51 protein-coding genes, 2 tRNA genes, 1 other RNA gene and 1 pseudogene are annotated in these 47,923 nt (G+C 44.1%); 25 read left to right on the plus strand and 30 right to left on the minus strand.

The annotated features are described in order from the left end of the window. Positions 1 to 263 precede the first annotated feature (263 nt). An RNA gene (ffs, locus tag NYG90_RS09530) (signal recognition particle sRNA small type) lies at positions 264 to 361 on the minus strand. Positions 362 to 480: 119 nt separating this feature from the next. Here ffs and NYG90_RS09535 point away from each other — a divergent pair. From NYG90_RS09535 to traF, 10 genes are all read left to right on the plus strand, one after another. Continuing rightward, positions 481 to 846, plus strand: a complete 366-nt coding sequence (locus NYG90_RS09535; protein WP_115011826.1) for a hypothetical protein — start codon at positions 481 to 483, stop codon at positions 844 to 846. Further along, positions 836 to 1,516 carry an RsmD family RNA methyltransferase gene (locus NYG90_RS09540; protein WP_285257662.1) on the plus strand — a complete coding sequence of 227 codons (681 nt, stop codon included), beginning with the start codon at positions 836 to 838 and terminating at the stop codon, positions 1,514 to 1,516. The genes NYG90_RS09535 and NYG90_RS09540 overlap by 11 nt, the downstream gene beginning before the upstream one ends. Next, a complete protein-coding gene (locus NYG90_RS09545) occupies positions 1,517 to 2,062 on the plus strand; it encodes a flagellar basal body-associated FliL family protein (protein ID WP_285257663.1) in 546 nt (181 codons plus the stop codon). 9 nt (positions 2,063 to 2,071) lie between these two features. Then, positions 2,072 to 2,434, plus strand: coding sequence for a holo-ACP synthase (gene acpS / locus NYG90_RS09550; RefSeq protein WP_115011829.1), 363 nt, complete (start codon positions 2,072 to 2,074; stop codon positions 2,432 to 2,434). Positions 2,435 to 2,447: 13 nt separating this feature from the next. Continuing rightward, entirely contained in the window at positions 2,448 to 2,942 is a 495-nt protein-coding gene (locus NYG90_RS09555) for a 3-isopropylmalate dehydratase small subunit (protein ID WP_115011830.1), read from the plus strand. 24 nt (positions 2,943 to 2,966) lie between these two features. Next, positions 2,967 to 4,052 (plus strand): 3-isopropylmalate dehydrogenase, encoded by a 1,086-nt coding sequence (gene leuB, locus NYG90_RS09560; RefSeq protein WP_285264986.1) that lies wholly within the window; start codon positions 2,967 to 2,969, stop codon positions 4,050 to 4,052. Beyond that, on the plus strand, positions 4,052 to 4,297 hold the full coding sequence (locus NYG90_RS09565) for an MDM20/NAA25 family protein (protein ID WP_258552251.1): 246 nt from the start codon (positions 4,052 to 4,054) through the stop codon (positions 4,295 to 4,297). Before leuB ends, NYG90_RS09565 begins: the two co-directional genes overlap by 1 nt. Positions 4,298 to 4,329: 32 nt before the next feature. Beyond that, positions 4,330 to 4,758: a CiaD-like domain-containing protein gene (locus NYG90_RS09570; protein ID WP_285257665.1), complete on the plus strand. Its 429-nt coding sequence runs from the start codon at positions 4,330 to 4,332 to the stop codon at positions 4,756 to 4,758. Positions 4,759 to 4,832: 74 nt separating this feature from the next. Further along, positions 4,833 to 5,249 (plus strand): universal stress protein, encoded by a 417-nt coding sequence (locus NYG90_RS09575; RefSeq protein WP_115011833.1) that lies wholly within the window; start codon positions 4,833 to 4,835, stop codon positions 5,247 to 5,249. 8 nt (positions 5,250 to 5,257) lie between these two features. After that, the gene (traF, locus tag NYG90_RS09580; protein WP_115011834.1) at positions 5,258 to 6,883 is read left to right on the plus strand and encodes a conjugal transfer protein TraF; all 1,626 of its coding nucleotides are present in this window, start codon (positions 5,258 to 5,260) and stop codon (positions 6,881 to 6,883) included. Positions 6,884 to 7,032: 149 nt separating this feature from the next. Here traF and lspA read toward each other — a convergent pair whose 3' ends face one another. Then, positions 7,033 to 7,509 (minus strand): signal peptidase II, encoded by a 477-nt coding sequence (gene lspA, locus NYG90_RS09585; RefSeq protein ID WP_285257666.1) that lies wholly within the window; start codon positions 7,507 to 7,509, stop codon positions 7,033 to 7,035. A 9-nt stretch (positions 7,510 to 7,518) separates the two neighbouring features. Next, a complete protein-coding gene (gene glmM / locus NYG90_RS09590; protein WP_285257667.1) occupies positions 7,519 to 8,916 on the minus strand; it encodes a phosphoglucosamine mutase in 1,398 nt (465 codons plus the stop codon). Positions 8,917 to 9,018: 102 nt separating this feature from the next. Here glmM and rpsT point away from each other — a divergent pair, with 102 nt between their 5' ends. Together rpsT and prfA are read left to right on the plus strand one after the other, a co-directional pair. Beyond that, positions 9,019 to 9,291, plus strand: a complete 273-nt coding sequence (gene rpsT / locus NYG90_RS09595; RefSeq protein ID WP_115011837.1) for a 30S ribosomal protein S20 — start codon at positions 9,019 to 9,021, stop codon at positions 9,289 to 9,291. A gap of 42 nt (positions 9,292 to 9,333) precedes the next feature. Beyond that, the gene (gene prfA, locus NYG90_RS09600) at positions 9,334 to 10,398 is read left to right on the plus strand and encodes a peptide chain release factor 1 (RefSeq protein WP_285257668.1); all 1,065 of its coding nucleotides are present in this window, start codon (positions 9,334 to 9,336) and stop codon (positions 10,396 to 10,398) included. Between the two features lie 110 nt (positions 10,399 to 10,508). Here the strand turns inward: prfA and gltX are convergent, their stop codons facing one another. Then, positions 10,509 to 11,915, minus strand: a complete 1,407-nt coding sequence (gltX, locus tag NYG90_RS09605; protein ID WP_285257669.1) for a glutamate--tRNA ligase — start codon at positions 11,913 to 11,915, stop codon at positions 10,509 to 10,511. Positions 11,916 to 11,993: 78 nt separating this feature from the next. Between gltX and NYG90_RS09610 the strand changes: the two genes are divergently transcribed. Together NYG90_RS09610 and NYG90_RS09615 are read left to right on the plus strand one after the other, a co-directional pair. Beyond that, the gene (locus NYG90_RS09610) at positions 11,994 to 12,608 is read left to right on the plus strand and encodes a trimeric intracellular cation channel family protein (RefSeq protein WP_115011840.1); all 615 of its coding nucleotides are present in this window, start codon (positions 11,994 to 11,996) and stop codon (positions 12,606 to 12,608) included. Positions 12,609 to 12,628: 20 nt separating this feature from the next. After that, positions 12,629 to 13,468, plus strand: a complete 840-nt coding sequence (locus tag NYG90_RS09615; protein WP_115011841.1) for a 3'-5' exonuclease — start codon at positions 12,629 to 12,631, stop codon at positions 13,466 to 13,468. Here the strand turns inward: NYG90_RS09615 and tilS are convergent. The 16 genes and pseudogenes from tilS to NYG90_RS09695 all read right to left on the minus strand — a co-directional run bounded on the left by tilS (position 13,449) and on the right by NYG90_RS09695 (position 26,983). Next, entirely contained in the window at positions 13,449 to 14,585 is a 1,137-nt protein-coding gene (gene tilS, locus NYG90_RS09620) for a tRNA lysidine(34) synthetase TilS (protein ID WP_285257670.1), read from the minus strand. The genes NYG90_RS09615 and tilS overlap by 20 nt on opposite strands. Before the next feature lie 49 nt (positions 14,586 to 14,634). Next, positions 14,635 to 14,721 (minus strand) — tRNA-Leu (locus NYG90_RS09625). A 10-nt stretch (positions 14,722 to 14,731) separates the two neighbouring features. Next, a tRNA-Leu gene (locus tag NYG90_RS09630) sits at positions 14,732 to 14,816 on the minus strand. 23 nt (positions 14,817 to 14,839) lie between these two features. Continuing rightward, positions 14,840 to 15,205: a F0F1 ATP synthase subunit C gene (locus tag NYG90_RS09635; protein ID WP_115011843.1), complete on the minus strand. Its 366-nt coding sequence runs from the start codon at positions 15,203 to 15,205 to the stop codon at positions 14,840 to 14,842. Between the two features lie 103 nt (positions 15,206 to 15,308). After that, positions 15,309 to 17,360 (minus strand): polyribonucleotide nucleotidyltransferase, encoded by a 2,052-nt coding sequence (locus tag NYG90_RS09640; protein ID WP_285264987.1) that lies wholly within the window; start codon positions 17,358 to 17,360, stop codon positions 15,309 to 15,311. Continuing rightward, positions 17,360 to 18,055, minus strand: a complete 696-nt coding sequence (locus NYG90_RS09645; protein ID WP_285257672.1) for a phosphoribosyltransferase — start codon at positions 18,053 to 18,055, stop codon at positions 17,360 to 17,362. Before NYG90_RS09645 ends, NYG90_RS09640 begins: the two co-directional genes overlap by 1 nt. A gap of 266 nt (positions 18,056 to 18,321) precedes the next feature. After that, positions 18,322 to 18,927: pseudogene (locus NYG90_RS09650) on the minus strand (1-acylglycerol-3-phosphate O-acyltransferase); the annotation flags it as partial. Then, positions 18,914 to 20,128, minus strand: coding sequence for a hypothetical protein (locus tag NYG90_RS09655; protein ID WP_115011847.1), 1,215 nt, complete (start codon positions 20,126 to 20,128; stop codon positions 18,914 to 18,916). The pseudogene NYG90_RS09650 and the gene NYG90_RS09655, both read right to left, overlap by 14 nt. A 1-nt stretch (position 20,129) precedes the next feature. Continuing rightward, positions 20,130 to 20,852 (minus strand): phosphoribosylformylglycinamidine synthase subunit PurQ, encoded by a 723-nt coding sequence (purQ, locus tag NYG90_RS09660; protein ID WP_115011848.1) that lies wholly within the window; start codon positions 20,850 to 20,852, stop codon positions 20,130 to 20,132. A 9-nt stretch (positions 20,853 to 20,861) separates the two neighbouring features. Continuing rightward, the gene (purS, locus tag NYG90_RS09665) at positions 20,862 to 21,119 is read right to left on the minus strand and encodes a phosphoribosylformylglycinamidine synthase subunit PurS (RefSeq protein ID WP_285257674.1); all 258 of its coding nucleotides are present in this window, start codon (positions 21,117 to 21,119) and stop codon (positions 20,862 to 20,864) included. 27 nt (positions 21,120 to 21,146) lie between these two features. Then, positions 21,147 to 21,869, minus strand: a complete 723-nt coding sequence (gene purC, locus NYG90_RS09670) for a phosphoribosylaminoimidazolesuccinocarboxamide synthase (protein WP_285257675.1) — start codon at positions 21,867 to 21,869, stop codon at positions 21,147 to 21,149. A gap of 25 nt (positions 21,870 to 21,894) precedes the next feature. Then, positions 21,895 to 23,241 carry a S41 family peptidase gene (locus NYG90_RS09675; RefSeq protein ID WP_434062742.1) on the minus strand — a complete coding sequence of 449 codons (1,347 nt, stop codon included), beginning with the start codon at positions 23,239 to 23,241 and terminating at the stop codon, positions 21,895 to 21,897. Positions 23,242 to 23,404: 163 nt separating this feature from the next. Beyond that, a complete protein-coding gene (locus NYG90_RS09680) occupies positions 23,405 to 23,719 on the minus strand; it encodes a thioredoxin family protein (protein ID WP_285264988.1) in 315 nt (104 codons plus the stop codon). Between the two features lie 81 nt (positions 23,720 to 23,800). Further along, complete coding sequence (locus tag NYG90_RS09685) at positions 23,801 to 24,865, minus strand: ATP-binding protein (RefSeq protein WP_285257676.1); 1,065 nt, start codon at positions 24,863 to 24,865, stop codon at positions 23,801 to 23,803. Between the two features lies 1 nt (position 24,866). Then, positions 24,867 to 25,421 (minus strand): hypothetical protein, encoded by a 555-nt coding sequence (locus NYG90_RS09690; RefSeq protein WP_285257677.1) that lies wholly within the window; start codon positions 25,419 to 25,421, stop codon positions 24,867 to 24,869. 104 nt (positions 25,422 to 25,525) lie between these two features. Further along, entirely contained in the window at positions 25,526 to 26,983 is a 1,458-nt protein-coding gene (locus NYG90_RS09695) for a COG3014 family protein (RefSeq protein ID WP_285257678.1), read from the minus strand. A gap of 161 nt (positions 26,984 to 27,144) precedes the next feature. On the opposite strand from NYG90_RS09695, the gene typA reads away from it, so the two are divergent. Genes typA through pgp3 form a run of 7 tightly spaced genes read left to right on the plus strand, consistent with a single transcriptional unit; the run spans position 27,145 to position 34,749 of the window. After that, complete coding sequence (gene typA, locus NYG90_RS09700) at positions 27,145 to 28,950, plus strand: translational GTPase TypA (protein WP_285257679.1); 1,806 nt, start codon at positions 27,145 to 27,147, stop codon at positions 28,948 to 28,950. 34 nt (positions 28,951 to 28,984) lie between these two features. Further along, the gene (locus NYG90_RS09705; RefSeq protein ID WP_285257680.1) at positions 28,985 to 29,620 is read left to right on the plus strand and encodes an NAD(P)H-dependent oxidoreductase; all 636 of its coding nucleotides are present in this window, start codon (positions 28,985 to 28,987) and stop codon (positions 29,618 to 29,620) included. 17 nt (positions 29,621 to 29,637) lie between these two features. Then, the gene (locus NYG90_RS09710; protein ID WP_285264993.1) at positions 29,638 to 32,013 is read left to right on the plus strand and encodes a ribonucleoside-diphosphate reductase subunit alpha; all 2,376 of its coding nucleotides are present in this window, start codon (positions 29,638 to 29,640) and stop codon (positions 32,011 to 32,013) included. Between the two features lie 9 nt (positions 32,014 to 32,022). Continuing rightward, positions 32,023 to 32,529 (plus strand): 5-(carboxyamino)imidazole ribonucleotide mutase, encoded by a 507-nt coding sequence (gene purE, locus NYG90_RS09715; protein WP_285257681.1) that lies wholly within the window; start codon positions 32,023 to 32,025, stop codon positions 32,527 to 32,529. A gap of 1 nt (position 32,530) precedes the next feature. Continuing rightward, positions 32,531 to 33,019: a DUF3972 domain-containing protein gene (locus NYG90_RS09720; protein ID WP_285264989.1), complete on the plus strand. Its 489-nt coding sequence runs from the start codon at positions 32,531 to 32,533 to the stop codon at positions 33,017 to 33,019. After that, positions 33,020 to 33,874: a damage-control phosphatase ARMT1 family protein gene (locus NYG90_RS09725; RefSeq protein WP_350338555.1), complete on the plus strand. Its 855-nt coding sequence runs from the start codon at positions 33,020 to 33,022 to the stop codon at positions 33,872 to 33,874. Positions 33,875 to 33,894: 20 nt separating this feature from the next. Beyond that, a complete protein-coding gene (gene pgp3, locus NYG90_RS09730) occupies positions 33,895 to 34,749 on the plus strand; it encodes a peptidoglycan metallopeptidase Pgp3 (protein ID WP_285257683.1) in 855 nt (284 codons plus the stop codon). A 44-nt stretch (positions 34,750 to 34,793) separates the two neighbouring features. Here the strand turns inward: pgp3 and NYG90_RS09735 are convergent, their stop codons facing one another. The 7 genes from NYG90_RS09735 to NYG90_RS09765 form a co-directional block, all read right to left on the minus strand. Next, entirely contained in the window at positions 34,794 to 34,961 is a 168-nt protein-coding gene (locus NYG90_RS09735) for a hypothetical protein (RefSeq protein ID WP_285264990.1), read from the minus strand. A 219-nt stretch (positions 34,962 to 35,180) separates the two neighbouring features. After that, the gene (locus tag NYG90_RS09740) at positions 35,181 to 36,104 is read right to left on the minus strand and encodes a lipid A biosynthesis lauroyl acyltransferase (RefSeq protein ID WP_285257685.1); all 924 of its coding nucleotides are present in this window, start codon (positions 36,102 to 36,104) and stop codon (positions 35,181 to 35,183) included. 7 nt (positions 36,105 to 36,111) lie between these two features. After that, complete coding sequence (locus NYG90_RS09745; protein WP_285257686.1) at positions 36,112 to 37,569, minus strand: Ppx/GppA phosphatase family protein; 1,458 nt, start codon at positions 37,567 to 37,569, stop codon at positions 36,112 to 36,114. Continuing rightward, positions 37,569 to 37,820, minus strand: a complete 252-nt coding sequence (locus tag NYG90_RS09750) for a YfhL family 4Fe-4S dicluster ferredoxin (protein WP_115011863.1) — start codon at positions 37,818 to 37,820, stop codon at positions 37,569 to 37,571. Before NYG90_RS09750 ends, NYG90_RS09745 begins: the two co-directional genes overlap by 1 nt. Before the next feature lie 77 nt (positions 37,821 to 37,897). Further along, positions 37,898 to 38,209 (minus strand): hypothetical protein, encoded by a 312-nt coding sequence (locus NYG90_RS09755; protein WP_115011864.1) that lies wholly within the window; start codon positions 38,207 to 38,209, stop codon positions 37,898 to 37,900. 17 nt (positions 38,210 to 38,226) lie between these two features. Beyond that, positions 38,227 to 39,186 carry a 16S rRNA (cytosine(1402)-N(4))-methyltransferase RsmH gene (gene rsmH, locus NYG90_RS09760; RefSeq protein WP_285257687.1) on the minus strand — a complete coding sequence of 320 codons (960 nt, stop codon included), beginning with the start codon at positions 39,184 to 39,186 and terminating at the stop codon, positions 38,227 to 38,229. Between the two features lie 135 nt (positions 39,187 to 39,321). Next, positions 39,322 to 40,167, minus strand: coding sequence for a substrate-binding domain-containing protein (locus NYG90_RS09765; RefSeq protein ID WP_285257688.1), 846 nt, complete (start codon positions 40,165 to 40,167; stop codon positions 39,322 to 39,324). Between the two features lie 190 nt (positions 40,168 to 40,357). Here NYG90_RS09765 and NYG90_RS09770 point away from each other — a divergent pair, with 190 nt between their 5' ends. Continuing rightward, positions 40,358 to 42,292 carry a sensor histidine kinase gene (locus NYG90_RS09770; RefSeq protein WP_285257689.1) on the plus strand — a complete coding sequence of 645 codons (1,935 nt, stop codon included), beginning with the start codon at positions 40,358 to 40,360 and terminating at the stop codon, positions 42,290 to 42,292. Further along, positions 42,289 to 43,176 carry a thiamine phosphate synthase gene (locus tag NYG90_RS09775; protein WP_285257690.1) on the plus strand — a complete coding sequence of 296 codons (888 nt, stop codon included), beginning with the start codon at positions 42,289 to 42,291 and terminating at the stop codon, positions 43,174 to 43,176. Before NYG90_RS09770 ends, NYG90_RS09775 begins: the two co-directional genes overlap by 4 nt. A gap of 118 nt (positions 43,177 to 43,294) precedes the next feature. Here the strand turns inward: NYG90_RS09775 and ggt are convergent, their stop codons facing one another. Further along, positions 43,295 to 44,968: a gamma-glutamyltransferase gene (gene ggt, locus NYG90_RS09780; RefSeq protein WP_285264991.1), complete on the minus strand. Its 1,674-nt coding sequence runs from the start codon at positions 44,966 to 44,968 to the stop codon at positions 43,295 to 43,297. Positions 44,969 to 45,040: 72 nt separating this feature from the next. On the opposite strand from ggt, the gene hemW reads away from it, so the two are divergent. After that, positions 45,041 to 46,204: a radical SAM family heme chaperone HemW gene (gene hemW / locus NYG90_RS09785; RefSeq protein WP_285257692.1), complete on the plus strand. Its 1,164-nt coding sequence runs from the start codon at positions 45,041 to 45,043 to the stop codon at positions 46,202 to 46,204. Positions 46,205 to 46,231: 27 nt separating this feature from the next. Here the strand turns inward: hemW and NYG90_RS09790 are convergent, their stop codons facing one another. Both NYG90_RS09790 and NYG90_RS09795 read right to left on the minus strand, forming a co-directional pair. Further along, positions 46,232 to 46,441, minus strand: a complete 210-nt coding sequence (locus NYG90_RS09790) for a hypothetical protein (RefSeq protein ID WP_285257693.1) — start codon at positions 46,439 to 46,441, stop codon at positions 46,232 to 46,234. Beyond that, entirely contained in the window at positions 46,393 to 46,623 is a 231-nt protein-coding gene (locus NYG90_RS09795) for a hypothetical protein (protein WP_285257694.1), read from the minus strand. Before NYG90_RS09795 ends, NYG90_RS09790 begins: the two co-directional genes overlap by 49 nt. Before the next feature lie 85 nt (positions 46,624 to 46,708). On the opposite strand from NYG90_RS09795, the gene NYG90_RS09800 reads away from it, so the two are divergent. After that, positions 46,709 to 47,923: PDC sensor domain-containing protein (locus tag NYG90_RS09800; RefSeq protein WP_285264992.1), on the plus strand; the 1,215-nt coding region annotated here is incomplete at its 3' end.

Here is a 47,923-nt window from a genome sequence, read left to right on the forward strand (position 1 = left end):
TATCCGCATCTTCTTTATCAAGTTTGCTAAAGGCATTTAGCATTTCTGTGATATTGGCATTTTTATCCGCTTTTATGGTGTTGGCTAGCAGGGCTAAGTTGGCATCGTTTTCATTGGGGTAGGGGCTTTAGCAAAGCTATCACATAAGCGAGGGCGATAAATTCTAGAGCAAGGGTGGATCTAAGGGAGACTAGATTGTGAAGCAAAAGATCAAAGAGCTACCGCGAGATAATTGTGTGAAGGTAAAAAGTGGATTCTAGCACCCCTTTCCAGATCCCTACGGCACAAGCCAAATCTAAGTGCTCTGCTGTGTTCCCACCCTGAAGCGTTGCCTAGAGATAGCCTTGCATAGGTCTAAAAAGGAGCGGGCGGATTATAGATAGTTTGCACTTAAAGATGGCTAAATATATTAAACAATCTTTTACCCAAAGTGCCTTATAATCGCAGAAATCTTGTAAAAGTGTGTGCCAAGGAGAGTGTGTGAAAATTGCTATTGTGTGTGCATCAGAATTGCTGCAAAAAAGCCTTGAAATTTATCTCAAAGACTATCTTGCGCCTATAGAGGCGTGCGATTTTGTCATTTCGGATTATCAAAGCTGTGATATGAAGCCTGTATGCTTAGTAGGCACAGCAAATGCCCATATCAAAACACCCTTTACGCAAGAGAGTTTGCTAGCAAATTGCAAGGTGTTTTATGCGACTTATTGCGCGGAGTCTCTACCTATTTTGCCGCCCAAAGATTCTCGTATTTTTATGCAAATTGATCAGCTATTTACCCAGACACTAGAAGACTTTCGCCAAAAGCTCTATGAGATTTTGCGAGATGGCGGCTACAATGCGCACTAGCAAGCCAAGCTCCGCTAAATCCCTAAAAATCTTGCGCGTGATAGGGGGGAAATGGCGAGGGCTCAAGCTCTTTGCCCCAGAATCTAGCCTTGATTCTAGCTCTATGCACCCCACTCGCCCGACAAAATCTATTGTCAAGGAATCGTGCTTTAATACCATTGGCGGGGATATTTATGGAGCTTGCTTTATCGAGGGATTTGCCGGGAGTGGTAGTATGGGGATAGAAGCGTTGAGCTTAGGGGCTAGTGTGGCGGTGTTTTGCGAGCGTGATGAAAAGGCACTGCAAGCCTTGCGGAGAAATCTCAATCTCCTGCCAATTGCAATCCTAGAATCCATCTCCCTAGAATCTACCACAAACGCTCACGCAAAGCCCCCTTGTGCTTGTATCGTGCAGGGCGATAGCTTTAGCAATCTTACAGATATATTGCACACTTGTGCTATGCCTAGTATTCTCTATCTTGATCCGCCCTTTTGTATCCGCCAAAATTATGCTGATATTTATGAAAAATGTGCTAATCTTATCGACTCTGTCGCTAGCCCATATCTCAAGCTTATTATCATCGAGCATAGTAGTGGATATACATTTGCGGATGTGATTGGGGATTTTACCCAGAGTAAAACTAGGCGATTTGGTAAAAGCGCATTGACTTATTTCACAAAAGGAGCATAAATGGCAGAAGAGCAAGAAGGACAAGAGCAGCAAAAAGGCGGTAGCAAAACGATGTTGTTCGTGATCATTGGGGCGGTGCTTGTCCTAATTATCGTGGGTGTTGTGGTGATTATGCTGATGAGTGGAGGTGGAGAAGAGGAAGAAGAAGCGCAGGCACCCAAACAAGAGCAAAAGCAAGGTGCCAAAAAGCCAGCTGGATCGGTGGGCACTGATGTGGCGTTGATGAATGTAGGACCGATTTTACCTGTTACAGCTAAAGAGCCTTTGATCATCAATCTCTCCACGCAAGGGCGCGATGCGTATTTGTCTATTCAGCTATCCATTGGACTTAGTAGCGATAAATTGCAAGTAGAAGCCGAGCGCAAGCTAGATATTATCAAAGATACATTTATTGATGTGTTTTCTACCAAAACACCTGAAGAGCTTAAAACCTCTAAGGGTATGAATCGCGCACTTGAAGAGGCTAGAAATAGAATCAATGAATTTTTAGTAGATGGGCAAGTAACGCATATATTCCGCACAAATGCCTTTATCCAGCAGGGCTAGCTAGAATCTATGATAGGCATCGATCTTGTCAAAATCTCTCGAGTCGAGCGTGCTATCGAGCGTTATGGCGAGAAATTTTTGGCGAGATTTTTATGCGAGAGTGAGCGAGAGATTTTAGCACATAAGGCGTATGCCCCTAGGAGTGTGGCGGGATTTTGGGCGGCTAAGGAGGCGTGTGCCAAAGCACTTGGCGTGGGGATTGGCGATAGGCTTAGGTTTGTCGATATGTGCTTATCTTACGCGCCTACAAATGCCCCACTTCTAAAACTGGATTCTAGGAAATGCGCAGAATTTGGCGTAGAATCTTTGGCGGTTAGTGTGAGCCACGATGGTGGGTTTGCGATCGCTGTGGTGGCGATTAAATATAGCTAGGAAAGGGATGGATATGGCACAAGAGAGATTTGAAGGTAAGGTGTGGAGATTTGGGGCAAATATCGATACAGATGTGATTATCGCCGCGCGCTATCTTAATACAAGCGATGAAAATATCTTGGCACGCCATATTATGGAAGATGCGCGTGCGGGATTTGCAGATATGGTAGCAAGTGGGGATATTATCGTGGCAGATGAGAATTTTGGCTGTGGGAGTAGCAGGGAGCACGCCCCACTTGCGTTAAAGGCAGCTGGGATTGCTTGTGTGATTGCCCCGAGCTTTGCTAGGATTTTCTATCGCAATGCCTTTAATATGGGATTGCTCATTTTAGAATGCGATGAAGTGGGGGGTATTAGCGAGGGGGATAGGTTGGCAGTTGATGTAGTCAAAGGAGAGATTATCAATCAAACAACTAGCCACATTTATCACTTCAAGCCTATTCCGGCGTTTATGCGAGAGCTATTGCAAAGTGGTGGGCTTATCGAGTATGCCAAGAAGCAGTTATAGGCTAATGTGGAGCAAGGAGCAAAGATGGCAGAATCCATAGCAGTCATCAAAGGTGATGGGATTGGCGTAGAGATTGTCGATGAAGCATTGAAGGTCTTGCGTGTAGTGTGTGAGCGATTTGACATAGCTTGTGAGTGTAGTGAGTATATGATGGGTGGGTGTGCGTATGATAACTACGGCGATCCACTGCCCAAAGAGAGCTTGCAAGGGGCGTTGCAGGCAAAAGCGGTGCTATTTGGTGCTATAGGTGGGGCAAAGTGGGAGAATCTCCCTAAAGACAAACGCCCAGAATCTGGGCTTTTACGCTTGCGTAAGGAGCTTGGTGTCTTTGCGAATCTGCGTCCTGCTATGGTTTTTGATGAGCTGGTAGAAGCAAGTGCATTGAAGCCAGAGGTGATTACAGGTGTGGATATTTTGATCGTGCGTGAGCTTATATCTGGGATTTACTTTGGAGAGCCAAGGGGCAAGGAAAAGAATCGCGCATATAATACTATGGCATATAGTGTGCAAGAGATTGAGCGGATCGCGCATAAGGCATTTGCTCTAGCGTTATCGCGCTCTAAGAAGCTTTGCTCGGTGGATAAGGCAAATGTGCTTGAAGTAAGTGAGCTTTGGCGAGAGGTGGTAGAGCGCGTGGCAAAAGAATATCCACAAGTTGCGCTAAGTCATCAATATGTCGATAATGCAAGTATGCAGCTTATCCGCGATCCTAGGCAGTTTGATGTGGTGCTTACAGGCAATCTTTTTGGCGATATTTTGAGTGATGAAGCAAGCCAGATCACTGGGTCTATCGGCTTGCTGCCAAGTGCTAGCGTGGGTGAGTCCCACGCTATTTATGAGCCCATTCACGGCTCTGCGCCTGATATAGCAGGGCAGGGTGTTGCTAATCCAATTGCAGCTATCCTTAGTATGGCTATGATGCTTGAGATCTCGCTTAATCACGCAAAGGCTGCAAATGCTGTGCGCAAGGCAGTTTCATCGGTGCTAAAGGCAGGTGCGCGCACGCAAGATATAGCACGCTTTGGGTGCAAGAAGCTTTGCAGCACACAGGAGATGGGTGATCTCATCGCACAAGCCGTTGCGCGATCTGTTTTGTCGGAGGAAGTGTGATGGCGATACACACAAGCACGCTTGCTAGTATTTATGAAATGCAGGGCTATAATGAAGAAGCGATAGTGATTTATGAAGAGCTGTTGAAAAAAGATCCGCATAATCAAGAAGCAAAGCTAGCCTTAATCCGCCTAAAGACAAAAAAGCACCATTTCAGCGGGGTCAATCAAGACAAGCTCGCATTATTTGTCAATGCAAAAACACAAAGTGATTACCAAAAGCTTGAGCAATGGCTTTTGGGCTAGCGGCAGTTTAAGCGATAGGAATAGGAGCAAATATGGGAGATAACACAGAGCTAAAAGATCTTATCTTGCAAACCCTTGATGAAGTGGCAAGAGATCCAAATGATATATCTAAAGATGAATCAATCCAGCCCATAGAATCTATGGCAAAGCAAAAACTGGATTCTAGTGATCCTAGCCCAGATCTTGCCAATACGCCAAAGCCCAAGATGACTCTACCAAAGACTAGCATAGAATCTAGCCCGATAAAAGAGGGTAAAATCATCGCGCCAAGTGCGCAGGACTGCGGGCTAAGTCAAGAGAGCTTGCTGCTTTTAGAAAATCTTAGGGAGAAGCTGCTCGTGCTTTTTGAGGGGCTAAAAATGCCAGAGCTACAAGATACACAAAATAAGCTTGATTTGGTGGTGCGATTTTTGCAATATCAACTATGTATGATTGATGAGATTTTGCAAAAAAGCAAGTAGAAGAGGTGTGGTAATTTTGTAAAGGATTTACCTAAGAATTGCTACAATAGGACAATTTATCATAAGGAGAATGTATGGCGAAGTTGTTGTTTGGTGTGAGTGATACAGAGGAGTGTCGCGCAGCGATAAAGACAATCATCAGGCTTTTTGGACATAGGCAGGAAGTGGAGCTTACGCTCTTACATGTAACTCCAGAGGTGCTTGTATATGCGGAGAGTGGGATTGTGGATTATGGAATGATTGAGAATATCGAAAACGAAAAAAGCAATGAAATTTTAGATGAATTTGAGCAGACATTTAAGGCAGAAGGCATAGCGTGTAAAAAGATTTTGCGCACGGGCAATCCTATCGATGTGATGCTAGAAATCGCCGATGATTATGACTTGCTTGTCATCGGTGCTAGCGAGTCTTCCTTGCTTCATAGGATTTTTAGCTCACATCAAAATAGCTTTGTAAGCTCCTCTCCTATTCCGGTGCTTGTGGCTAAGTAGGAGTGATAATGCGCACTTATGTGCATATATTGGGGATTGTAGCAGTAGCTACTTCGGCTAGCTTTGGGCTGGAGTTTGGCGTTATGGGCAATGTCTCTGCCGGTATGGGTGGGGCAGGGGTCGCGCTCAAAAACTCTCCCTTTGCTCTCTACTATAATCCCGCGCTTTTAAGTGCAGAAAATAGCGTGCGGTTTGGGTATTCTCTTGGGATTGGCGTGCGAGAGAAAAATCTCGATAAAATCGCTAATATCAACCTTGAAAACTTCGCTGCTAGCGCAGAGAAGTTTGCCTCTCTTATAGGTGGTGCTGTGAGTGGTGGCACAGGAAATACAAGTGCTTTTGAGAGTGTTTTAGACTCTGCGCTTGATAAGACGCTGGGTGGTGGCAGCACAGGACAGACCCTAGAGCAAAAGCTTGAAGCCTTCCAAACGCAAAATCCAGACCCAAGCCAATGGGGGCAGCTTGTTGAAAATATCAAGCAAGAAGCTGGCTCTTCACAAGCACTCTCGCAAGAGCAAAAAGATCTTTTAGACTCTCTGGCTGGGAGTGTGGATTTTGGAAATTTGCAAGTGGATTCTAGCGGCAATATCACAAATATTGAGATAAATTTCGGTGGGAATCTAGGGCTGGATCAGGCTATCAAAGATTTTGCTAATCTTAAGAGTGCGCTAGAAGAAAACGCGCTTAATTTCACAAGCCAAAATGGCGTGGCACTGCAGTTTGCCCCTGCATTTTTGCGCGGGACTTTGGGGACATTTGGCGTGGGGCTTTTTTCATCATTTTATGGTGCGACTTCGGCAAAAATTGATCCAAACCGCACAGCACTCATCATTGCTTCAGGCAAGGATTATTATAAAATTGATGCAAAAGGTGGCAATTTTTCTTATACACAAACAACAAAAGATGATTACGAGCAGCATTCTCTTGAATACGCCTTGCAGCAGGGCAATGCACACTCTATCCTTACGCGCGGATTTTGGATCACAGAGATCCCCATAGGCTATGCGCATACCTTTTACTTTAGTAATGTCAATTGGAATCTAGGCGTGTCTGCGCGTTTAATGAGTGCTAGTAACACAGTGAGCAATATCGCTCTCTCAACTAAAACAGATTTTGCCACAGAGGGGAAAAACTTCTTAGCAGGGAAAAACTTTGAGACAAAGACCGCAGTCGCAGTGGATCTAGGGACTATGCTAGAGATTGATCTGCCTAATTTCCGCTATCTTAGCTTTGGCGTTGTGGCAAAAAATATCAATACCCCCACTTTCCAATACAGCACCGGTGAAGTTGCCATAAAGCCCCAATATCGCGCTGGAATAGCGTATAATCAAAATAATTTTGTCTTTGCTTTTGATGTGGATTTATGGAAAAATGAAATGTTAAGTGATAGCTTCAATCGCCCCTTTAGTCAAATGATAGGCGGTGGCGTGAAGTTTGATATTAAAGCTTTTGATTTGCGCGTGGGGCTTATGAAAGATATGCGCCAAGATGATGGGCTTATCATCACAGGTGGGGTAAATATCTTAGGCTTTTTAGATGTGGCTGTGCAGGCTGGCACAGAGCTAGGAGAAGCTCAAGGCTACCGCTTCCCTCGCTATCTTAATGTGCGTGTGGGTGGAAATATTTCATTTTGATAGTGGATTCTAGGGCAAGCACTAGCACCGTGCAAATCCACAAAGCAAGCCAATTTCTCTCACTTCGATCAGACTTTGCTTGCGTGGCGATTTAGAATCTAATTTGCAAAGCTCTAAATTCTAGGTTTTAATGAGTGCAGTGCTAGAATCTAATTTTGTGCGGCTTTGTGTTTGGCTCTATGTGTGTTGCGCTCGTGCCATAGCCAAGATATGATCAAAATCCCCACGCCAATATCAATGCAAACATCAGCAAAGTTAAATATCGCAAACTCAAACCAATAATGCCAATACACATAATCCACCACCTTGCCATATACAAAGCGATCAATCACATTGCCTATCCCACCTCCTAGGATAAAGCCAAAGCCCAGCCAATACTGCCTAAACGCTCCATTTGCTAATGTCAAATACAAGCCTAGCCCCGCTAGCAGCGCGATTTGTATCCACTTAAGCCACCCTTGCAAAAACGCAAACATCGAAAATGCCACGCCATCATTATAGACAAGCACGATAGAAACTGCCCGACTCTCCCAGCGGAATCCTTCTAACACTTGAATCTTAAGCCACTGATCTAGCACAATAACGCCAATAAGAATAGCCAAAAACCACACTATGCGTATTTTCATCGCGCACACCTACGCAAGCTTTGAGCGCAAAAAGCTCTCTAACTCTTTGCTAGTAGATTCTATCGCTTCAGCACTTTTGCCCTCCACCAAAATACGCAAGATAGGCTCCGTGCCAGAGTAGCGGATAAGTGTGCGCATACCTGATTTTTCTATTTGCTTGCATAGCTCGCTAAAGCCAGAGATGGATTCTAGGGGCGTTTTTTCTAACACTTTTAGATTGATAAGCTTTTGCGGATAGAGCGTGAAAGGATTTAGAGCTTGATGACTTGAAGTTTTCTTGCGCAAAACTAGTGCCATCACAGCAATCGCACTCATCAGCCCATCGCCCGTGGTGGAATAATCACTAAAGATAATATGCCCACTTTGCTCACCACCAAAATTACTGCCATATTGTTTCATCGCATCAAAGACATATTTATCCCCCACATCACATCGTTGCAGGGTGATATTGTGCTTAGCAAAAAATTCTTCTAAAGCAAGGTTGCTCATCTGCGTGGCGATGATCGTGTTAGATTCTAGCTCGCCAATAGTGTGGAGATACTCCCCAAGCGCACCTAGCAAAATATCGCCATTGATGATCTTGCCCATATTATCGACCACCACTAGCCTATCAGCATCGCCATCAAGCGCGAAGCCAATGTCTGCGCGATATTTCAGCACTTCATTTGCGAGATCTTGGGGGTGCATAGCCCCGCATTGCTCGTTGATATTAAAGCCATTTGGCGTATTGTTGATGACCACCACATCTGCCCCTAGCTCGTGGAAAATCGTAGGCGCGACCTTATAAGCCGCTCCATTGGCGCAGTCAAGCACGATACGCAAGCCCTGTAAGCTTAACTCTTTGGGAAAAGAGTTTTTAATATGCACGATATAGCGTCCTATCACATCATCTATGCGCTTGGAGCTACCGATCTCCTGTCCTACCTTGTGGTTTTGGGCTAGTAGCTGCTTGTTGTGATAGATTTTTTCTATCTGTGCTTCAGCTTTTTCATCAAGTTTATTGCCAAAACGATCAAAAAACTTTATCCCATTATCATCAAACGGATTATGACTCGCACTAATCATAATCCCCGCATCACAGCGCATATCTGCGGTGAGGAAGGCTATGGCAGGGGTGGGCATAGGACCTACTTGTATGACATCATAGCCCACAGAAGTAAGTGCGCTTACTAGGGCGTTTTCTATCATATAGCCGCTGCGGCGCGTGTCTTTGCCAAGTAGAATCTTATTGCTTGAGCGGATATGCTTTTGCTTGGCAAGATCGCGGAAATACAGCCCAGCAGCGATGCCTAGCTCGATACAAAATGCCGGTGTAAGGAAGCTTCCTGCCCTGCCGCGCACACCATCAGTGCCAAAGATTTTGGCTAGATTCTGGGGCTTATTTGTTGATAAAGTCTTTTTGCTCATTGAACTGCTCCTGTGTGGTCGCTATGTGTGGAGATTAAACTGCTTTTAAATAAAAATTAGGCAGAATAATGCCCTAAAATTTTTTACAAAAGGATTAAGCCAATGGCAAACCACAAGTCCGCAGAGAAACGAATCCGCCAGACAGAGAGACGCACAGAGCGCAATCGCTACTACCGCACAAGGATCAAAAATATCATTAAAGCTGTGCGTGAGAGCGTGGCGAATAATGACCTACCTAAAGCACAAGAAGCCTTTAAAATCGCCAATAAAGAACTCCATAAATTTGTCAGCAAAGGCATTGTGAAGAAAAACACCGCCGCACGCAAAGTCAGCCGCCTAAACGCTGCTGTAAAAAAGCTCGCCCAATCTGCTTAATCTCCTAGCTTTTGCTAGGCTCTCTCAAGGGTTATAAATTTTATGCTTAGTGATACACTGCGTCCCATTATCGCGCGTTATGATGAAATTAGCGATCTGCTCTCTCGCCCCGAGATAGTAGCAGATGTCAAGCAGCTAACTACCCTTAGCAAAGAGCAAAGCCAAATCCAAGAAATCACGCAGCAAGCGAGAATCTATCTCACCACCCTAGAATCCATACAAGAAAACAAGCTACTTTTAGAAGACAAAGAGCTAAGTGAGCTTGCTAAGGAAGAGCTAAAATCTCTAGAATCCACTAAAACAGAGCTAGAAGAGCACTTGCGAGTGCTGCTAATCCCCAAAGACCCAAATGATGATAAAAATATTTATCTCGAGCTGCGAGCAGGCACAGGGGGCGATGAGGCGGGGATTTTTGTGGGGGATTTGTTTCGCGCATATTGCCGCTATGCTGATACAAAGGGCTGGAAGGTGGAGATTATAAGCTCAAGTGAAAATGATGTAGGCGGATATAAAGAAATAATCGCGCTTATCAAGGGCTCGGGCGTGTTTTCTAAGCTTAAATTTGAGGGTGGCACGCATCGTGTCCAGCGTGTCCCTCAAACTGAATCTCAAGGTAGAATCCACACTTCTGCTATCACCGTGGCGATTATGCCAGAAGTCGATGATGTAGAAATCACCATTAACCCAAATGACTTACGCATAGAAGTCTTCCGTGCAGGAGGGCACGGCGGACAATGTGTCAATACCACGGATTCTGCGGTGCGTATCACGCATATCCCCACAGGCATTAGCGTATCTATGCAAGATGAAAAGTCCCAGCATAAAAACAAAGACAAAGCGATGAAGATTCTAAAAGCTAGAATCTATGAAGCCCAGCTTGCCGAGCAGATGGCGCAAAACTCCCAAGCGCGCAAAGATCAAGTCGGCAGTGGCGATAGAAGTGAGCGTATCCGCACTTACAACTACCCGCAAAATCGCCTGACAGATCATCGTATCAACACCACTTTATATAGCTTAGAAGAAATAATGCTCTCTGGTAATTTGGATTCTATCATTGATCCTTTGATCGCCCACGCGCAATCGCTTGCCCTAAGCGCACAAGAATAGCCCTAAAATAGCCCCTAAATCCCTAGTGCAGAAGTGTGTATAATCTCTGTGATCTTACTAGAATCCAAGCAGTTTTGAGATAGCTCTCTTCTGCAAGACCCCAAAAGCTATTATGATAAATGTGCTAGTAGTGCCTGTATGCGCTGTATGCTCTGGTCTTGCCCTATGATTAGCAAAGCTTCGCATACGCCTATACCACCACCTTTGCCAAGTAGGGCTAGGCGCAAGGCTGGCATAAGCTTGCCGATTTTTACAGAGCTGGATTCTGCGTAGTTGTGGAGATAGGATTCTAGCTTGCTGGGATTAAGAGCGCAAAAGCATTGGGCAAATTCTTCTTCATCAATGATTTTTGCCAAAACCCCCAGCGCACTAGAATCCACTTTTTGTAGCATTTTTTCATCATAGGATTTTGGCGGGGTTTGGATATCTTTAAGCTGGGCGGCAAACTCTACGAGAGTTTTGCTCCTGTCTTTTAATGCGCTAAAAAGTAGTGATTTTATCGGCTTTTCATATTCATCAAGCTTCGCGCCAAATTCTTGCAATAGGGCTTCTAGCCTTGTATCATCACAGGCTTTAATGTAGTGTTGATTAAGCCACAAAAATTTTTCTTGATTGTAGCGGCTAGCAGAAGAATTGATGTCTTTAGCATCAAAAAGCTCGCGCATTTCTTGGAGAGAAAATATCTCCTGATCCTCATAGCTCCAGCCAAGTCGCACAAGGAAATTCAGCAGTGCTTCTGGTAAATAGCCCATAAGCTTATAGTCCATAACGCCCATTGCCCCATCACGCTTGCTAAGCTTTTTGCCATCGGGGTTGAGAATCATAGGGATATGATAAAACTTGGGAATAGAGAAGTTTAGGGCTTGATAGATAAGAATCTGCTTTGGTGTGTTGCTAGTGTGATCATCACCTCGGATCACATCAGTTACGCCCATTAGCGCATCATCGATTGCCACGACAAAGTTATAAGTCGGGCTGCCATCTGAGCGCAAAATGATGAAGTCATCAAGCTCTTTTGCTTGCACGCAGATTCTGCCTTTTACCCCATCATCAAAGACTATTTCACCATCAAGTGGGGCTTTTATGCGGATCACAGGAGTGTGATCGCTTGGCGGCGTGCCGGTAAAATCTCGGTAGCGATTGTCATAGCGCGGCGTTATGCCCTGTGCGCGTTGGGATTCTCGCAACTCTTCTAGCTCTTCTTTGCTCATATAGCAGTAATAAGCCTTGCCTTCTTCTACAAGTTTTTTAGCATAGCTGGCATAGAGTGGGAATCGCTCGCTTTGATAGATGATTTCATCATCACATTCTAGCCCCACCCACGCAAAAGATTCTAGGATCGCTCGTGCAGCATCTTTGGAGTTTCTAGCAAGATCTGTGTCTTCAATGCGTATGAGAAATTTGCCTCCGTGCTTGCGTGCATAGAGATAGTTAAATAACGCTGTGCGCAACCCACCAATATGCAAATAGCCTGTGGGTGATGGGGCAAAACGCGTAACAACCAATCGCTTATCCATTAGATCTCCTAGGTGCAATATTTGGCGTGGATTTTAGCAAATTTTTGCTATATTTTGCGTTTTACAGGAGCGTGGTAGATGTTTTTGCTTGTGCTATATATCATAGGGATTACCGCAGAGGGTATGAGTGGGGCATTGATCGCTGGGCGGTATAAGATGGATCTAATTGGCGTGCTGTTTATCGCTCTAGCGGCTGCTATTGGCGGAGGGTCGGTCCGCGATATACTCTTTAATCATTATCCGCTTACTTGGGTAGCCCATCCAGAATATATTATCATTGTTTGTGCTGCGGCATTGCTTACTACACTAATCCCAAGCGTGATTGCTCGGCTAGAGAAGCTGTTTTTGGTGCTTGATGCTTTGGGGCTTGTTACATTTGCAGTCATTGGTGCAGAGATCGCGCGCGCGCAAGGCTTAGGAGTCGTGCTAGTGGTAACCTCTGGTGTGATCACTGCGGTATTTGGCGGTGTGCTGCGCGATATATTTTGCGGGATTGTGCCGCTTGTATTTCGTAAGGAATTTTATGCAGGAGTAGCGATCCTTACTTCGCTTATTTATTATGGACTAAGTTTGCTTGAGTGGGATTTGGAGGTGGCGAGTATTGTGGCTGTTGTGAGTGGGTTTATCATTAGGATTCTAGCGATTTGGTATAACTTCTCTGTGCCGGTGTTTTCCTATGGGGCAAAGGAGTAGGTCTATATAAGGAGTAAGAGATGATTTGTGTATTTGACATAGAAACAATCCCAGATGTAGCACAAATTGCACAAGCATATAATTTGGATGGCAAGAGTGCTTTGGAGATTTGCACATATGCCTTTAATGCACAATTAGAAAAGAGTGGTAGCACATTTTTACCGCTTTATTGGCATAGGGTGATTGCGATTTCAAGTGTGGTGTGTGATGATTATGGGAAGTTTGCTAAGGTGGGGAGCTTTGGCAAGAGTGCTAGCGAGAATCTAGTCTATGATGAAGCAGGGATTGATAAGCTAGAGCAGTGCTTGATAGAGGAGTTTTTGCAATTTTTAAATACCAAAGAGCCTAGGCTTGTGAGCTTTAATGGCAGGGGATTTGATATGCCTGTGCTGCTGCTTAGGGCTATGCGCTATAACTGCAGCGCGTTTAGATTCTTTGAGGCGCAAAATTACGCGCGGACAAAAAGCAAATGGGAAAATTATCGCGCGAGATATAGTGAATATTGGCATACGGATTTGCTGGATTCTCTGGGGAATTTCGGCTCTACGCGTGCGCTCACGCTTGATGGCGTGTGTAAAATGCTTGGGATTGTGGGGAAATATGATGTGAGTGGTGGTGATGTGTATGAGCTATTTTATAAGCAAAAAGCCCTTGATGTGATCAATCATTATTGCCAAAGCGATGTGCTAAATACTTATTGGCTGTATTTGAAGTATGCGATATTAAAGGGAGAATTGCAGAGTGAAGAGTATGGGGTGATATTAGAAGATTTTGCTAGCAAGCTAGATTCTAATGCACCTTATGCAAGAGTATTTAAAGAGCAAATTGCTTGTGAGATCACTAAGTTACAGGGCTTATGAAGGCATTGGCAATGCGCTCCTTGCATTGTGCTAGCGATAGGGACTCTTGCAGGCTATAAGCATACAAGCTTGGACGCAATCTTTTAGGGATATGTAGTTTGCGGAATTGGTCTTTGACTTGTTTGGGTAGGGTGATACTGGTGTATTTGGTGATAAGAATAGCAAAGGGATAGCTCGTGCTAGGAAAATGCTCTATGCAGAATCTAGCTTTTTGCTGGGCTTTGGTATGTGTAAAAGGCGGATTCTGGCTTGCTCGCTGCTTGCTCGCTGTATAAATCTCACAAGAAAAATGTGTGCGTATAATTTCTTCTCGCTGTTTGCTTGAGAGCACATAGCCCTGTGTCTTTAACGCATTGGCGATATGGTGGATTGCTTGGTGTGTGTCAAAAGCATAAATACCGATAAAATAACTATGCTTAGTAAGGAAGAATCCACCTTGATAGAGAGAATCTTTTTCTTTGCTAAGGATTTTTAAGCTTTGCTGCAATCCCTTGCCGTAACGCTGGATTAGCTCGGTGGCAAAATGTGTGCGGATAAAGTTGCGCTCATAGGCTGGGTTGGTGTTTGTGCTATCTACAAAAAACTTTAACCCCCTGCTTGTGCAGTAGTTGAGAATATCTTGCTTATAGCACCAAAGTAATGGACGGATAATGGGGTAGGGCGTGGATTTTGGGGTTTCTTGTGTGCTTTGTGGATAATACCAAGCAATCTCTTCAAAGCCAAGTAGCCCAGCGATACCGCTGCCCTTGCCAAGTCGTAGTAGTAACCATTCAATACGATCGTTGAAATTATGCGCTAGCAAAAGCCCGGAGTAGCTGTATTTAGCAATTAGCGTGCTAAAAAACTTGTAGCGAAATTGTCGTGCTTGTGCTTCAAAATTACTAGAAAAAACAGGGGCTTTAGTTTGAAAGCATTGTTTATCGTGTAGTGTGGCAAGCTCTTTGGCATAGGCGGTCTCTTCTTTGCTTTGTGTGCGCACGCCATAATCCACAATAGCAATGTCAAAATCAATATGCTTTTCAAGTAGATAAAAAAATAGTGCGACAGAATCTGCTCCGCCAGAAAATCCAAGCAGAAATTTGCCATTGTGTAAGATGGGGTTGCATAAAGCCTGCATAAGCAATCTTTGATAGATTTATATTGTAGAAATAAGTGTAAAACATCTATGGTGCCGAAGGTCGGACTCGAACCGACACAAGGTCGCCCTTACTAGATTTTGAGTCTAGCGCGTCTACCAGTTTCACCACTTCGGCATTTTGTGAATGGTGCGCTGAGCGAGACTTGAACTCGCACGGGTCGCCCCGCCACCCCCTCAAGATGGTGTGTCTACCAATTCCACCACCAGCGCATACCCTGCATAAGCAGGGGAAATTAGCCTAAAAGAGCTTTGAATGCTTCAACGATCATTTTAGATTCTGGTAGGAATGGATTCCCATAGATTGCAATGATCGCAAAAACAAGCGTATAGATAACTTGCGCTTCAATAAGTGCTAGTGCGATAAACATTGTCCCAAGAAGCTTGCCGCCAATACCCGGATTTCTCGCGGTCCCAGAAATTGTAGCTGCTGCTGCATTTCCCATACCGATTGCTCCACCAAGTGCAGCAATACCAAGACCAATAACACCACCAGCTACAGAAAGAGCAAGTAAAAGTGATAGATCACTACCGCTAAACACACTCTCACCAGCGAATGCAAACGCTACAAAACCAAAACACAAAACAAGTAAAGCTTTCATTGTTTCTCCTTAAAAATTTTTGCCACCTTTCGGATCTGTCCCCTACTCGCGCGGTCAAATAGGAATTTATTATCGCAGAAACTAGCTAAAAACTAGCTAAAAACTAGCACAAAATAAGCTCTATCTTGCCTTTTGGATTCCCAGCTATGGCGCAGCGTATAATATCTCCTTCGCGGAAAAACTGCCCCAAAGGCTGCATAGTTTGCGGGATTTTACTAATATGCAAAAGCCCATCGTTGCCTCTAGGTAGGGAGATAAACACGCCAAAATCCATAATACGCTTAATGGTGCCATCAACTTCTTCGCCAATTTCATAATGCGCATTTGGGCTAACAAGCTGGGTAATAAATGCTTTGGCATTTTGGAGATTTTGCGCACAATCTGCTTGGATACAGATCCTTTCATTTTCTCGTTCAATATCAATGCTAACCTTAAACCGCTCGATAATATCTTTGATCACCTTGCCACCCTGCCCAATAATATCTGGGATCTTATGGCTAGGGATAGAGAGATACTCGCTTTTGGGGAGCAAATGTGTATGGGGGATAATGGCTTGTGCGGCTTGCTCCATTTGCTCTAAAATGTGGATTCTAGCGCGTTTTGCTTGGTGGAGTGCATCGTGTAAAATATCTGGGCTAATACCCCCTAGCTTAATATCCATTTGCATAGCAGTGATGGCGTGCTTGGTGCCTGCGATTTTAAAGTCCATATCGCCATCGTGATCTTCTAGTCCCATAATATCCGTAAGCACAGCATATTGCTTGCCATCAATCACAAGCCCCATTGCTACGCCTGCGACAAGGGGATTATCTAAGCCACACGCGCGTAAGGCAAGAGAGCCGCCGCACACACTTGCCATAGAGCTTGAGCCGTTGGATTCTAGGATTTCAGAGACTAGGCGGATTGTGTGTTTGGTGGGTGGGATATTGGATTCTAGGGCTTTTTTGGCAAGATTGCCGTGCCCTAACTCTCTGCGCCCCACACCTCCTATCATACTTGCCTCTCCCACACTAAAGCCCGGAAAATTGTAGTGGAACATAAATCGCTCCTTGCCCCCACCGCTAAGGTCTTCTTGTATTTGCGCATCGTTTTCACTGCCTAGCGTGCAAACTACCAGAGCTTGTGTCTGCCCTCTAGTAAAAAGCGCGCTAGAATGCGCACAAGGCAAGACATTTGTCTCTATGCTAATTGGGCGAACTTCTTCTAGACCTCTGCCATCAGCGCGTCTATGTTCTTGCAAGATCATCGCACGCACTTGGTGTTTTTTATACAGCCCGAGCATATCATAGATGGATTCTAGCTCCCAAATGGGGTTTTTGGCATAAATATCTTTAGCTAGAGATTCTAGCTCGCTATTGCGCTCACTCTTGCTCATTTGCGTAATGGCTTGGCGCACATCATTGCTATAATGTGTAGCAATATGCTCATAAATATGTGGGTGGGTTTTGGTAAGTGCTAGTGGCAGTGGCTTTGGGCTAGATTTATGGGGGATAAGTTTTGCTTCATATTGTGTGCAATCTGCTTGGATTGTCTGCTTGGCTAGTGCTATGGCAGCCATTAGCTCATCTTCTGTCAAGCTCTCATCGCTTCCTTTCATCTCTATCATCAAAATATCCCCCTTGCTCCCAGCTACATAGAGATCAAGACTGGATTCTAGCATTGCTTGTTTGTCGTGATTGATTACAAAGCTGCCTTGGACCTTACCGATACGCACGCTACTCACAGGTGGGATAAAATCCAGCGAGCTAAGGAGTAGGGCATTTGCTGCAGCGTGCAAGGCGCATACTTGCAAATCACTTATGCCATCATAGCTTAGCACAAGGATTGTGATTTGCGTGGGGTAGCGATAGCCTACGGGAAAAAGTGGGCGCAAGGTGCGATCAATAATGCGCGAGGTGAGTGTCTCAAACTCACTGGGCTTGCCTTCTCGCTTGATAAATCCGCCCGGGATCTTGCGCACAGCATAGGATTTGTGGATATATTGCACAACAAGTGGGAGAAAATCATCATCAGTAGGTATCTCATCGACAGCGACACTTGCGAGCAAGATTGTCCCACCAGAGCGATACCACACGCTTCCACACGCTTGCCTAGCGACATAATCAAGCTTGTATTGTTCGGTGAGATTTGTTAATGCCAAGTCAATTTGGTGCATTATGATCCTTTTTGTATGAGGTTTGGTTTGGCGATGTATTTATCCATAATAGTTAGGGCTTCTTCTTCGCTTATGGGGTCTAGGCTTTTGTAGTAGTGGCTTGTGGAGACAAAGTATCTAGGCTTATAGACAGCCACTAGCGCATCACTTGTGCGGGATAAAATTGTAGCAATATCATAGGGTATAGTAGGGCTTAAGACATAGATGCTTTTTGCCTTTTTTTGGATACAAGTTTTGATGGCTAGATCCATTGTGATGCCTGTCTCTACACCTTGATCGATTAAGAAGACATTTTTTTGCCCTAGCTCGCTCAAGGTCGCACCCTTGCGGAATTTATAGATTCTAGGGAGAATGATCTCCTCATAAGCCCTTTTGGCTTCTCCATAGACATAATCAAGCGAAATACCAAAAGAATCAATCAGTGGCTCATTGATGATTAAATCCATATTTTCACTCACTGTTGCAATCTCACATTCATTATTAGCAGGAGCAATAACAGGTGCGCAAAAAAGCATATCAAGCCCAGAATCCAGCTTGCTAGCAAGCCTATCGGCTAAAAATAGTCCCGCAAAGCTTGTAGATAGCACAATGCTATTATCGTGGGCAAGATGGTGATTGATAAGCTCATCATAAAGCTTTAAAAACGCTTCTTCCCTATCTTCAAAGCACACAAGGTTTTTTTGATCATTTTCCATAGCGTGCCTTATGATTGCTTGTTAAGCTCGTGATAATGCTGGATATAGACCTCTTGCATACATTGCTGCAGCTCTTCATACCACGATTCTAGTGGCTCAATGGAGTCTTGGCTTTGGGTAGAATCTTGCTGCGAGATGAAGTAGCTAGAGTGTGGGTCATAGATTGGATATAGTCCTTTGCTTTTCTTCGCACCAGCTTTGGCGTTATTGTAGGAGTCTATATTGTGGTAAAAAACTTGTTTGCTTGGGTGCTCATTGATATAAAATGGCTTAAGCAGCACCATCCTAGCGACATTGCTCGTGGCTTCAATGGGAGATGAATTGTAGATTTTGCGCGTGTTGATAAGCACGATGGGCTGGATTTTTAGCTTGAATTTTTCTGCGATGATTTTTGCGCCGGGCTTAAAGGATAAGAAACGCTCTTTGCCCTTGCTGCGCGTGCCTTCGGGGAAGATTACAATGGGGCGATTTTGGGCGAGCTTTTGCTTGATCGCTTGTAGCAGTGCGACAAGCCCGCGCTTATCATCTCTGTCAATAAGGATCATTTCCGGTCCTGTGAGTGCATAGCCATAAAATGGAATCTCGCCCAATTGCTTTTTGGCAACCCAGCAGATATTGCGCGGGTGGTAGGCTTCAAGGCATAAAATATCCGCGACACTTTGGTGATTCATAATAATTAGCTCGGCTTCTTTATCAAAATCGCCTAGCTGCTCAAGCGTGATATTTGCGTAGGTGAAGAATCGATAGCAAGATTTTCTAGCATTGCGTGCGTTGTTGGTCTTGCGATTTAAGTAAATAAAGCAAATAATAATCGCCAGTCCAATGCCGATTAAGACAACTTCGTATATGCCCTTGATTCTAGTGCGCATCATCTTTCCTTATCCAGCCTATGGCTTCTTTGGGTGTGATGATTTTATAATACTCGCCGTGCTCGCCAATGATTTTAATACGCATAGCCTCGCTTGTAGTCTCAAGCAAAGTGGAGTTATGTGTAGGTAGAATCCAAATATTCGTCTGGGCTTGCAAAGTGGCGGTTTTGGTATAGAAGAGATAGTAGAGTAGATATATCGCTATAATCACACCAAGTGCGAGCCATATCTTACGCAAGCGTTTGGAGAAAAAGGCTAAGACAAAGCAGCTAATGGCAACCCCACCGATAAACAATGCCCAATACATTAGATAAGTGTTTTTAGGCTTTAGGTTCTCTTGTGTCGTTACGCCATCAGCAGTAGGCACGATGGGGATGCGGATTTGCTCGAAGCGGTTTGTTTGGGTGGAGAAGTATTCAAATAAGAGATGCTGCATACTTTTTGGCACGACTGCATAAAAAATCGCTTTAGATTCTAGAGGACCAAAGCTTGATCGCTCAATACCCTGTTTGTCGATTTCTGGGATCTTGAAGTCCTCTAGATTTGCATTTTTGGCGATGAGTTCAAAGGCGATAAGATTGCCTTGATCATCATAGGACTTGGCTTTATAAATCCCTAGGCGCAAGTCTTCTCCCACGACACCGGCGTAGTTTTTGTTTTGATACAAATCCGTAGCATTAAGCACGATAGGATCGCTTGTAGCCACATCAATATATGATCCATCGCTTGCGATTGCAGAGACTTCAAAAGCTGGGATTTTGGCATTTTGGGATTTGATTTTGAAAAGATAGGTGATCTCATAGGTTTTTTGTAAGCTTTGTGCCGTGCTAGAATCTAGCTCAACTTCTTGCCACGCTTGATTTGGATTCTCTAAGGCTATGGCATTGGTCGAGGTTTTTTCTTTGAAAGAGCTTTGATTTAACGAGGCATTATTGAAAAACAGCACGCGATAGGTGATAGGGATCCTCTGCCCGACATAAAGCGTAGAGCTTAAAGTGGATTCTGGTGTGATATTTTGCAAGTGGAGAATCTGCTCTGTGCTGTTGTTAGGGCGGATAAAGGCTTCTTGCGTGCTAGGCTCGCTAGAATCTGCAAATGACTCTAGGAGATTAGATTCTATGATATTAGAATCTAAAGTAGGCTCTGCATAAAGAGTGCATAGCAATAGCAGTGAGAGTGCAGGTGCAAGATATATGCGTAACATTCTAGCCCTTATAGATGGATTCTAGCATTGCTATGCCTTGTGCATTTTGCGTTGGCTTTGGGGGGATCTGCGTGCTGTAGCTATGGCGAATGTCAGCATATCTAGCGCGTTTGTATAGCATTTTTTCACACGCTCTCTCTGGGTGGGGCATAAGCCCGAAAATATTTTTGTCCTTATTGCAAATGCCCGCGATAGAATCCACAGAGCCATTGAGATTATCCACATAGCGCAAGAGAATCTGCCCAGATTCTTGCATTTGTCCTAGGCTGTCTTCATCGATATGGTATCGCCCATCAGCGTGTGCGATAGGAAGAGCGATGAGGTCATCTTGCTTATGTGGGCGCAAGAAAGCATTGTCTGTGTTTGCTATGCGTAAAGGGGTTGTTTTAGAGATGAAGTGGAGATTGTGATTGCGCATAAGTGCGCCGGGCAGAAGCTTGGCTTCGGTTAGGATTTGAAAGCCATTGCAAATACCCAGAATCCGCCCGCCATTTTCACCAAATGCTTTAATAGCTTTCATTATCGGTGCAAACCGCGCGATCGCCCCACTGCGCAAGTAATCTCCATAGCTAAAGCCTCCGGCTAAGATGACAAGCTTTGTGTCTTTAGGCAAAGATGTGTCTTTGTGCCAGATGATGGCACTTGGAATGCGCAAGAGCTTTTCATAGATATAGTGCATATCAAACTCACAATTTGTCCCAGCAAAACGCACGATACTTACCATAGTGGGTCCTTATGCTTGAGATGTGTTTGTGCTATCAAGGATTTGCACCTCATACTCTTCTATCACAGGATTAGCAAGCAGATCTTTGGCGATTTGCTGTGCGATTTGCTCGCAATGTTGATTTTGTGCGAATTCTAAGATGATTTGCTTTTTTACCACGACTTGCGCTACTTGTGGGAATCCAAGTGATTCTATGGCGTGATGGATAGCTTTTGCCTGTGGGTCTAGGACACCATTTTTTAGGGATATTGTAACTTTTGCTTGCATTGTCTTTCCTTGAAACTATTGCTTGAATTATGAAAAATTGTTTTGTATGCGTCTTAGCACTTCTTCATACGCACCTTTTAGATCTCCTAAATCCTGCCTAAAGCGATCTTTATCAAGCTTTTGGTTTGTCTGCTTATCCCAAAGCCGACAGCTATCTGGAGATATTTCATCAGCTAGGATAATTTCACCTTGTGCATTTCTGCCAAATTCAAGCTTAAAATCCACAAGCTTTAAGCCCCTTTGATCGAAGAAATCTCGCAAGATCGCGTTGATTTTACGCGCTTGATCGCGCAAGAAGCTTAGGTCGTTTTCATCATCAACAATGCCTAAAATCTTGCAATGCTCATCGTTGATGATTGGGTCATTTAGCGCATCATCTTTATAGTAAAACTCCACAAGTGTAAAGGGCAGCACTAATCCATCTTCTATGCCTAGTCTCTTGCTCAAGGAGCCTGTGGCGATATTGCGCACGACAACTTCAATGGGGATTATCTGCACTTTTTGGCAGAGCATTGTTGTGGAGCTAAGAGATTGGATAAAGTGGCTTTTTATACCTTTTTGCGCAAGTAGGTTAAAGAGTATGCTACTAATTAGGCAATTTAGCGCACCTTTGCCATCTTCACTACTGCGTTTTTGTGCATTAAATGCAGTAAGATCATCTTTAAACTCTGCGATGACTTCATTGGGATTTTCTGTGGCAAAGAGTTTTTTACCCTTGCCTTCATAAAGCAGTGCTTGTTGTGTTAGCATAGATTCTCCTTTGGTGTGTGGTGGGCTACTTTTTGGGCTTGTCTTGTGTCTTTGCAGAATCTAATATCCCCCACGCCCTTAGCGCATCAATGGCGGATTTGAGCTGAATATCATTAGAAATATCCGCATTTGTAATGTTCTTTTGATTTTCAGGCGATGATTTTTCATCGGATTTTGACTCAGTATTATCAAGTTTTTGCAATTCGTTTTGTAAGTGATTGCGCAAGTCTGCTTCTTTAATCTCAAATCCCCCTTCGCTTTGTGGCACAACGCCTGGATATACGACAATATCAGGCTTCACGCCTACGGCTTGTATCGTGCGCCCGCTTGGGAGATAGTATTTAGCTGTAGTGAGCTTGATCGCTTCAGTAGCATTGATTGGAATCACGATTTGCACACTGCCTTTGCCAAAGGTTTCTTCTCCTATGATGATTGCACGATGATGATCTTGCAATGCACCAGAGACAATCTCGCTAGCACTTGCTGTCCCGCCATTGACAAGCACGACAATAGGGAGCTTGCTATAAGGGGCTTTGCCATTTGCATTGTAGATGATGTTTTCTTCTTTGATTTTGCCTTTTTGGGAGACGATCACGCCGCTTTTGATAAAGAGATTAGATAAATCAACCGCTTGGTCTAGCAATCCTCCCGGATTATTACGCAAATCAAGCACAAGTCCTTTTATCCCATTATGTTCTTTTAGTGCTTGCTTGACGCTTTGGGCGACATTTTTGTCAAAGGAATTAACCCGCACATAGAGATAAGGCGTATTATCAATAGTCTTGGCATAGACTGATTTTACTTTGATTATATCGCGCATTAAGGTAAAGACTAGAGGCTTACTCTCGCCTTTGCGCACAACGGTTATGGTGATTTGTGTTTTTGGCTTTCCACGCATAAGATTGACTGCATCATCGATACTCATACCAATGGTGCTTTGGTCTTCAATTTTTAAGATCACATCGCCACTTTTTAGCCCAGCTTTGTGTGCCGGAGTGCCTTCTAAAGGCGCGATGATGGTAAGCGCACCATCTTTTAGCCCAACGGTAATCCCAAGCCCACCAAACTCGCCTTCGGTTTGAGTTTTTAGCTCTTTGTATTTTTTCTCGCTAAGATATTCGCTATGGGCATCAAGATTAGCGATAAGCCCATCGATGGCTTTGTTGATCAAGCTATCAATAGGCACATCATCAACATAGTAAGATTCTATCGTAGCAATGGCTTGCGCAAGCCTATCATAAGCTTGCGCTCGCTGCTTTTTTGTATCTACTTTTTGCGGTGAGTCATCTTTGGCAAGTGCTGTGAGACTTCCAAAAGCAAGAAACACACTAAAAAATGCGATCCCTATACCTAAAAAGAAATTTCTACTCATAATATAACCTTAAAATACTAGTCTTAAATCTCTAAGATCTGCTACGCCAGCCCCACGCCGGCAAGATATAAGCAAACAAGAGAATCTAGTCTAATGGGAGGAATTTGCTTTAAAAAATCGGCATTTTATCTAAAAAAGTCCAAAATACTTATGAAATATTGCTCTATGCTTGCAACAAGGCTTGGATCATTTGCTCTATGGTATGCAAACTATCTGGCTCAACTAGTCGCTCTAGGACTTCTTGCCCATTTTTATAAAATATCAAAGTAGGGATTCTGCGTATGGCAAGCTCCTGCTTTAAATCTTGGCTTGCATCAAAATCAAGCAAGATAAAATCCACTTGTGGATATTTGGATTCTAAGGTTTGCATTATAGGCTCGATTTTGCGGCAGTCTAGACACCAAGGCGCGCTCATCTCTACTATACATAGTTGAGATTTTATCAGTTCAGCGAAGTTTTGTTTTGTAGCTAGCTTCATAGTTATCCTTAATGTTGTTGGTGTGAATGGCTTTAAGCACTTCATAAATCTTACAACGATGAAGTAAATTTATAGCGACTATTATTTATAGCCACAAAGATAATCTAATCCAAAATCAATAAAACTCATAGCGCGATATGTGCCTAAATGCGAGGTGGTTTGGGGGATGGCAGTATCTATGCTGATAAATATACACTCTTTATACATTGCCCCTGCTTTGGAGAGTTTAGATTCTATTAGGGCTTGATTGGGAAAAGGCGTGGCAAAGAGTGCTGTGCCTTGCAAGATAAAATCACAAGTATCATCATAGGTTATTGCTAAAGATTTGTGTAAGAGCTCACAGGCGATCATATTTTCAAAAATCGCTTGGAAGCTTGGCGTGGGGGAGATCGCATAGGGTAGGGCGAAGTTATAGAAGTAGAGCTTGGATTCTTTGCCATTTTTGTGTGTGAGCGTGAAGACCACTTGGTCATCTAAGAGAGTTTGCACAAAGGCATATATTTTGTCTTTGGAGATTTTTTGCTGCTGTTTAAGTAGGCAAAATGCATTGTGTGTCTTAAATGGCTTTGCTTGATAGTGGAGCAAAAATGCCAGAATACTTGTGTCTTGCTTGGCATAGAGCAGGGTGATTTCTTGTATCCTTTGGATACGCTTATGTTCTGGCATTAGGGCGATTTCTGGGAGATTGCCTTCTTTGAGAAAGCTGGCAAATATGGATTCTAGGCGATTACCTTTGCTAAAAGATACATACTCCTCAAAGCTCAAAGCCCGCACACAATGAGTATGAAAGCTTGCACGGATAGATTCTGATATATGGGTGATTTTTGTAGTGATTAGGATAATATTTGGGTGGCTTGGGATTGTGATCTCTGGGAGATAGTTGTCAATAATTAGCACACCAAATTTTTTCTCTAAAAATAGCTTTAGCAGGGAGGCTTGCGCTCTTTCTTTATGTAGGCGCAAATCCGCACAATCTACTAGAATCTGGTGCTTGTAGCTACGCGCTAGATCAAGGGCTAATGCGCTCTTGCCACATTTGGGCGCGCCATATAGGAGCAGCCTATCTTGTTTGGGGGTATTTGAGCGCGGAAATATGCTAAAGCCCTTGTTTTTCTCCTCGTAAGCTTTGGCAAAATCTATCATCACTCTAGTCGTGCTTACTCTTTGCGTTGTTGCGCAAAATTAATTGTCTAATTTCTTCAAAACGCGCGTGCAAATGCGGGTCTGTGGCGTGATTGATAAACACACCATTTGCTGGCTCATCAAAGTGGCTTGCTATGGGTTTTTGAGAAGTGGGGTGCTGAAGAATATGTCTAGGCACATAGCCAGAGATTTGGACATTTTGCATAAAGTTTTGCATTGATGTCTCTTCAATGCTTGCTAAAAAGGCTTTAAAAGTATCAGGATAGGATTTTAAACAATACATAATGTCTTTTTTTTTATAATGATTAAAGTTATAGGCGTGGCTTGGGTGATTGAAGCAAAAGAGCAGTTTAGGTGGATTGTAGGAGATCGCTAGAAGTCCTTTTTGCATATCAGCTGGCAAGACATATTTAAGCTTCTCTAGATTCTCCCTAGAGTGCAGACGACTAGCAAGCGTGCTGTTGTTAGCAAAAAAAGAGGTGATGACTTGATGAATGGTTTTCATAGGTTGATTGTAGCATATTTTCTTATGCTCCTTATGCAGGGGTGTGGATTTCAAGGAGATCCTTACTATGGTGATCCTAGCACGGCAACAAGGTTTAATGATTTATCTGTTTTGGAAAATAAAATCGAGTAGCAAGTCAAGTAGGCATATCCCAAAGTCTATTTGACTTGTTTATAGATAGCTTGCATATAGGCTTTAGCTGGTGTATCGCGCACATAGATGATCGAATTATGTCCTAGACATAATTCGATGTGGTTAGGCTTATTTGGCTTGATTTTTGTCTTGCTAGAATCTTGCGTGGCTTTATCGCATTGCTTTAGTGTCAGTGTCGCTATGGGGGTGTTTTGGGCTGTTAGCTGGATGGTTTGTGGATGTCGGTGGGGGATTTTGTTTAGCAATATTCGCTTAGGCAGCACACTTGTTATGCGTAAGTCCGCACTTGTTGTTGCCATAGAGTAGGTAGAGCCAAGCACAGAGCCTAGTAGCCCTAGCAGTGGATCAACCTGATCAAGTGCGCTAGATACGCCCACTTGCATAGCAAGCTTAATGCTACTTGAGACAAGTGCGCGCGTGCTTATGGCTTTAAGCTGTTTATCAAACTCAGTGGCGATGATAGAATCCACTTCTGCTAGCACTTCAAATGTCTTTGTAGAATCTAGTCTATACTCTTGTGCATAGCTTGGGATAGATTCTAGCTGCGGCAATGCTAAGCCAAAGTGAAAAAGCCCTTGAGTCGTGTAAAATGGCAGTGATATGCGCAATTCGCTTTTTCTTGCCTGCCTACCTTCTTCAAGGATAATCCAAGTATAAGCCTGCTTGTTGCGCGTAAGAAAATGCTGCAAGTCATTAGCGATAGTTGGCGAGCGTGTGATCCCATAAGATTCTTTAAGATAGTCTAACCCCTTAGAATCCCCAGAGAGCAAAAATACTAATCCAGAGAGATAAGACACGCTTGGGTTGATGAAGTTTTCAAACGCGCTAAATTGCTTGAGATTCCCATAATATTGCGTGAGAATACTATCGATTTCTCGGGTGGATTTGGATTGATCGATAATGCCATTGGCACTGCTTTGGTTGTAGCGACTTTGTTCTTGGGCTAGAGCTTTAGATATTTGGCTAGTGTAATATTCTTTGGCTCTTCTTTGGCGGTCATTGGCGCGATTAAACTCCACTCTAGCACGGGCTTGATCGCCCTGTGCAAGATAGGCTAGAGCTTTATAGTAATTGACAAATATACTCTCATATATATTACCACGATACTCTCTTGCATTGTCATTTACAAGGGTGGATCCCACTTGAGAGAGTGTGGAAGCAAGCAGTCCTTCTTGCTCAAATGCCAAAAGTCTATTTTCGCTTTGATCTAGGAGTGATAAGGTATCGGCGTTTTGGGTAGTAAAGCCACTTATCCCTGCTTGTATAAGCCATAAAAGATCATTGTTTTTAGCCTTTTTTTGTGCAAACTTATGTGCTTTGTCGGCAGAGTGGTGGTAATAGATTCTACTAAAATGCTCTAATGTGGCGACATCTGTGGCACATCCTGTAAAGCAGCCAAGACAGATACACAATGCCATTATGCAAGCAAAGTGCTTTGTGCAAAATAATACCCATAGTCGCATTTGTATCCTTGCGTGTGATTGGTGTGCTAGATACTCCTATTTTGGGCATTATAGCAAGATTTTTATGTGGATTCTCTCTAGATTTATGTCGCGTTTTATATTATAAATTTCAATAAATGTATGCTACAATCCCGCTCCCAATCCCACTAGAGAGTTTATCAATGCAAAATATACGAAATATCGCAGTAATAGCACACGTAGATCACGGCAAAACGACATTAGTTGATGGGCTTTTGAGCCAGTCTGGCACTTTTGGAGAGCGCGAGAAAGTCGATGAGCGCGTAATGGATTCTAACGATTTAGAAAGAGAGCGTGGGATCACGATACTCTCTAAAAATACAGCAATTACCTACAAAGATACTAAGATCAATATTATAGACACGCCCGGGCACGCAGATTTTGGCGGAGAGGTGGAGCGAGTGCTAAAAATGGTTGATGGTGTCTTGTTGCTTGTAGATGCACAAGAAGGCGTTATGCCACAGACAAAGTTTGTCGTCAAAAAGGCTTTAAGTTTTGGGATCCGCCCCATTGTCGTGGTAAATAAAATCGACAAGCCCGCCGCAGAGCCTGATAGAGTTGTTGATGAAGTCTTTGATCTTTTTGTTGCTATGGGTGCTAGCGATGAGCAGCTGGATTTCCCGGTGGTGTATGCTGCTGCGCGTGATGGCTATGCGATAAAAGACCTTAATGACCCTAAGGAGAACCTAGAGCCATTGTTTGAAACGATTTTAAAGTATGTCCCTGCTCCTAGTGGTAGCGTAGAAAATGCCTTGCAAATGCAAATATTCACTCTTGATTATGATAATTATGTAGGGAAAATTGGCATTGCGCGGGTGTTTAATGGGCGTGTGAAAAAGAATGAGAGTGTAATGCTTGCCAAAAGTGATGGTGAGAAAGAGACAGGGCGTATCACAAAGCTCATTGGCTTTATGGGATTAGCGCGCACAGAGATAGAATCTGCTGAAGCAGGAGATATTGTAGCTATTGCTGGGTTTAATGCCATTGATGTGGGGGATTCTATCGTTGATCCAAACAATCCTATGCCACTAGATCCTATGCACTTAGAAGAGCCTACAATGAGTGTGTATTTTGCGGTCAATGATAGTCCGTTAGCAGGCTTAGAGGGCAAGCATGTAACGGCAAATAAACTAAAAGATAGATTACTTAAAGAAATGCAGACTAATATCGCTATGCGCTGTGAAGAAATGGGAGAAGGGAAATTTCGCGTGAGTGGTAGAGGTGAGCTGCAAATCACGATTTTAGCCGAGAATCTACGGCGTGAAGGGTTTGAGTTTAGCATCTCGCGACCAGAAGTTATCATTAAAGAAATCGGTGGGGCTAAATGCGAGCCTTTTGAGCATCTTGTCATTGATACGCCACAGGATTTTAGTGGGGCGATTATCGAGCGACTTGGCAAGCGTAAGGCTGAAATGAAAGCGATGAATCCTATGGGAGATGGCTACACGAGGCTAGAGTTTGAAATCCCAGCAAGAGGGCTTATAGGCTATCGTAGCGAGTTTTTGACTGATACGAAAGGCGAGGGGATTATGAATCATAGCTTTTTGGAATTTCGTCCATTTAGTGGCAATGTAGAATCTCGTAAAAATGGTGCGCTTATTTCTATGGAAAATGGTGAAGCGACAGGCTTTTCGCTCTTTAATATCCAAGAAAGAGGTGTGTTGTTTATCACACCACAGACCAAAGTGTATGTGGGAATGGTAATAGGCGAGCATAGTCGCGATAATGATTTAGATGTCAATCCCATTAAGGCAAAACATTTGACAAATATGCGCGCAAGTGGGAGTGATGATGCCATTAAGCTTGTGCCCCCACGAGATCTTACCTTGGAGCGCGCGCTAGAGTGGATAGAAGAAGATGAGATTTTAGAGGTTACGCCAAGTAATGTCCGCATTCGCAAAAAGATCCTTGAGCCAAATTTGCGCAAGCGGGCTGCCAGCAAGAAATAGCACGCATTATTGATACCATTGCAAAGGAGTGAGAATGGATAATGGTTTTATCCAAGCGATGCGTTTTCGGCACGCTTGTAAGAAATTTGATGAGACAAGGTCGATCCCAGCTGATGTGTTTGAGGCAATCCTAGAATCTGGCAGACTTTCGCCAAGCTCTTTTGGTATGGAGCCTACGCGATTGCTAGTAGTAAGAGATAAGAAAAAAAAAGAGCAACTAAAGGCTTTGTGCTGGAATCAAGATCAAATCACCCAAGCCAGCGAGCTTGTGATATATCTTTCTAAAATTGCAGATATGCAGAGCGATAGTAATTATGCAATGTGGAGTTTTATGCGTAAAGGTATCAATATCGATCGTATTAAGGCATATAAAGATGAGCGATATAAGGGCTTTTTGCAGGCTAATGGTTATATAGATAGCCAAAGTATTTTTCAATGGAGTGCTAGGCAAGCGTATATAACAGCAAGCTCTATGATGAATTGCGCGGCGTATTTGGGCGTGGATTCCTGTGCAATAGAAGGGTTTGAGAAAGACAATGTTGAGAAGTTTTTAGCTCTTGATACATTTGATTATCAAGTGGCGTTGATTATGACTTTTGGCTATCGGTTAGAAGCACCTAAAAGACCAGCCCCACGCATTAGTATGAATGAATTTGTGCAATACATATAGGGAGATATACAATGGCAATGACAGGTATAAAGGTAGTAAAAAGAAGTGGGCGCATAGAAACACTTGATATACGCAAGATCCAAAAATACACCGCAAGTGCTATTGCGGGTTTAAGTGGCGTGAGTCAAAGTGACTTGGAGCTTGATGCAAAACTACACTTTAAAGATGGTATTACGACTAAAGAAATCCAGCAAGCTCTCATCAAAGCAGCAGTCGATAAAATCGACATTGATGCGCCAAATTGGACATTTGTCGCGGCGCGATTGTTTCTCTATGATTTATATCATCGCGTGAGTAGATTCACTGGCTATAAAAGCTTGCGAGAGTATTTTGAAAAAGCTGAAAAGGCAGGGCGAGTTGTCATAGGATTAAAGGAAAAGTTTGATTTGGATTTGCTTAACTCCCACATTGCGCCAGAGCGTGATTTGCAATTTAATTATCTTGGGATTAAAACACTATATGATCGCTATTTGATCAAAGATGCAGGTGGCGAGCCTATCGAGCTACCACAGCATATGTTTATGGCGATTGCAATGTTTCTAGCACAAAATGAACAAAATCCAAATGAATGGGCGATTAAGTTTTATGATTTAATTTCAAAATTTGAAGTTGTCTGTGCGACCCCAACTTTAGCCAATGCGCGCACACCAAGACATCAACTAAGCTCTTGCTTCATAGGAAGCACGCCGGATAATATTGAAGGTATTTTTGATGCATATAAAGAAATGGCGTTGCTTAGTAAGTATGGTGGTGGTATCGGCTGGGACTACTCCAAGGTAAGGGGACTTGGAAGTTTTATCGATGGACATAAGCGTGCTGCGGGTGGTGTCGTGCCATTTTTAAAGATCACCAATGATGTAGCCATCGCCGTAGATCAGCTTGGCACGCGTAAGGGTGCTATTGCTACTTATTTGGAGATTTGGCATTTTGATGTAACGGATTTTATTGATTTGCGTAAAAATTCTGGCGAAGAGCGCAGGCGCACACACGATCTATTTCCGGCATTGTGGATTCCGGATTTGTTTATGAAGCGTGTGGCAGAAGATAGACTCTGGACATTGTTTGATCCCTATCAATGTCCAGAGCTTACGGAACTGTATGGAGAAGAGTTTGAAAAGCGTTATATCGAGCTAGAAAATGACTCAAGTATCATTAAAGAAGAAATTAGAGCAAAAGATCTATGGAAAAAGATTTTAGTCAATTATTTTGAAACGGGCTTGCCATTTTTATGCTTCAAAGATAACGCCAATCGCGCAAACCCCAATAAACACGCTGGCATTATCCGCAGCTCAAATCTCTGCACAGAGATATTCCAAAATACCGCGCCAAGCCATTATAAAATAGAAATAGAATTTGAAGATGGCAATAAGGAAATATTTGAAGAAAGCGATATGATCACCACCGATGTTGGGCTGACTAAAAAGGCAAATAAGCTAACAAGTCTAGATTCTATCAATGGTAAAAAAATATTCATTACTCAAAAAATCCAAGAAGGTGGGCTGACAGCAGTCTGCAATCTTGCAAGCATTAACCTTAGCAGAATCCACACGAAAGAAGACATTGAGCGCGTGGTGCCCATAGCCATTAGAATGCTTGATAATGTGATTGATCTAAACTTCTATCCTAATCGCAAAGTCAAAACGACAAACTTACTCAATCGAGCCGTGGGGCTTGGTGTAATGGGCGAAGCAGAATTGCTTGCTACAGAGAAGATACATTGGGGTTCACAAGAACATTTGTGTAAAATTGATGAGCTTATGGAAATGATAAGCTATAACGCTATTTTAGCTAGCTCCAATCTTGCCAAAGAGCGTGGTAGCTACCCGCAGTTTGAAGGATCAAATTGGAGTAAGGGGATATTCCCCATCGATTTGGCAAACAAAGAAGCCTTAAAGCTTGTGGATAGAGGGGGGCTTTTTAGCTTGAGTTGTGATTGGCAGAATCTACGAGAGATTGTGCGCACAAATGGTATGCGCAATGGCTATCTTATGGCAATTGCTCCTACTAGCTCTATTAGCATTCTTGTGGGGACGACACAAACCATTGAGCCAATTTATCGCAAAAAATGGTCTGAAGAAAATCTAAGTGGGCTTATTCCTGTGGTTGCGCCAAGACTCACACTAGATACTTGGGAGTATTATAAGAATGCGTATGATTTGGATCAGCGTGATATTATCAAAGCTGCTGCAGTGCGGCAAAAATGGATTGACCAAGGGCAAAGCACAAATATCTTTATCAAGTTAAAAGATGTTAGTGTCAGTGGTAAGATGCTACACGAGATCTATTCACTTGCTTGGAAGCTTGGACTAAAATCTACATACTATCTCCGTTCTCAAAGCCCAGAGGCAGAGGAAGTGCTAGACAGAAGCATTGAGTGTGTAAATTGTCAATAAGGAGAAATGATGGATTTTGTTAGCGTGATTATGGGTAGCAAGAGTGATTATGAGATTATGCGACATTGTTTGCAGGCGTTAGAGTCGTTTTCTATCCCGTATGAAGTGCTAATTAGCTCTGCGCATAGAAGCCCTGATAGGACAAAAGATTATATCAAACAGGCAGAATCCAAAGGTGCAAAAGTATTTATCTGTGCGGCTGGTATGGCGGCTCATTTGGCTGGGGCAGTGTGTGCGCAAACGACAAAGCCTGTCATAGGAGTCCCGCTATCTGGTGGAGTGCTTGATGGGCTTGATGCTTTGCTCTCTACTGTGCAAATGCCCGGAGGTATGCCGGTGGCTTGTATGGCTGTGGGCAAGGCTGGTGCGCTCAATGCTGCGTATATGGCGGTGCAGATTCTAGCTATTGGCGATAAGGACTTAGCGGAAAAATTGCTTGCAGATAGGGCGGCAAAAGTTGTGCAAATTGAGCAAGATTCTAAAAGCATTGAAGTGAGACTACCAAATAGGGGGTAATATGGAAGTAAAAAACGCTGCGTGGTTGGAGTTTAGCGAATTTATCAAGCTTTCTGGTCTTGAAGAGCAAAAAGTAAAAGAGATGATCGAAAATGGCTCTATCGCAAGCAAGGAAGAAGATGGGCAGATCTTCATCGAAGCACAAAGCAGCACAAATGCACTAGTCAATCGCGTGCAGACAGGACTAACTAGTGCAGAGGCTAATGGCGTGGCTTATGACCCTGTCTTTGTCGAGCGCACGATCCATACTATTATGGGTTTGCACGAGAAGGTCATTGGAGCCAAAGATGAAACAATCAGTGCTTTTAAAAGTGAAAATAGTTTTTTAAAAGAAGCATTGATTTCTATGCAAGAAGTCTATGATGATGACAAAAAGACCATTGATGTAATGCGCGAAGAGCTAAAATCCGCTAGAGAAGAGCTAGAGTTTATGAAGCGTAAATATCGGCTTATGTGGGGGAAAGTCTCTGATCTTAGCGGAAATAAATAGGTGCAAGCAACACAAGAATGCCTAGCTTGCCTACACAAGCAAGCTAGGCGCACTATATTGCATCATATAAAAACCCAAGCCCATATCACTCTACCCATACCCCAAGCTCCGCCATCTTGCCCTCCGCCAAAGCTTGCGATAGATGTTTATAGGGCGATTGGGGATTTTGTCGCAAAGATGGATTTATATCACGACCAAAAGATTGCAAGCATACAAAAGGCAAAAATAGCACTAGAGCAAATCAAAGCACATACTGATATGCCACACACACTAGAATCTGCAATTAAGCTCGCAGCACTTGGCAATATCATCGACTATGGCAGCGCAGATGAATTTGATATAGAATCGTGTTTATTTGATATGGATTCTATGGAGTTTGCTATCTATGATATAAGCAATTTAAAGCAGCGATTAGCTAGCGCACGGGAGCTTGTATATATTGGCGATAATGCTGGAGAAGATGTGTTTGATAGTGAGTGCATAAAGCTTGTAATGCAGCTGTATCCGCAGCTTAAGGTGTATTACTTCACGCGTGGCACACCTATCATCAATGACATTACTTTGCAAGATTTGCGCGATAATCACTCGCCAATTTTAGAGATATGTGAAGTGGTGGATTCTGGGGTGCGCTCGCCGGGGTTTTTGTATGATGATGCTAGCGCGTATGCTAGGGGTTTGTATGATAGGGCTGATGTGGTTTTGGCAAAGGGTATGGGGAATTTTGAGTGCTTAGAAGATAAAGCTGATCCTAGAGTGTTTTTGCTTTTTAAGATTAAGTGCGCGGTGGTGGCAAATTTTTTGCAACATACGCAAGGTAAATTTGTGCTAAAAAATCTAGCCCCAGAATCTATATAGAATCCACATAAAGGAAATGTATGCGCAGATATTGGATTTTACTTCTTGCCTGTGCGATCCTTGCAGTAGCTCTAGAATCCACCGCAAAGGCTAATGGCACTCACGCCGCACATACTGCCTATAATGGCAGGCTTTTTATCGCTTATAGCAGTAGTCCCAATCCCACCCCGCTAGCAATAGATAAGCGCACAATCACTTGGCTTAAGCACCCGACACAACCTAAGCAAAAAATCGCTCTAGTGCCTATTGACTATCATACTAAGCCTGCAGTAGTGCGACTATCTAATGATTTGGCAATCACTATCCAGCAAGCACCCTACAAACAAGAGTCCATCAAAGTCCTAGACAGCAGTAAAATCCACCCAAGCAAGAAAGAGCAAAAACGCATTGCCAAAGAGCGTGAAGAGGTATTAGCGATCTATAAACACAACCGCAAAGCCACCTACTGGACAAAGCCATTTGCCTATCCGGTAAAGCGCGTTACTATCACAAGCCCTTTTGGCGGTGCGCGTGTATTTAATGGCGAAGTGCGTAGCTTCCATAGCGGGACAGATTTTCGAGCACCGCAAGGCACACCGATTTATGCGGCAAATGATGGGGTGGTGGTGCTGGCTAAGGATCGATTTATATCGGGAAAGTCGGTTGTGATTGATCACGGCAATGGGATTTATACGACATATTTTCATAATAGCAAGCTTTTGGTGCGTGCTGGAAAGTTTGTGCGCAAGGGTGAGAAAATCGCCCTAAGCGGTGCGACAGGCAGGGTAAGTGGAGCGCATTTGCATTTTGGCGTGGTGTGTAATGGCGTGCAGATTGACCCACTAGACTTCATCAAGCAAATCAACGCGCTTTTTGGCGTGTCTAGTAGTATTTAGAAGCGTGCTTAGCTAGAATTTAAAAAGTGGATTCTAGTTTAAGACTAGGGTAGGGCACTCAAGTTAGAATCCACTTTTTGTGTGCTTGTGTTTTTTGTGGATTGCCACGCCACTGCTAGCGCAGTGTCTTGCAATGACAGAAAAAGGGGCAGTGTCGCTAGAATCCACTTTTTTACTTTGCGGCTGGTTTTGATTTTTGGCGGATTTTTCAAACCGCCCTGATTGTCTGCTTCAAGGATTCTAGGGGTTACTAAAGAAACCTGCTTGCGTGCCCCCGCCTTGCACCGCTGTCGCTTGTTTTCTAAAGAAACATCGGCTACGCCGAGCGGTATCCCTTGTTTTCTAAAGAAACATCGGCTACGCCGAGCGGTATCCCTTGTTTTCTAAAGAAGCTACGCTTTGCGGTGGGGTTTCGTAGCTTTTTGGGGATTCTAGGGCTTTTTGGCATAGAGATTTGGATAGTAGTCCTTAAACCTCCGATGGAACCAAAACCAGCTTGCTGGATTGCTACGCACGACTTTGCTTGTAATATCTGCTTGAGCTTGCGTGGCTTGCGCTAGATCGCTTGTGGGATCTTGTGTGTGTGGCGCATAAATAGGCGGAAAAAAGCGCATAACAAAGCGCGAGTAGTCTTTATTCATATCGATAAACACCGGCACAATGGCGATATTAAATCGGCGTGAAAGCACAGAAGCTATGGGCGTGTGGCTTGCTTTCTTTCCTAAAAACTCCACACATACGCCTTCATTTGATGAGATACTTTGATCCACTAAGATCCCAGCCACAGCATTGCCCTGCGTGTAGAATCTAAGTAAATTTCTAAATGCCCCTGCCTTATCAATAAAGCGCACGCCTTGCAGCTCCCTGCGAGAAATAATAAGCTTATCGATACTATCAATCCCTGTGAGTCGCCCTAGGCTTGCCATTTTGCTTGGCTCTAGACGAGGGGGGAGGAAAGTCGCCAATGCCTCCCAATATCCAAAATGCCCCGATACAAGCACAGCACTGCCATCTTTACGCAAGCTATCTAGTATGTAATGCTCATCGATAATATCAAAGCGTTGTTTGTGGATATGGTAGGGGATTTTGGGGATTCTAATGCTTTCTAAAATCACAAAGGCAAAATTCTGGTAGCAACGCTTGATGATCGCGCGCTTTTGGGCGAGAGTTAGAGAATCTTCATAGATAAAATCCAAATTTGTCAGCGCGTCATTATAGCGGCGTTTGTTGTCCAAAAGACACATTAAAAATCCAAGGCTTTTCACACAGAGCAAAAACACTCGATGTGGCACGATCGCAAGGATTGATCCTAGCACGCTCACAAATGCTCCAAGCAATACGCCAACTATATTCATCTTGCACCTAGGAGATGATCACGCTAAGCTGTGCTGGTGGAGTTATATGCGCGATAGATTCTCTAGCTAGCACTAGCTTAGAATCTGCAGTGATAAAAAGCGTGTTATTTTCAAAGCTATATTGCAAGCAATGATCACCAGTGATACATAAAGCATACGCAAGCGATAGGATAAAGCTTAGCCATTGCAAATGCTCAATAGGTGGCATAATATCTGTGATATGGGCTATGGCGTCATCTTTGGGTATGCGTTTGTTGATGTATTCAAGCAAGAGACATAGCACTGCTCTATCAGTATGTGAGAATCCATAATCAAGCCCGTGTAGCAAAAAATACGCTCCGTGATCCGTCCGCCCATAAAAATTCAAAAACCCTCCCACATCGCATAATTGCGACACAATATGCAAGTATCGCTTGTTGCTTTCATCAAGTCTATGCACGCTAGCGAGCGCATCAAAGATCGCATTAGCTTCTTTAGCGATTGATTTTCCCCATTTGGTGCGCACTTTGAAGCGATCTTGCAAGGCGATAAGCGACGGATAGATCCCTTGTGGGAAGCGGTATTTTTGCGTGCGTAGCATATCAGCTAGAAACACTCCTTCTCGCACCCCCACACCGCTTGCTGTGATACACTTTGCCCCAAAATGCTCTAGTAGCATAGAGAAGATTAGCGCACCTGAGCGGATATTATCGCGCCGATCTAGCGATACCCCAAGCCCTCCTAGATCTTCTTCTTTTGCCTTATAGATAGTCTGGATAAAGGATTTTGCATCTTTGATAGCGATTTCATAGCCGTGGATGGTTTTTATCGGGTATTTTCTTTGCCTGCTTGTGATTTTGGCTAGTGCGCGGATCGTCCCACCGATACCAAAGATATTATCGTGGGTGAAATGCTGGGGGATTTTTTGCAGCTCTTGTTTGACAAACTGCTTTGCTTCATCTAGGGATTTTCGGTCAAAAAACAGCTCCTTTAAGCGGATTGTGCCTAAATGCAGCGATATGACTTCCTTGATGTCGCCATTTTCTATGATCGCACACTCCGTGCTACCTCCACCTATATCAATGGTAATGCCACTTTTTCTATGAGAGAGATTAGCACACGCTAGCCCACCATACCACGCTTCTTTTGCCCCATCGATGACTTTTATTTTTATCCCACTCTCTTTTCTAGCTCTGTGGAGAAATTCTGCGCGATTGGGTGCATCACGCACAGCAGAAGTTGCTACGCAAAGTAGCTTTCTAGCGGTGTATTTTTTAGCGATAGCGTGGAATTCTTTAAGTGTGTTGATCGCGCGGCGCATAGGGGCTTCTTGCAAGAATCCGCCATTTTCATAGCAGCCTTGAGAAATCCGCACGCGTGATTTGCACTCATAAATAAGCCGGAATCCATAGCGACTTGTCTTTTCAAAAATCGCCATCCTTGCAGAGTTTGAGCCAATGTCAATCACTGCAGTAATTTTTGCCATTACTCGCCTTTGTTAAGCTGCTCAAATTTGTATTTCAGCTCTTCTAAGCTCTCGCTATTATCCGGATCTGGGATAATGGCATCTTTAGGGCAGACACTCACACAGCTTGGCTCATCATAATACCCCACACACTCCGTGCAGCAATCTGGATCAATCGTATAAATTGGATCGCCCTCTACGATCGCATCATTTGGGCATTCTTCTAGGCACGCATCGCAAGCGATACATTCATCATTGATCATTAAGCTCATATTCTCTCCTTGTGGGTGATAAAATAAAGCGTGTTTCTATCCAAAAACTTCTTAAACTCCCTTGAAATATCATAATCTTAACGCGTGGTGGATTGTGTCTTGAGGTATTGATAGCGCAGGGATTCACGCTCATTTTGCAGGCGTTTGTTTTCTTCTTTGAGTAGATCGCTTTGGGTTTGGAGCTTGTTAATGTCGCGACTAATGTAGTAGATCGAGCTAGAAAGCCAGATTTTAGGCATACAAATAAGCAAGGCAAGAAACAACCCCCCATATACGATGATCAAATAGCGTATATGCAGCCCGCTTGCAGGCTCATCATCATAGAGAGCTGATTTCTCACTAGAATCTACGCGTATATCTTGGTAAAGATCATTATGGGTATCTGGCATTATGTCTCCTTGGGCGATTATTGTAGCGCAAAAGCGCGAAGTTTAGCCGATCTTGCGCGTGGATTAGCGCGCACTTCTTCTGGGCTTGCTACTAGAGGCTTTTTGGTTAGGATGGTGCCTTTGGCGTGATTGTCTCCACACACGCAGCGCAGGGCATCGTTTGGGCAGATACAGGATTTTGATAAAGTCTTAAAGCACTCTTTTACAAGCCTATCTTCTAGTGAATGAAAGCTGATAATGCCAACAATAGCTCCGCACAGGCTGGGGCTTGTGCTAGCTTGAGAGATAGATTCTAGCAGGGTTTGTAGGGCATTAAGCTCATCATTGACTGCTATGCGCAAAGCTTGGAAAGCAAGCGTAGCAGGGTGGATTTTATGCTTAGGGAAATGCCTAGAGAGAAGCTCGCTTAAATCGCGTGCATTGTAGAATCCACTTTCATCGCGCGGCTGTGTGCTGGCAAACTCTTTTATGATACGCGCCATTTTTTTGGATTCTACTATTTGCCCATAATCGCGCAGTAGCTCTTCTAGTGCGTATGGAGAAAATTCTGCGATGATGGAGCTGGCATTACGCGATAGGCGCGTATCCATACGCATATCAAGCCTTTCACTCACAAAGCTAAAGCCCCGTTCGCGTGTATCTAGCTGCAAAGAGCTTACCCCAATATCTGCTAGCACACCTGCTATACGCTTATTTTGGGCGTGTGCTAGATCTAGGGCTTGTAAGAATCCTTGCGCAAAATTTGCGTGTAAAATCTCTAGGCGATCGCTAAAATCAGCTAGATTTTCTCTAGCAAGTGCAATGGCACTAGCATCTTGATCGATCCCGATGAGTGTAAGGTCTGGGCATAGCTCTAAGATCATTTTGCTATGTCCGCCAAGCCCCAGCGTGCAGTCGATAAACACGGCATTAGAGCAAGAGCGCAACGGCGCAAAAACACTAGCTACTTGCTCCATAAGCACAGGAATATGTCGCATATCCTATCCCAATCTGTAAAAGTGGATTCTATCAACGAAGTGAAAGTGTAATGCTAAAGAAGTTTTAATAAAACTAAGGTAAATCAGCCCCACCAAGCAGTAGGGCTTTAAGAGGTGAAGTATTATAAGAGTGGATTATTTAAGATCCCAATCTTTAATACTACCGCTAAAGATGTCTTTGACTTGAGCTTTTGAGAGATTGCTAAGAGAGTTTTTTGGATTGACAATCACTGCTAGACCATCGATAGCAAGGACGCGTGGCTTTACACCCTTTGCTAGCTCGCTATCTTTTAGCTCGCGGCTTACCATACCGATATGCGCGATACCTTGCACTGTGGCATTAACTCCCGTTGTAGAATCTGATTGCTGCACTTCGATCGTGGCTTTTGGATTCTGGGCGATGTAGAGTTCTTTGAGCTTTTCCATAAGAGGTGTTACAGAGCTAGAGCCAGCGATGACGATTTTGCCCTCGGGATTTTTAGGCGTGTATGCTTTAGCTTCTGTTGGGATATAGCCAGCTTTGACGATAGTGTCTTGCACTTTGTCTGAGCCGATGAAGCCTAGGAAGTCATCTGCAAGTGGGTTTGGCTTGGTGGTGATGACAAGGAATGGGCGAGAAACGCTGTATTTCTTGCTTTTAATGTTTGCTGCGCTTGGAGCTACACCATCGATGTTTAGGGCTTTTACACTATTGCTTAATGCGCCAAGTGATACATAGCCGATCGCGTTTTTGTTGCGTGCGATTGTAGTGAGCATAACGGCAGTGGAGTTTGTGATCTCTGCGCGTGGTGAAGTCATATCGATCTTTTTATCACCTTGTTTTTGCAAGAGGTCAAAAATCTCTACAAACGCTCCCCTAGTGCCTGAGCCTTCTTCTCGAGATACGAGATTGATAGGTGCAGCACTAGCAAGTGTTACAGAGCATAGGCTAAACGCCAAGACAAATTTCTTCAACGCTTTTGGGAAAGCAAATGTTCTCATAAGAACTCCTTTAATAAATTTGCAGAATGCAAGTAGAATGGTAATAGCCCATTGTAAAGTGTCAAGTAAGTTTTGTAAAAATATAGTAAATGTTTAAGCCCTATGGCAAACACTAGAATCCTAAAGAATACTAATGCCCAAAGCTTTGCTACAATGCCGCTTTCTAAATAGATTTTGCTAAAGAGTTATAATGCCACGCCAACACCTATCAATCACGCACAAAGCTAGCAGCCCACAAATCTCCACCCCCTACGCCAACACCGATAGTAGCAATCCGCCCAAATCCCCACCGCCAAAGTCCTTGCAGGCAAAGATTTTTTACTCGATTTTTGGGCTTGTAGCGGGAGTGGAGATTGTGATTTTCGCGCTATTTTTTCTAGCAGCTGATGCCATTGGGCAGAAATGGGCTTATGAGCATTTAGAGCAAGAGTCCAAAAAGCTCATCACACAAATGCACAATACTGATTATCTCTCCTTTTGGGCGCAATACCCCTATCGTATTTCACTCATCACAGAAGAGGGTGTTGTCGTGTATGATAACACCATTAGCGCGGTGGATTTAGATAATCACAAAGACCGAGAAGAGGTGCAAATGGCACTAAGTATTGGCAAGGGCTATATCGAGCGCAAATCCACAAACACACTCTATAAATCCCTGTATTATGCAAGCTATTTACCCGAATATCGGCTGATCTTGCGGATCTCTATGAATCAAAAGGACATTTATGCGTTTTTACTGCCTATTTTGGGCTATATGGCGGGGCTTCTTATCCTTACGCTGCTGCTAAGCACGATCATCACAAGCTACTTGACAAGATCTATCATCGCTCCGCTTAATAATCTCTCCACCCTAGATAGCAAGAAATTCTGCGCGCCTTACCGCGAGCTTGTGCCATTTTTTGATAAGCTCATCGCGCAAAAAAGACGCCTTAAAAAGCAGCTTAAAATTATCCGCCACCAGCAGCAGCAATTCCAAGCAATTAGCCAAAATATCAATGAAGGCTTAGTGCTAATTGATACAAAAAAGCAGATTCTAAGCTACAACACCAAGGCAAAGACCCTGCTCCCAAGCCTAGAATCCATCTCTGCTACTAATGCCACACCAGAGTCGCCAGAGCTGTATGTAGCACACGAGATTTTTGCATTTATCGACCTGCTTTCTCCCCAGATCCAAACAAGCGAGCTACAAATACACGATAATTACATCGAGTGCATTGCCTTGCCTATTTGGGGGAAGCTAAAGCCCAAAGCCTTTGTCGTTTTGTTGCTTGATCGTAATGAAAAAAACCAAATCCACGCAATGCGCAAGGAGTTTAGCGCGAATGTTACACACGAGCTAAAAACTCCGCTAAGTGTGATTATGGCAAGCAGCGAGATGATGCGCCAAGGGCTAATCCCGCAAAAAGACTTTATGCTGTTTTTTGACAAAATCTATGATGAGTGCAAAAGACTGCTGGAAATCATCAATGATATTTTAAAGCTCTCGTTTTTTGATGAAGGTGGCGCGGAGCTAGAGACTAGCACGATTTATATCCAAGAAGTAGCCCACAAGGTGCTGCAATCTCTATCGCCCCTAATCGTTGACAAACAGCTGCGCGTGCAGGTGCTGTGCGATGAGGAGCAGTGTGCTATCAATGGTGTAGCGCGTTTGCTAGAAGATATGCTCTATAATCTTTGCGAAAATGCGATTAAATACAACGCCCAGCAAGGCTTGCTAGAAATCCGCATCACTCGCGCGAAATTTTATATCCAAGACTTTGCGCACTTCACCCATATCACGGCAAGTCTCCCACTCCCGCTAGAGCAAGACACCATTGCTATTGCCATCAAAGATAGCGGCATAGGGATCCCAAAGGACGAGCAAAAGCGCGTGTTTGAGCGATTTTACCGCGTAGATAAAAGCCGCAGTAAAAAGCTTGGCGGCACAGGGCTTGGGCTATCCATAGTCAAGCATATAGCGATCTACCACAATGCCCATATATTTCTGCGCTCTCAAGTGGATTGTAGTGCAAATGCGGATTCTAGTGTAAAAGTGGATTCTAGTAGCGGCAGTGAAATTGTCGTGGTATTTACTGCCCCAAAAGCCACGCTACACAAAAACACGCCACACAAAAACACGCTATGACAGAATCCATAATGCCACAAAAACTACAAGGCATTTATGCCATAAGTGATGAGAGCCTAACACCTTATGCGATTTTGCCTAAATGTGTAGAATCCGCTCTTAAAGCTGGGGTTAGGATCTTTCAGCTGCGTGATAAAAGCCATAGCGATGCGTGGCTTTATCCCATTGCCAAGGAGCTTTTAGGGCTGTGTGAGCGGTATGGCGCACTTTTTGTGCTAAATGACAGGCTAGAGCTTGCCCTAAGGCTTAATACCCCGGCATTGCATATCGGCAGAGATGATGGGGAGTTTGCTCGTGTGCGAGAGCGGTTTGGCGGGATCTTAGGTGCTTCAAGCTATGGGGATTTGCACAGAGCAAAGATTCTAGAGTCTTTGGGGGCGGATTATGTGGCGTTTGGCGCGTTTTTCCCCTCTGCTACAAAGCCTAATGCCGCGCCTGCACCGCTTGAGATCCTGTCCCAAGCCAAACAAGAGCTATGCATACCAATCTGTGCTATCGGTGGCATTAGCACTCATAATATCCACCTGCTAAAAAACGCCGATATGCACGCAGTGATAAGCTCTCTATGGTCTTATGGACCACAAGATTCTAGCCTCTTAGAATCCACTTTTGATACATCGCAAAAAATGGATTGCCACACTACTGCTACGCAGTGTCTCGCAATGACAGAGAAAAATGCCCCTAGTGAAAACGCAGTTTCTTTAGAAAACGCAGCTTCTTTAGAAAAAGTGGATTCTAGGGAAAAAGTGGATTCTAGGGATAATGCCAAAAATGTAAAAAACTCCGCACAGGAGATTTTGGAGCTAGAATCCACTTTGCAAGACCGCCTAGATGCCATAGCCCATAATGCCAAAGCCCTGCACAATGCCTTACATAAGCGTTAGTGGTATAAGTAGATCTACTTTAAGAGATTGTTTAAAAGATTGATAGAGAGTAGGGGGTTTAGGGAGAGTGCTAGGGCTTGCACGCCCTAGCGCAAAAACTAAGTAAGCCTAGCTAGATCTAAAACTCTGTCCTAGGATCGTGAGCGGCTTGCATTACTCCGTTATTGATAAGGATCGCATTCACATCGCCCATATCAGGGAGCTCTACAAGTTTATAGCCCATTTTAGTAAGATTGTCTTTAGTATCTTGCCCAAGTCCAAAGGCTTCAAGCCGCAGCTCATCAGGGAGCCACTGCATATGGAAGCGACTAGATTCTACCGCGCGAGCTATGTCCATTTTGTAATCAATCACATTGATGATGACTTGCAGCACGGTTGTGATGATCCTAGCACCGCCGGGACTACCGACTACCATATAGAGCTTGTTGCTTTTATCTAGCACGATTGTAGGAGACATCGAGCTTAGAGGGCGTTTGCCCGGCTCAATGGCATTGGCATCGCCACCCACTAGCCCAAATTGATTAGGCACACCGGGCTTAATGGAAAAATCGTCCATTTCGTTATTGAGCAAGAATCCTGCCCCATCGATCGCCGCATACGCACCAAAAGAGCCATTGATCGTATAGGTTACACTCACGGCATTCCCCCATTTATCTGCGACAGAATAATGCGTAGTGTTATTACCCTCGTGGATTGGTCCAAGACCTGGCTTTACCTCACTGCTTGGCGTGGCGTTTGGCTTGATATTGGCATAAATGCTTTTTGCATACGCTTTGCTTAGAAGTTTATCTAATGGGATTTTGACAAAGCTAGGATCCCCCATATACTCAGACCTATCCGCATAGGCTTGGCGCATAGCTTCAGCGATGATGTGGATAGCTTGCGAGCTTTGGTAGCCTAGCTTTGTGATATTGGCGTTTTCTATGGTGTTTAGGATTTGGATAATATGCGTGCCACCACTGCTTGGCGGAGACATAGAGAGAATCTTATAGCCCCTATAAGTCCCCTCCACAGGCTTGCGCCATACAACTTCATATTGTGCTAGATCTTGCTTAGTGATAATCCCGCCATTTTTCTTCATATCTGCTTCGATCATTCCAGCAATCTCGCCTTTGTAGAACGCATCAGGACCCTTCTGGGCGATGAGTCGCAAAGTCTTGGCAAGATCTTTTTGCACGAGAATTTCACCTTGCTTATAAGTCTTGCCATCAGGCTTTAGGAAATACTTCTTAGAGCTTGCAAACTTGGCTAGATTGCCTTGGGCTTCTAGCATTGTTTGGGCTTGTCGCTCTGTGATAGCAAAGCCCTTTTCCGCTAGCTCGATAGAGGGCGCGATGAGATCGGCTAGCTTTTTGGTGCCATATTTATCAAGCATAGCACTCATACCTTTTACCGTGCCCGGCACTCCAGCAGCTAGATAGCCTACAACGCTAAGATCTTGTATGACATTGCCATTTTTGTCCAAATACATATCGCGCGTGGCTTTTGCGGGAGCTACTTCGCGGAAGTCTAGGGTGATGTTTTGCCCATTTGCTAGGTGGATTAGCGCGAAGCCTCCGCCACCGATATTGCCTGCTGCTGGATGCACGACTGATAGCGCGTAGCCCACTGCTACTGCCGCATCAATGGCATTCCCGCCAGAGTCTAGCACCTTTTGCCCTATGCTATCTGCTAGCTCGTGCGTAGAGACTGCTAGACCATTGCCTTTTGGATCTGTGATAGGCAAATAGCTCGCCCCAAAGCTCTGTGTGCTTAGGAATGCACACACTATAAATACGAAAAGTTTCTTCATCAACACTCCTTGAAAAGTTAGAATAAGCTAAGATTCTATCCAAATTTTTGAGACTAATACAACGGAGTAGCTATGGTGCTATATATCCATATACCATTTTGCACAAGTAAGTGTGGGTATTGCGCCTTTAGCTCTTATACGGGGGTGGATTCTAGTGTACAGCAAGCCTACATACAATGCCTGCTGCGTGATCTTAGCTACACGCTTAGTGCGTATAGGGCTAAGAAGCTAGAATCTATACTCATAAATCCAGCCCTAGAATCTAGCCTTGCAGAGCTGGATTCTAGCGACTTCGCGCCTATGGAGCTTGATAGCATTTATATCGGTGGTGGCACGCCAAGCCTACTGCCTAGCAGCGCGTATGCGCTGATATTTGAGCAAATCGCGCGATTTTGCGATATGCAAAGTATCCAAGAAATCACCATAGAAGCCAATCCCAACACCCTGCAAGCACAATGGTGCCGCGATCTCTCGCGCCTAGGAGTAGGGCGCATTAGCCTAGGGGTGCAGAGCTTTGATCCGCGCAAGCTCGCATTTTTAGAGCGCGATCATAGCGGGCGAGATATTTACCACGCCCTAGAAATCGCCCAAGTCTTCCCACATAGAAGCATTGATATGATGTATGGCACGCCTTTTGATGATGAAGCCATGCTGCGTGCGGATATGCAAAAAGCCTGCGCGCTAGATATTGATCACCTCTCTGCCTACTCGCTTATGATAGAGCCGGGTGCGCGCTTTGCCCATAAACACAAATCCCTAGCCGCGCCAAGCCTAGCGCAAAAAGATAGCCTAGAGAAGCAAGCACACATCGTGCGTGAAGTAGCCCTAGCACAGGGCTTTTACCACTATGAAGTCTCCAACTTCGCCCGCCCTTACAAATGCCTACACAATCGCAAATATTGGGCTGGGGCGGAGTATCTGGGCTGCGGCGTGGGGGCAGTGGGTAGGGTAGGGCAGGTGCGCTATGAGCGGCAAAAGGACTTGCGAGCATACCTAGCAGATCCTTTGGCAAAGGCGTGTGAGAGCCTAGCCCCAAGCGACCTAGCCTTTGAGGCGGTGTTTTTGGGGCTTAGGAGTGAAGTGGGCGTGGATATTGCTGCGGTATCTGCGTCTATCAATCCCAATCGCCTAAGTATTTTGCTAGAGGAAAAAATGTGTTTTTTGCGAGATGGCAGGCTTGTGGCGCGTGATATATTTCTGGCTGATGAGATCGCGCTATGGCTTATGCGTGAATAGGGCAGGCGATAAGCAAGCGATGGAGCTTCAAAGCAAGCCTAGAATCCACTTTTTGCGTTTTGTTAGCATTATTTCAAAAGTGGATTCTAGGCTTGTTATGGATCGCCACGCCGATACATCGGCTCGCGATGACAAAAGGGGCATTTTGTGTGTCATTGCAAGCGGTGATTGTGCTTGTGCAAGCATTTTTATGCTGTCATTGCGAGAAAATCCGCAAGGATTTTCGTGGCAATCCATTTTCCACTAGCAGCAATGCCTTTTCTGTCATTGCGAGCAAGCGCGATAGCGGTTGCGCGGCAATCCACAAAGAAAACCACCCAGCCCCTAGAATCCACTTTTTGCGTTTTGTTAGCATTTTCAAAAGTGGATTCTAGGCTTGTGGTTTGTGCTGGATCTAGGCTTGCCTTATGGATCGCCACACCGCTCCTTATATCTGCGCTATTTCCTTGACTTGACAAAAAAAAAAAAATAGAATTTTGTATTTGACAAATCAAGGAGGAAGCAATGTTTAATAGACTAAGCATAGGAAGCAAGATCGTTGTTTCAGTGAGTTTGATTCTGCTTTTGTGTATGGGGATTTTGGGCGTTGTTTTGGTGAGTGTTTCGCACAATATCCAAACTAGTGATGCCAATAAGCTTGTGCTAAATGTAGCAAAGCGGACAGGCAATGCCATAGAAGGCTATATCAATGAAAGCTTTGTAGCCCTAAACTACTCGCAAAGAAATCTTGCGCAATATATCCATAGCAAAAGCTTCAATGAAAATACAGCAAAGCATATCCTAACCGCCCTTTTAGACTCTAATCAATGGGTAGAATACGGCTATATCTACCTAAAAAGCCCATCACTAATGCCTGATGCAAGTAGTGCTTATAGGCTGGCAAATGGCGGAGTGCTGATGCTAGGGCACGATGATAAGCCAAAGGAGCTTGGAGGGGTGGCGATTTTGCCTGCTGATAGGGCATTTTTAGCTGATGATGGCTTGCAAAAGGCTCTTTCAAGTGGCAAGCCAAGTATCGGTAATCCCACAGAGATGCACACTGCTGGGGAGCAGAAAATACGCGTGACGCTTAATTACCCAATCATAGATGAATATGGCAGTGTCCAAGGTGTCGTGGGAGCTACATTGCACCTGGGGCTTATAGGGGACTCTCTCTTTGCGCAGCGCAGAAGTATCTTTGAAAATGACTATCGCGCGCTTATCACAAGTGATGGGGCGTTTGTCCTGCACCCAAATAGCGAATTTACAGGCAAGAATCTCGCTGATGTAAGTGCGGATAATCCAAGTATGCAAGCCGTGCTAAATGCGCTCAAATCCCACGAATCTGGCGTATATGAAGTGAGAAATAAGCGAGGGGAAGAGAGTATTATGGGGATCGCTTCATTTGAAGTGGGGCGAGGTAGCACTGGGCAGTGGTGGGGGAGCGTTACCGTTGCGCCCAAATCATCAGTGTATGACTCTGTGGGCTTTATGAGAAATGTCAATATTGCGGGTGTTTTGATCTGTGTGCTGGTGATCGCGACATTTGTGTTTATCTATGTAAAGATAACGATCACAGCTCGTATCCATCGTATCTCCCACACTCTCTTTGAATTTTTCCAATACCTAAACCACGAGACAAAAGTCGCGCCAAAGCCACTTGTGCTAAAGAGCCAAGATGAGCTAGGGGTGATGGCAGTAGCTATCAATCAAAACATCGAGCGCACGCAAAATGGGCTA

It is taken from the genome of Helicobacter zhangjianzhongii (assembly GCF_030249855.1).
Lineage (GTDB): Bacteria > Campylobacterota > Campylobacteria > Campylobacterales > Helicobacteraceae > Helicobacter_B > Helicobacter_B zhangjianzhongii.

What these genes read in the sequence shown, in the direction of transcription:
- NYG90_RS09640 (WP_285264987.1), bottom strand. Translation starts at nt 17,360, where the DNA reads ATGCACCAAATTGACTTGGCATTAACAAATCTCACCGAACAATACAAG.
- leuB (WP_285264986.1), top strand. Translation starts at nt 2,967, where the DNA reads ATGGCAGAATCCATAGCAGTCATCAAAGGTGATGGGATTGGCGTAGAG.
- NYG90_RS09610 (WP_115011840.1), top strand. Translation starts at nt 11,994, where the DNA reads ATGTTTTTGCTTGTGCTATATATCATAGGGATTACCGCAGAGGGTATG.
- NYG90_RS09555 (WP_115011830.1), top strand. Translation starts at nt 2,448, where the DNA reads ATGGCACAAGAGAGATTTGAAGGTAAGGTGTGGAGATTTGGGGCAAAT.
- NYG90_RS09545 (WP_285257663.1), top strand. Translation starts at nt 1,517, where the DNA reads ATGGCAGAAGAGCAAGAAGGACAAGAGCAGCAAAAAGGCGGTAGCAAA.
- NYG90_RS09790 (WP_285257693.1), bottom strand. Translation starts at nt 46,441, where the DNA reads ATGGATTGCCACGAAAATCCTTGCGGATTTTCTCGCAATGACAGCATA.
- gltX (WP_285257669.1), bottom strand. Translation starts at nt 11,915, where the DNA reads ATGGATAAGCGATTGGTTGTTACGCGTTTTGCCCCATCACCCACAGGC.
- rpsT (WP_115011837.1), top strand. Translation starts at nt 9,019, where the DNA reads ATGGCAAACCACAAGTCCGCAGAGAAACGAATCCGCCAGACAGAGAGA.
- NYG90_RS09740 (WP_285257685.1), bottom strand. Translation starts at nt 36,104, where the DNA reads ATGAATATAGTTGGCGTATTGCTTGGAGCATTTGTGAGCGTGCTAGGA.
- NYG90_RS09720 (WP_285264989.1), top strand. Translation starts at nt 32,531, where the DNA reads ATGGAAGTAAAAAACGCTGCGTGGTTGGAGTTTAGCGAATTTATCAAG.
- NYG90_RS09575 (WP_115011833.1), top strand. Translation starts at nt 4,833, where the DNA reads ATGGCGAAGTTGTTGTTTGGTGTGAGTGATACAGAGGAGTGTCGCGCA.
- ggt (WP_285264991.1), bottom strand. Translation starts at nt 44,968, where the DNA reads ATGAAGAAACTTTTCGTATTTATAGTGTGTGCATTCCTAAGCACACAG.
- glmM (WP_285257667.1), bottom strand. Translation starts at nt 8,916, where the DNA reads ATGAGCAAAAAGACTTTATCAACAAATAAGCCCCAGAATCTAGCCAAA.
- pgp3 (WP_285257683.1), top strand. Translation starts at nt 33,895, where the DNA reads ATGCGCAGATATTGGATTTTACTTCTTGCCTGTGCGATCCTTGCAGTA.
- lspA (WP_285257666.1), bottom strand. Translation starts at nt 7,509, where the DNA reads ATGAAAATACGCATAGTGTGGTTTTTGGCTATTCTTATTGGCGTTATT.
- hemW (WP_285257692.1), top strand. Translation starts at nt 45,041, where the DNA reads ATGGTGCTATATATCCATATACCATTTTGCACAAGTAAGTGTGGGTAT.
- NYG90_RS09710 (WP_285264993.1), top strand. Translation starts at nt 29,638, where the DNA reads ATGACAGGTATAAAGGTAGTAAAAAGAAGTGGGCGCATAGAAACACTT.
- NYG90_RS09540 (WP_285257662.1), top strand. Translation starts at nt 836, where the DNA reads ATGCGCACTAGCAAGCCAAGCTCCGCTAAATCCCTAAAAATCTTGCGC.
- typA (WP_285257679.1), top strand. Translation starts at nt 27,145, where the DNA reads ATGCAAAATATACGAAATATCGCAGTAATAGCACACGTAGATCACGGC.
- NYG90_RS09675 (WP_434062742.1), bottom strand. Translation starts at nt 23,241, where the DNA reads ATGAGTAGAAATTTCTTTTTAGGTATAGGGATCGCATTTTTTAGTGTG.
- NYG90_RS09655 (WP_115011847.1), bottom strand. Translation starts at nt 20,128, where the DNA reads ATGTTACGCATATATCTTGCACCTGCACTCTCACTGCTATTGCTATGC.
- NYG90_RS09570 (WP_285257665.1), top strand. Translation starts at nt 4,330, where the DNA reads ATGGGAGATAACACAGAGCTAAAAGATCTTATCTTGCAAACCCTTGAT.
- purQ (WP_115011848.1), bottom strand. Translation starts at nt 20,852, where the DNA reads ATGGTAAGTATCGTGCGTTTTGCTGGGACAAATTGTGAGTTTGATATG.
- purS (WP_285257674.1), bottom strand. Translation starts at nt 21,119, where the DNA reads ATGCAAGCAAAAGTTACAATATCCCTAAAAAATGGTGTCCTAGACCCA.
- NYG90_RS09615 (WP_115011841.1), top strand. Translation starts at nt 12,629, where the DNA reads ATGATTTGTGTATTTGACATAGAAACAATCCCAGATGTAGCACAAATT.
- rsmH (WP_285257687.1), bottom strand. Translation starts at nt 39,186, where the DNA reads ATGCGACATATTCCTGTGCTTATGGAGCAAGTAGCTAGTGTTTTTGCG.
- purE (WP_285257681.1), top strand. Translation starts at nt 32,023, where the DNA reads ATGGATTTTGTTAGCGTGATTATGGGTAGCAAGAGTGATTATGAGATT.
- NYG90_RS09755 (WP_115011864.1), bottom strand. Translation starts at nt 38,209, where the DNA reads ATGCCAGATACCCATAATGATCTTTACCAAGATATACGCGTAGATTCT.
- traF (WP_115011834.1), top strand. Translation starts at nt 5,258, where the DNA reads ATGCGCACTTATGTGCATATATTGGGGATTGTAGCAGTAGCTACTTCG.
- NYG90_RS09770 (WP_285257689.1), top strand. Translation starts at nt 40,358, where the DNA reads ATGCCACGCCAACACCTATCAATCACGCACAAAGCTAGCAGCCCACAA.
- NYG90_RS09565 (WP_258552251.1), top strand. Translation starts at nt 4,052, where the DNA reads ATGGCGATACACACAAGCACGCTTGCTAGTATTTATGAAATGCAGGGC.
- tilS (WP_285257670.1), bottom strand. Translation starts at nt 14,585, where the DNA reads ATGCAGGCTTTATGCAACCCCATCTTACACAATGGCAAATTTCTGCTT.
- NYG90_RS09745 (WP_285257686.1), bottom strand. Translation starts at nt 37,569, where the DNA reads ATGGCAAAAATTACTGCAGTGATTGACATTGGCTCAAACTCTGCAAGG.
- NYG90_RS09775 (WP_285257690.1), top strand. Translation starts at nt 42,289, where the DNA reads ATGACAGAATCCATAATGCCACAAAAACTACAAGGCATTTATGCCATA.
- NYG90_RS09645 (WP_285257672.1), bottom strand. Translation starts at nt 18,055, where the DNA reads ATGGAAAATGATCAAAAAAACCTTGTGTGCTTTGAAGATAGGGAAGAA.
- NYG90_RS09635 (WP_115011843.1), bottom strand. Translation starts at nt 15,205, where the DNA reads ATGAAAGCTTTACTTGTTTTGTGTTTTGGTTTTGTAGCGTTTGCATTC.
- NYG90_RS09765 (WP_285257688.1), bottom strand. Translation starts at nt 40,167, where the DNA reads ATGAGAACATTTGCTTTCCCAAAAGCGTTGAAGAAATTTGTCTTGGCG.
- NYG90_RS09680 (WP_285264988.1), bottom strand. Translation starts at nt 23,719, where the DNA reads ATGAAGCTAGCTACAAAACAAAACTTCGCTGAACTGATAAAATCTCAA.
- acpS (WP_115011829.1), top strand. Translation starts at nt 2,072, where the DNA reads ATGATAGGCATCGATCTTGTCAAAATCTCTCGAGTCGAGCGTGCTATC.
- NYG90_RS09750 (WP_115011863.1), bottom strand. Translation starts at nt 37,820, where the DNA reads ATGAGCTTAATGATCAATGATGAATGTATCGCTTGCGATGCGTGCCTA.
- purC (WP_285257675.1), bottom strand. Translation starts at nt 21,869, where the DNA reads ATGCTAACACAACAAGCACTGCTTTATGAAGGCAAGGGTAAAAAACTC.
- NYG90_RS09695 (WP_285257678.1), bottom strand. Translation starts at nt 26,983, where the DNA reads ATGCGACTATGGGTATTATTTTGCACAAAGCACTTTGCTTGCATAATG.
- prfA (WP_285257668.1), top strand. Translation starts at nt 9,334, where the DNA reads ATGCTTAGTGATACACTGCGTCCCATTATCGCGCGTTATGATGAAATT.
- NYG90_RS09705 (WP_285257680.1), top strand. Translation starts at nt 28,985, where the DNA reads ATGGATAATGGTTTTATCCAAGCGATGCGTTTTCGGCACGCTTGTAAG.